The sequence below is a fragment of the Azospirillaceae bacterium genome, assembly GCA_028283825.1.
GTDB lineage: Bacteria > Pseudomonadota > Alphaproteobacteria > Azospirillales > Azospirillaceae > Nitrospirillum.
The window spans coordinates 1,077,501-1,134,317 of sequence record JAPWJW010000003.1 but is presented as its reverse complement, the minus strand read 5'-3'; the positions used below and the strand labels follow the sequence as shown (position 1 = coordinate 1,134,317).

General features: G+C 66.6%; 53 protein-coding genes, 1 tRNA gene and 1 pseudogene (1 of these 55 cut by a window edge). 35 read left to right on the top strand and 20 right to left on the bottom strand.

What is annotated here, in order from left to right:
- The 3 genes from ltrA to PW843_17065 form a co-directional block, all read left to right on the top strand.
- Positions 1-644: the 3' portion of a group II intron reverse transcriptase/maturase gene (gene ltrA / locus PW843_17075; GenBank protein MDE1148306.1), read on the top strand. 607 nt of this gene lie to the left of the window's left edge; the window shows 644 of its 1,251 coding nt (coding positions 608-1,251); the start codon falls outside the window, past its left edge; it ends in the stop codon at positions 642-644.
- A 148-nt stretch (positions 645-792) separates the two neighbouring features.
- A complete protein-coding gene (locus PW843_17070) occupies positions 793-1,077 on the top strand; it encodes a hypothetical protein (GenBank protein ID MDE1148305.1) in 285 nt (94 codons plus the stop codon).
- Positions 1,078-1,082: 5 nt separating this feature from the next.
- Positions 1,083-1,499 carry a PIN domain-containing protein gene (locus PW843_17065; protein MDE1148304.1) on the top strand — a complete coding sequence of 139 codons (417 nt, stop codon included), beginning with the start codon at positions 1,083-1,085 and terminating at the stop codon, positions 1,497-1,499.
- A gap of 13 nt (positions 1,500-1,512) precedes the next feature.
- On the opposite strand, the gene PW843_17060 is transcribed toward PW843_17065, so the two are convergent.
- Both PW843_17060 and PW843_17055 read right to left on the bottom strand, forming a co-directional pair.
- Positions 1,513-2,229, bottom strand: a complete 717-nt coding sequence (locus PW843_17060) for a tetratricopeptide repeat protein (protein ID MDE1148303.1) — start codon at positions 2,227-2,229, stop codon at positions 1,513-1,515.
- 113 nt (positions 2,230-2,342) lie between these two features.
- Complete coding sequence (locus PW843_17055; protein ID MDE1148302.1) at positions 2,343-2,795, bottom strand: YaiI/YqxD family protein; 453 nt, start codon at positions 2,793-2,795, stop codon at positions 2,343-2,345.
- Positions 2,796-2,920: 125 nt separating this feature from the next.
- On the opposite strand from PW843_17055, the gene ettA reads away from it, so the two are divergent.
- A complete protein-coding gene (gene ettA / locus PW843_17050; protein MDE1148301.1) occupies positions 2,921-4,597 on the top strand; it encodes an energy-dependent translational throttle protein EttA in 1,677 nt (558 codons plus the stop codon).
- A gap of 70 nt (positions 4,598-4,667) precedes the next feature.
- On the opposite strand, the gene PW843_17045 is transcribed toward ettA, so the two are convergent.
- The 3 genes from PW843_17045 to PW843_17035 all read right to left on the bottom strand — a co-directional run bounded on the left by PW843_17045 (position 4,668) and on the right by PW843_17035 (position 7,954).
- Positions 4,668-5,945 (bottom strand): histidine-type phosphatase, encoded by a 1,278-nt coding sequence (locus PW843_17045; GenBank protein MDE1148300.1) that lies wholly within the window; start codon positions 5,943-5,945, stop codon positions 4,668-4,670.
- A gap of 280 nt (positions 5,946-6,225) precedes the next feature.
- The gene (locus tag PW843_17040; GenBank protein MDE1148299.1) at positions 6,226-7,005 is read right to left on the bottom strand and encodes a hypothetical protein; all 780 of its coding nucleotides are present in this window, start codon (positions 7,003-7,005) and stop codon (positions 6,226-6,228) included.
- A gap of 61 nt (positions 7,006-7,066) precedes the next feature.
- Positions 7,067-7,954, bottom strand: a complete 888-nt coding sequence (locus PW843_17035) for a LysR family transcriptional regulator (protein MDE1148298.1) — start codon at positions 7,952-7,954, stop codon at positions 7,067-7,069.
- Between the two features lie 202 nt (positions 7,955-8,156).
- Here PW843_17035 and PW843_17030 point away from each other — a divergent pair, with 202 nt between their 5' ends.
- Entirely contained in the window at positions 8,157-8,780 is a 624-nt protein-coding gene (locus PW843_17030; protein ID MDE1148297.1) for an NAD(P)H-dependent oxidoreductase, read from the top strand.
- Between the two features lie 149 nt (positions 8,781-8,929).
- On the opposite strand, the gene PW843_17025 is transcribed toward PW843_17030, so the two are convergent.
- Both PW843_17025 and PW843_17020 read right to left on the bottom strand, forming a co-directional pair.
- A complete protein-coding gene (locus PW843_17025; GenBank protein MDE1148296.1) occupies positions 8,930-9,583 on the bottom strand; it encodes an ABC transporter substrate-binding protein in 654 nt (217 codons plus the stop codon).
- A gap of 134 nt (positions 9,584-9,717) precedes the next feature.
- Positions 9,718-10,467, bottom strand: coding sequence for a VacJ family lipoprotein (locus PW843_17020; protein MDE1148295.1), 750 nt, complete (start codon positions 10,465-10,467; stop codon positions 9,718-9,720).
- A gap of 375 nt (positions 10,468-10,842) precedes the next feature.
- On the opposite strand from PW843_17020, the gene PW843_17015 reads away from it, so the two are divergent.
- The 3 genes from PW843_17015 (at position 10,843) to PW843_17005 (ending at position 13,629) form a co-directional block, all read left to right on the top strand.
- Positions 10,843-11,772, top strand: coding sequence for a metalloregulator ArsR/SmtB family transcription factor (locus PW843_17015; protein ID MDE1148294.1), 930 nt, complete (start codon positions 10,843-10,845; stop codon positions 11,770-11,772).
- A gap of 37 nt (positions 11,773-11,809) precedes the next feature.
- The gene (gene metF / locus PW843_17010) at positions 11,810-12,751 is read left to right on the top strand and encodes a methylenetetrahydrofolate reductase (protein ID MDE1148293.1); all 942 of its coding nucleotides are present in this window, start codon (positions 11,810-11,812) and stop codon (positions 12,749-12,751) included.
- A gap of 173 nt (positions 12,752-12,924) precedes the next feature.
- A complete protein-coding gene (locus PW843_17005; GenBank protein ID MDE1148292.1) occupies positions 12,925-13,629 on the top strand; it encodes a beta/gamma crystallin-related protein in 705 nt (234 codons plus the stop codon).
- 75 nt (positions 13,630-13,704) lie between these two features.
- Here PW843_17005 and metH read toward each other — a convergent pair whose 3' ends face one another.
- Together metH and PW843_16995 are read right to left on the bottom strand one after the other, a co-directional pair.
- Complete coding sequence (metH, locus tag PW843_17000) at positions 13,705-16,383, bottom strand: methionine synthase (protein ID MDE1148291.1); 2,679 nt, start codon at positions 16,381-16,383, stop codon at positions 13,705-13,707.
- Positions 16,384-16,444: 61 nt separating this feature from the next.
- The gene (locus PW843_16995) at positions 16,445-17,518 is read right to left on the bottom strand and encodes a homocysteine S-methyltransferase family protein (GenBank protein ID MDE1148290.1); all 1,074 of its coding nucleotides are present in this window, start codon (positions 17,516-17,518) and stop codon (positions 16,445-16,447) included.
- A gap of 227 nt (positions 17,519-17,745) precedes the next feature.
- Here PW843_16995 and PW843_16990 point away from each other — a divergent pair, with 227 nt between their 5' ends.
- On the top strand, positions 17,746-18,957 hold the full coding sequence (locus PW843_16990; GenBank protein ID MDE1148289.1) for a TIGR03862 family flavoprotein: 1,212 nt from the start codon (positions 17,746-17,748) through the stop codon (positions 18,955-18,957).
- A 93-nt stretch (positions 18,958-19,050) separates the two neighbouring features.
- A complete protein-coding gene (locus tag PW843_16985) occupies positions 19,051-19,773 on the top strand; it encodes a hypothetical protein (GenBank protein ID MDE1148288.1) in 723 nt (240 codons plus the stop codon).
- A gap of 67 nt (positions 19,774-19,840) precedes the next feature.
- Here the strand turns inward: PW843_16985 and PW843_16980 are convergent, their stop codons facing one another.
- Positions 19,841-20,326 carry an Lrp/AsnC ligand binding domain-containing protein gene (locus PW843_16980; GenBank protein MDE1148287.1) on the bottom strand — a complete coding sequence of 162 codons (486 nt, stop codon included), beginning with the start codon at positions 20,324-20,326 and terminating at the stop codon, positions 19,841-19,843.
- Between the two features lie 129 nt (positions 20,327-20,455).
- Between PW843_16980 and putA the strand changes: the two genes are divergently transcribed.
- Positions 20,456-23,611 (top strand): bifunctional proline dehydrogenase/L-glutamate gamma-semialdehyde dehydrogenase PutA, encoded by a 3,156-nt coding sequence (gene putA / locus PW843_16975; GenBank protein MDE1148286.1) that lies wholly within the window; start codon positions 20,456-20,458, stop codon positions 23,609-23,611.
- Between the two features lie 272 nt (positions 23,612-23,883).
- Complete coding sequence (locus PW843_16970; GenBank protein ID MDE1148285.1) at positions 23,884-24,600, top strand: response regulator transcription factor; 717 nt, start codon at positions 23,884-23,886, stop codon at positions 24,598-24,600.
- A 169-nt stretch (positions 24,601-24,769) separates the two neighbouring features.
- Here the strand turns inward: PW843_16970 and PW843_16965 are convergent, their stop codons facing one another.
- A complete protein-coding gene (locus PW843_16965) occupies positions 24,770-25,156 on the bottom strand; it encodes an Hpt domain-containing protein (GenBank protein ID MDE1148284.1) in 387 nt (128 codons plus the stop codon).
- Positions 25,157-25,477: 321 nt separating this feature from the next.
- Here PW843_16965 and PW843_16960 point away from each other — a divergent pair, with 321 nt between their 5' ends.
- The 4 genes from PW843_16960 (at position 25,478) to PW843_16945 (ending at position 29,213) form a co-directional block, all read left to right on the top strand.
- Complete coding sequence (locus tag PW843_16960; GenBank protein MDE1148283.1) at positions 25,478-26,380, top strand: peptidoglycan-binding domain-containing protein; 903 nt, start codon at positions 25,478-25,480, stop codon at positions 26,378-26,380.
- 297 nt (positions 26,381-26,677) lie between these two features.
- Positions 26,678-27,745 carry a Glu/Leu/Phe/Val dehydrogenase gene (locus PW843_16955; GenBank protein ID MDE1148282.1) on the top strand — a complete coding sequence of 356 codons (1,068 nt, stop codon included), beginning with the start codon at positions 26,678-26,680 and terminating at the stop codon, positions 27,743-27,745.
- Between the two features lie 152 nt (positions 27,746-27,897).
- Entirely contained in the window at positions 27,898-28,263 is a 366-nt protein-coding gene (locus PW843_16950) for a hypothetical protein (GenBank protein ID MDE1148281.1), read from the top strand.
- A gap of 188 nt (positions 28,264-28,451) precedes the next feature.
- Positions 28,452-29,213 carry a SapC family protein gene (locus PW843_16945; GenBank protein MDE1148280.1) on the top strand — a complete coding sequence of 254 codons (762 nt, stop codon included), beginning with the start codon at positions 28,452-28,454 and terminating at the stop codon, positions 29,211-29,213.
- A gap of 218 nt (positions 29,214-29,431) precedes the next feature.
- Here the strand turns inward: PW843_16945 and PW843_16940 are convergent, their stop codons facing one another.
- On the bottom strand, positions 29,432-29,749 hold the full coding sequence (locus PW843_16940; protein MDE1148279.1) for a 2Fe-2S iron-sulfur cluster-binding protein: 318 nt from the start codon (positions 29,747-29,749) through the stop codon (positions 29,432-29,434).
- A gap of 319 nt (positions 29,750-30,068) precedes the next feature.
- Here PW843_16940 and PW843_16935 point away from each other — a divergent pair, with 319 nt between their 5' ends.
- The gene (locus PW843_16935) at positions 30,069-30,485 is read left to right on the top strand and encodes an HRDC domain-containing protein (GenBank protein ID MDE1148278.1); all 417 of its coding nucleotides are present in this window, start codon (positions 30,069-30,071) and stop codon (positions 30,483-30,485) included.
- Positions 30,482-30,979 (top strand): CreA family protein, encoded by a 498-nt coding sequence (locus PW843_16930; protein ID MDE1148277.1) that lies wholly within the window; start codon positions 30,482-30,484, stop codon positions 30,977-30,979. The genes PW843_16935 and PW843_16930 overlap by 4 nt, the downstream gene beginning before the upstream one ends.
- Before the next feature lie 151 nt (positions 30,980-31,130).
- Here the strand turns inward: PW843_16930 and PW843_16925 are convergent, their stop codons facing one another.
- Positions 31,131-32,141, bottom strand: a complete 1,011-nt coding sequence (locus PW843_16925) for a hypothetical protein (protein ID MDE1148276.1) — start codon at positions 32,139-32,141, stop codon at positions 31,131-31,133.
- 130 nt (positions 32,142-32,271) lie between these two features.
- Between PW843_16925 and PW843_16920 the strand changes: the two genes are divergently transcribed.
- On the top strand, positions 32,272-32,973 hold the full coding sequence (locus PW843_16920; GenBank protein ID MDE1148275.1) for a hypothetical protein: 702 nt from the start codon (positions 32,272-32,274) through the stop codon (positions 32,971-32,973).
- 28 nt (positions 32,974-33,001) lie between these two features.
- On the opposite strand, the gene PW843_16915 is transcribed toward PW843_16920, so the two are convergent.
- Entirely contained in the window at positions 33,002-33,982 is a 981-nt protein-coding gene (locus tag PW843_16915) for a succinylglutamate desuccinylase/aspartoacylase family protein (GenBank protein ID MDE1148274.1), read from the bottom strand.
- A gap of 181 nt (positions 33,983-34,163) precedes the next feature.
- Here PW843_16915 and PW843_16910 point away from each other — a divergent pair, with 181 nt between their 5' ends.
- On the top strand, positions 34,164-35,024 hold the full coding sequence (locus tag PW843_16910; protein MDE1148273.1) for an N-formylglutamate amidohydrolase: 861 nt from the start codon (positions 34,164-34,166) through the stop codon (positions 35,022-35,024).
- Between the two features lie 248 nt (positions 35,025-35,272).
- Here PW843_16910 and dcp read toward each other — a convergent pair whose 3' ends face one another.
- From dcp to PW843_16890, 4 genes are all read right to left on the bottom strand, one after another.
- Complete coding sequence (dcp, locus tag PW843_16905; GenBank protein ID MDE1148272.1) at positions 35,273-37,402, bottom strand: peptidyl-dipeptidase Dcp; 2,130 nt, start codon at positions 37,400-37,402, stop codon at positions 35,273-35,275.
- Between the two features lie 141 nt (positions 37,403-37,543).
- Positions 37,544-38,338 carry an NAD kinase gene (locus PW843_16900; GenBank protein ID MDE1148271.1) on the bottom strand — a complete coding sequence of 265 codons (795 nt, stop codon included), beginning with the start codon at positions 38,336-38,338 and terminating at the stop codon, positions 37,544-37,546.
- A gap of 250 nt (positions 38,339-38,588) precedes the next feature.
- Positions 38,589-39,599: a GTP 3',8-cyclase MoaA gene (moaA, locus tag PW843_16895; protein ID MDE1148270.1), complete on the bottom strand. Its 1,011-nt coding sequence runs from the start codon at positions 39,597-39,599 to the stop codon at positions 38,589-38,591.
- 198 nt (positions 39,600-39,797) lie between these two features.
- The gene (locus PW843_16890) at positions 39,798-40,028 is read right to left on the bottom strand and encodes a DUF3553 domain-containing protein (protein MDE1148269.1); all 231 of its coding nucleotides are present in this window, start codon (positions 40,026-40,028) and stop codon (positions 39,798-39,800) included.
- 195 nt (positions 40,029-40,223) lie between these two features.
- Between PW843_16890 and PW843_16885 the strand changes: the two genes are divergently transcribed.
- The 7 genes and pseudogenes from PW843_16885 (at position 40,224) to mscL (ending at position 47,533) form a co-directional block, all read left to right on the top strand.
- Positions 40,224-40,859, top strand: a complete 636-nt coding sequence (locus tag PW843_16885; protein ID MDE1148268.1) for a histidine phosphotransferase family protein — start codon at positions 40,224-40,226, stop codon at positions 40,857-40,859.
- A 305-nt stretch (positions 40,860-41,164) separates the two neighbouring features.
- Complete coding sequence (locus PW843_16880) at positions 41,165-43,837, top strand: chemotaxis protein CheW (protein MDE1148267.1); 2,673 nt, start codon at positions 41,165-41,167, stop codon at positions 43,835-43,837.
- Positions 43,834-44,326, top strand: a pseudogene (locus tag PW843_16875) (chemotaxis protein CheW). The gene PW843_16880 and the pseudogene PW843_16875 overlap by 4 nt, the downstream one beginning before the upstream one ends.
- Positions 44,327-44,380: 54 nt before the next feature.
- Complete coding sequence (locus tag PW843_16870; GenBank protein ID MDE1148266.1) at positions 44,381-44,746, top strand: response regulator; 366 nt, start codon at positions 44,381-44,383, stop codon at positions 44,744-44,746.
- A gap of 20 nt (positions 44,747-44,766) precedes the next feature.
- A complete protein-coding gene (locus PW843_16865) occupies positions 44,767-45,987 on the top strand; it encodes a chemotaxis response regulator protein-glutamate methylesterase (GenBank protein MDE1148265.1) in 1,221 nt (406 codons plus the stop codon).
- Positions 45,984-46,793 (top strand): protein-glutamate O-methyltransferase, encoded by an 810-nt coding sequence (locus PW843_16860; GenBank protein ID MDE1148264.1) that lies wholly within the window; start codon positions 45,984-45,986, stop codon positions 46,791-46,793. The genes PW843_16865 and PW843_16860 overlap by 4 nt, the downstream gene beginning before the upstream one ends.
- Positions 46,794-47,131: 338 nt before the next feature.
- Positions 47,132-47,533 carry a large conductance mechanosensitive channel protein MscL gene (gene mscL / locus PW843_16855; protein MDE1148263.1) on the top strand — a complete coding sequence of 134 codons (402 nt, stop codon included), beginning with the start codon at positions 47,132-47,134 and terminating at the stop codon, positions 47,531-47,533.
- 35 nt (positions 47,534-47,568) lie between these two features.
- Here mscL and PW843_16850 read toward each other — a convergent pair whose 3' ends face one another.
- Together PW843_16850 and lipB are read right to left on the bottom strand one after the other, a co-directional pair.
- Positions 47,569-48,336, bottom strand: a complete 768-nt coding sequence (locus tag PW843_16850) for a hypothetical protein (protein ID MDE1148262.1) — start codon at positions 48,334-48,336, stop codon at positions 47,569-47,571.
- A 113-nt stretch (positions 48,337-48,449) separates the two neighbouring features.
- Positions 48,450-49,160, bottom strand: a complete 711-nt coding sequence (gene lipB / locus PW843_16845; protein MDE1148261.1) for a lipoyl(octanoyl) transferase LipB — start codon at positions 49,158-49,160, stop codon at positions 48,450-48,452.
- 180 nt (positions 49,161-49,340) lie between these two features.
- Between lipB and PW843_16840 the strand changes: the two genes are divergently transcribed.
- The 8 genes from PW843_16840 to PW843_16805 all read left to right on the top strand — a co-directional run bounded on the left by PW843_16840 (position 49,341) and on the right by PW843_16805 (position 56,614).
- A tRNA-Leu gene (locus PW843_16840) sits at positions 49,341-49,425 on the top strand.
- A gap of 213 nt (positions 49,426-49,638) precedes the next feature.
- Positions 49,639-51,924 carry an NADP-dependent malic enzyme gene (locus PW843_16835; protein MDE1148260.1) on the top strand — a complete coding sequence of 762 codons (2,286 nt, stop codon included), beginning with the start codon at positions 49,639-49,641 and terminating at the stop codon, positions 51,922-51,924.
- Positions 51,925-52,098: 174 nt separating this feature from the next.
- Positions 52,099-52,728, top strand: coding sequence for a TetR/AcrR family transcriptional regulator (locus PW843_16830; GenBank protein MDE1148259.1), 630 nt, complete (start codon positions 52,099-52,101; stop codon positions 52,726-52,728).
- A gap of 3 nt (positions 52,729-52,731) precedes the next feature.
- Complete coding sequence (locus PW843_16825; GenBank protein MDE1148258.1) at positions 52,732-53,919, top strand: acetyl-CoA C-acyltransferase; 1,188 nt, start codon at positions 52,732-52,734, stop codon at positions 53,917-53,919.
- A 98-nt stretch (positions 53,920-54,017) separates the two neighbouring features.
- Positions 54,018-54,629 (top strand): 2-hydroxychromene-2-carboxylate isomerase, encoded by a 612-nt coding sequence (locus PW843_16820; protein ID MDE1148257.1) that lies wholly within the window; start codon positions 54,018-54,020, stop codon positions 54,627-54,629.
- Positions 54,629-55,579 carry an ion channel gene (locus PW843_16815; GenBank protein MDE1148256.1) on the top strand — a complete coding sequence of 317 codons (951 nt, stop codon included), beginning with the start codon at positions 54,629-54,631 and terminating at the stop codon, positions 55,577-55,579. The genes PW843_16820 and PW843_16815 overlap by 1 nt, the downstream gene beginning before the upstream one ends.
- 142 nt (positions 55,580-55,721) lie before the next feature.
- Positions 55,722-56,063, top strand: a complete 342-nt coding sequence (locus PW843_16810; GenBank protein ID MDE1148255.1) for an acyl carrier protein — start codon at positions 55,722-55,724, stop codon at positions 56,061-56,063.
- Positions 56,064-56,185: 122 nt separating this feature from the next.
- A complete protein-coding gene (locus PW843_16805) occupies positions 56,186-56,614 on the top strand; it encodes a DUF1489 domain-containing protein (GenBank protein MDE1148254.1) in 429 nt (142 codons plus the stop codon).
- Positions 56,615-56,817: the final 203 nt, after the last annotated feature.

Sequence of the window (56,817 nt, the reverse complement as noted above, 5' to 3'; positions counted from 1 at the left end):
TGCTGGCCAACGTCTTGCTCGACGAGGTGGACCGGGAACTGGAGCGCCGGGGTCATCGCTTCGTGCGCTACGCTGACGATGCGAACGTTTACGTTCGCAGCCGGAAGGCGGGTGAGCGGGTGATGGCGCTGTTGCGGCGGCTCTACGGCCGACTGCGTCTCTCGGTCAACGAGACCAAGAGCGCGGTGACCAGCGTGTTCGGCCGCAAGTTCCTGGGCTACGGCTTCTGGGTGGCGCCCGGTGGCGTCATCAAGCGGCGGGTTGCCGACAAGCCGCTGGCGACCTTCAAGCATCGCATCCGGCAGCTGACCCGCCGTTCCGGCGGGAACAGTGTGCAGGAGGTGGTGATGCGCCTGCGTTCCTATGTTCTGGGATGGAAGGCCTACTTCCGCCTGGCGCAGACACCCCGGGTCTGGAACGACCTGGACAAGTGGATGCGCCATCGGCTGCGGGCCATCCAGCTCAAGCATTGGAAACGGGGCACGACCATCTACAGGGAACTGAAAGCACTCGGGGCCAAACCCAAGGTGCTCCATCAGGTGGCGGCCAATAGCCGCCGCTGGTGGCGCAACAGCGGGATGGCCCTCAATGCCGTCCTCTCCCTGCAATGGGCGGACGCCCTGGGAATGCCCCGTCTCTCTTGACCTCAACTCCTCGAACCGCCCGGTGCGGACCCGCATGCCGGGTGGTGTGGGAGGGGAGCGGTCCTCAAGGATCGCCCCCTATCCCGATTGGTGATGCAGTCGCCGGCGGCCTTCAATTTGACGTTTCGGCGTTGGAGGGCATAACATCATGGCGAGTATCCGCTCTCATGAGGAACCGACCATGGGCCATGTCGTGCGGGACGTGACCATCCAGACCTTTCAGGACGTGGCTCGGGCCCATAACCTTCAGCCTGGGCAGCGGTTCACCATTATCATTGAAGAACCGGATGCTCACCTTGGCGCGGCCGCTGGTCAGGCCAGCGATGGTGTGGCCCGTTTCCTGGCACTGTCTGGCTTGGGCGTGGGTGCGGCAGGCGGCCGTGGCCAAGCGGAGATCGATGCGGAAATTCGTGAAATCCGGGGCGACGAATAGCGATAATGCCGGCCGGTCGCAGAGTATATGTTGATACCAATATCATTATCTATCAGGTCGAAGGCCAGCCGGACCTTCGGCAAAAGCTCGCTAATTTATTTATAAAAGAATTGGACGGTGCTCAGTTCCTGACGAGCCAAATCACCATCGCCGAATGTTTGCTTGGCGCTCACAAACGTGGAGATGCGGCGCTTGTCGAGACATATCGTGAGATATTCGGTGGTTCCGGCGTGTTCCAGCTCATACCAGTTGGACTGGAAATCCTGGAACGCGCAGCCCTGTTCGGGGCCCAGCAGCGTTTAAAGCTGATAGATGCCGTTCACGTCGCGTCCGCGCTGACGACCGGCTGCGATACGTTTCTGACCAATGACGCCGGCATCCGGTGTGACGATATACGCGTCATCCAGTTGGACGGTGTGTGAAGGGTCGCTCTCCTCACGTCCGCGTCGCCGTGGGCAGGGGCTGGCCCGGTTGCCAGTTCCTGGCCAGGGTCTGTGCCTCCGCCTTCTGCGCGGTGCTGAGTTCGCCGTCCAGGCGGGTGCGCAGGGTCTTGGCTTCCGGGTTGTCGCCGGACAGCAGGACCAGGGTATAGGCCAGCACCGGGTTGCGCGGCAGGCCGGCGCCGGTGTCGTACAGGCGGGCCAGCAGGGATTGGGCGTTGGGGTTGCCGCGGCGGGCGGCTTCCTTGGCCCAACGGGCGGCCTCGGTATCGTCCTTGGGGGCGTCCTGGCCCATGTAATAGATCATGGCCAGGTTCATCTGGGCCTGGCCGTCGCCCTTTTTGGCGGCCTGGCGGAACAGGCTGATGCCCTTGGTGGCGTTCTTGGGCACGCCGTTGCCCATGAAATAGAGCGAACCCAAATTGTTCAGCGCGTGGGCATGGCCCTTGTCGGCCGCCTTGACGTACCAGGCCTGGGCACGGGCGTAGTCCACCGGCACCCCCAGCCCCTTCTCATACATCCAGCCCAGATAGGTCTGAGCCTCCGGCTCGCCCTTTTCCGCCGCCGGCGCCAGTTCCGCCAGGGCGGTTTTGTAGTCCCGGCGCTCGAACGCGCCGACACCCTTCTGGGTGTTGGCCAGGGTGGCCGTGGCACCCAGGGACATGACCACTGCCGTCAGCAGGATGGTCTTCCGCCATGAGTGTCGTTGCATGCCCTGCCTCCATCGATTCGGACTGGACACTCGACGCCAGTCTCAACGGAAAGCTTCGGGGGGCATTGGGGCGGGAAAGGGGCGGGGGCGTGCCCGCACCGTGATGTTTGCCGCTACTTGCCCGTCTTCCTGATGGCGTGGATGGTGGTGTCCAGCGCCTGCAGGAACTGCGACTTGTCGCGCTTGGCCATGGGGGCGTTGCCGCCCTGGACCACGCCCATGGCGCGCAGGTCGCTCATCAGCGCGCGGGTGGCGATGGCGGTACCGATGGACTGCGGCGTGAAGGGGCGGCCCGTGGGTCCGATCACCCGGCTGCCGGCCTTGAGGCAGCGGTCGGCCAGGGGGATATCGGCGGTGATGACGATGTCGCCCACACTGGTGTGGGTGGCGATCCAGTCGTCGGCGGCGTCGAAACTGTCGCTGACCACCACCAGCTGCACCAGGCCGCCGGGGGGCACCCGCAAGGGGCCGTTGGCCACCAGGAAGGCCTTCAGCTGATAGCGTTCCGCCACCTTGAAGATCTCTTCCTTCACCGGGCAGGCGTCGGCGTCGATATAGATGTCCAACATGGCCTTAAGGCTTTCGCGTCGTTGCCACCCGCGTTGCGCGGGGGTGGGATGGTGGGGTAAAAGGCGTCGCCGGCTGGGTCCGCACCCTGCCTTCGTTCCCACCCTTTGTGAAGAGACAGCCCATGGCGTCGTACCAATATGTATACGTGATGAAGGGTGTGACCAAGGTCTACCCGGGCGGCCGCAAGGTGTTCGAGAACATCTGGCTGAGCTTTTACCCCGGCGCCAAGATCGGCGTGCTGGGCGTCAACGGCTCGGGCAAGTCCACCCTGCTGAAGATCATGGCCGGCCTGGACAAGGATTATAACGGCGAGGCCTGGTCCGCCGACGGCGTGTCCGTGGGCTACCTGGCGCAGGAGCCGCAGCTGGATCCCGCCAAGAACGTCCAGGAAAACGTCATGGACGCGCTCGCGTCCACCAAGGGCCTGCTGGACCGCTTCAATGAGGTCAGCAACGCGATGGCGGACCCGGACGCCGACTTCGACACGCTGATCGCCGAACAGGCGGAGCTGCAGGAGAAGATCGACGCCGCCGACGCCTGGGACATCGAGCGCACGGTCGAGATCGCCATGGACGCGCTGCGCTGCCCGCCTGGCGACGCCGACGTCACCAAGCTGTCGGGCGGTGAGAAGCGCCGCGTGGCGCTGTGCAAGCTGCTGCTGGCCAAGCCCGACATGCTGCTGCTGGACGAACCGACCAACCATCTGGACGCCGAAAGCGTCGCCTGGCTGCAGCGCTTCCTGGCCGACTACAAGGGCACGGTCGTGATGGTCACCCATGACCGTTACTTCCTGGACAACGTCACCGGCTGGATCCTGGAACTGGACCGCGGTTCGGGCATCCCCTACGAGGGCAACTACTCCAGCTGGCTGGAACAGAAGGAAAAGCGCCTGGCCCAGGAAGGCCGGACCGAGGACGCCCGCCAGAAGCAGCTGTCCCAGGAACTGGAATGGGTGCGGCAGAGCCCGCGCGCCCGCCAGGCCAAGTCCAAGGCCCGTATCCAGGCCTACGAGGAATTGCTGGCGCAGAGCACGAAGGAGGCGATCACCGACACCCAGATCGTCATCCCCGTGCCGCCGCGCCTGGGCAATTTGGTGATCGAGGCCGACCACCTGAAGAAGGGCTTCGGCGACCGCCTGCTGATCGACGACCTGTCGTTCCGCCTGCCGCCCGGCGGCATCGTCGGTATCATCGGCCCCAACGGTGCGGGCAAGACCACCCTGTTCCGCATGATCACCGACCAGGAGACGCCGGACAGCGGCACCTTCAAGGTGGGTGACACGGTGAAGCTGGGTTATGTCGACCAGAGCCGTGACGCCCTGAACCCCAACAAGACGGTGTGGGAGGAAATCTCCGGCGGCCTGGACGTGATCGAGCTGGGCAAGCGTTCCATGCCGTCGCGCGCCTATGTCTCCGCCTTCAACTTCCGTGGTTCCGACCAGCAGAAGAAGGTGGGCCAGCTGTCGGGCGGTGAGCGTAACCGCGTGCACCTGGCCATGATGCTGAAGTCCGGCGCCAACGTCCTGCTGCTGGACGAACCGACCAACGACCTGGACGTTGAAACCCTGCGCGCCCTGGAAGAGGCGCTGGTGGGCTTCGCTGGCTGCGCCGTGGTCATCAGCCATGATCGCTGGTTCCTGGACCGCATCGCCACCCACATCCTGGCCTTCGAGGGCGAAAGCCAGGTGGTCTGGTTCGAGGGCAACTACCAGGATTACGAGGTGGACCGTAAGCGCCGCCTGGGTTCCGCCGCCGACCAGCCGCACCGCATCAAGTACCGTCCGCTGGTGCGCAACTGAGCGAACCGGTTTTGGGATGAGGACGAAGGGGGTGGCCGTTGGCCGCCCCCTTTTTCACATGATACAGCCTTCAGGGGACGTCGGGGCTGTGCGTCGCCGCGAAGGCGACGATGTGCAAGGTCTCCAGCGGGCAGTCCATGGTTGTCAGGCCGGACTCGCTGCAGCCGGGGATGAACACCGGCGACGCCAGCGGGGGATGTTCTTCCGTCAGCACCTTCGCTTCGCGCAGCTGTTGCAGGCTTTGCGTCGTGTAGCGGGCGCGAATGACGATCTTGCCGTCGCTGCCCCGCCGCCAGCGTTCGAACACCAGGCCGGACGCCGGGGGCACCTCGCCCGGCTGATATCCTGTCATGGCCCAGTCCATGCGCAGCAGGCCGCCCAGCAGGATGACGTTACCGTCATGGCCGACCAGCACGCTGAACGGCGCCCCGTCGCCGGACAGCAGGGACACGATGCGCTGAAGCAGGGGTGTGGCACCCACCCGTGCCATGTAGGGGGTGCGTAGCCGGATGTCCCAGTTGGCCTCGTTCAACGCCTCCACCTGGTTCATCAGGGGTAGGGTCAGTCGTCCCCCCGCCAGCTTGGATTCCGGAAAGCCCTCGGCATAGGCCATCAGCAGGCTGTCGGTCAGGGTGGCGCCGCTTGATACCGGGCTGTTCAGGTCGACGGGGGCGCTGGTGCCGATGCTCAGGGACGTCGGCACTTCGGTCAGCAACTGCCGGCCGGCCAGCGGTCCGCCGTTCCTGATCTCGGTCTTGCACCGTTCGGGCTTGCAGTCCAGCAGCAGGGTCTGCAGCGCTTCGGTATTGGCGGCCCATGCCGCCGTCCAGGGCTTGGCATCGCCGATGCGGCCCTGCACGGACGCCAGGGCGAGATTCATGTCCAGGTGGGTGGCCCCGGCCGGCACGGGATCGAATAGGGGATCGTATTGCCCCTCCGCCACGGTATCGACATGGATATCGCAGGTCGGCGCCAGGCCGGCCGCCAGGGCCTCGCCGGTCTTGATCGTGCGCTGGGTCCGGTTGGCGTGCACCCAGATGCTGTTGCACTTGTCCGCCGGGAGCATGCCCAGGGCGCGGTAATGTTCTCCATAATAGGCGCCCAGCAGCTTCGCCAGCTGGAAACCCCGCTCCGTGAGGTTGCCCGGCGGTACGCTGAAAAGCGGCCAGGGCTCTTTCGACCAGCTGTCCAAACAGCTCGACTGCGGGGCGCTGGTGCAGCGTGGATCGTTCATATAGGAGCGGACGCTGTGCCGCATCAGAATGACCACCCCTTCCAGCTGGTCCGCGGGGGCGGCCGGGGGCGGGGCCGCCAGGGCGGGGGCTGTGGCCAGCAGCAGGGCGGCCACCAGTCCCCCCAGACCGCGTCGGCGGCTGTTTGCCTTACGGGGGGTCAATGCTTCGCAGGTCATGGTGCGGGTCTCCGCCATCGGGGTTCATGAGACCTCTCCCCCGCGCGAAATAGGCGCGAAAAACAGGACATGGGTCAGCGAGCAATCTCCCATGGATTGCATTCTCCGACGTTATGCCCGCAGAAGATGAGATCTAACCGAGAGGATTTGCAATCTATACGATAGTCTTAACTCCGACCCAGGGCGCGGCTCGCGACGCCTGCCTGGCAGGAACGGCTCAGGGGCCGCTCCGCACCAGGTGGGCGGCCACAGTGGTTTCCATGGCACCGCCCTGGGCCATCTCACCCAATGGAGCCACGGCCCAGGGCCAGCTATCCAGGCGTTCCCCCGGCAGAGTCCGGCCGAACAGCGGGTCTTCCGACGCCCGCACGATGCCGTCCGCGTCCAGCCAGCGCCGCTCCACATCGGTCAGAATCAGGCAAGGGGCGTTGAGGCGCGCCAGGTGGTCGAGATGGGCGACGACGATGTCCGCCGCCAAGGTGTCGGCCGCGATGTCGTCCCCCTGTGCCGCCACCTGGGCGCGGGCCTTGAGGGGCAACTGTGACAGCACATTCAGGGAAATCACCAGATCCGGGGCGGGACCATCGGTGAAGGCATCGCAGCCGGGCTTCAGGGGCCGGCCACCGACGATGTCGGCCACGGTGCCGGTGAGATCGACGCGTGCCAGGCGCACCGCCGCATGTCGGCGTGCCTGGCGGCGTGCCGTGGGTGGGTGGGCGATGTCGGCCAGGATGACGCTGGTGAAATGGGTCAGCAACTCAGGCGGCGCCGGCAGGTCCAGCAAGGCGCCGGAGCCCAGCACCAGCAGCGTACCACCCTTGCCATGCGCCTGGGCGGCCCAGGCCACCTTTTCACGGCTGCATGCCAGATGGGGTGCCCAGGCGTCGCGGCAGCGGCGGGCGCGGGCCTGGATGGCGGCGGGCTCACGGTGATAACCCAGCCTGCGCGCGGCTGGGGTGCAGTCGGTCAGGCAGCTGGCGATCCATTCCCACAACATGGGCTCACGCTAATGCCGCCGGCGGCAAAGCGGAACCGCTTTTGAAGGGCGAACGGCGTTGTCAGCGCCGGCCTTCGATCAGTTCCCGGCGCGCCATCAGGCCGTGGCCGACGACATCGAAGAAGGCGCGCACCCGCGCCGTGTTCCGAAGGTCGCGGTGGGTGATCAGCCAGAGTTCACGGGTCAGTGTCACCTCCGGGCCGGATACACTGACCAGGTCCGGTTCCTGGTCCCCGAGATAGCAAGGCAGCAGCGCCATGCCGATGCCGGCTTTCACCGCCATCATCTGATTGATCAGGCTGCTTGATCGGTAGACGATCGCGTCGCCGGCTACCGTCCGGGTGAGCCAGGTCGCGGCCGCGGCGGTCGCGGCCGTATCCCAGCCGATGAAACTATGCCCCGCGAAGGTCGGCGCCACCGGCTCCGGCCGGCCAGCCAGGTATTTCGGGGCGGCGTACAGCGCCCAGGCGGATTCCGCGATCTGCCGGCCGAACAGGTCCCCCTCTACCGGCCGCGTCGCGCGAATGGCGATGTCCGCCTCGCGGCGCAGCAGGTCCAGTTGCCGGTTGTCGACCAGCAGTTCGATGGAGATCCCGTCGTGCCTTGCCCGGAACTCCACCAGCAGGTCGTTCAATAGCCGGTAGGCCAGGCTTTCGGAGCAGGTGATCTTGAGGTTTCCCGATAGGCGGGTATCCCGGCCGGTGATCTCCCGGTCCAGGGCCAGCGCCTCCTCCTCCATGCGTTCGGCCGCCAGAAGCATGCGTTCGCCGGCGTCGGTGACACGATAGGCGCCGGCGTTCCGTTCGAACAACTGAACCTGAAACCGCGCCTCCAGCGCGTTCAGCCGCCGGAAGATGGTGGAATGATCATGGCCCAGCGCTTTGGCAGCACCCGTCAGCGACCCCGCGCGGCTGATCGCCAGCATCAGGCGGAAGTCGTTCCAATCCATGATGTCTTGCCCTTTCGCAAACCCATTGGGCCAATTTCAATAGCCGCTTGCGGGCAGGCAAAGATAAGTCGCGGGTCATGGCCCGCGCAACCCGTGGCGCGCTTGCGCCGGCGCAAGCGCGCCTTGCCCAGGGCCAAGCCGGCTGAGTCTGCGCGAGCGCCTATGATGCCGCCCACCGGAGCGAAGGAAAGGATCCCCTCCCGTGCGACTGTTGAGCATACTGGCCTCCCCGCGGTCGGACTCCGTGTCCGCCGCCATCGTCGACACCTTCCTCTCCGCCTACCGCCGCAGACGGTCCGACCTGGTGGTCGACACGCTGGACGTTTGGAAAGAGCCGTTGCCGGAGTTCGATGGCGACGCGATCGGAACCAAATACAAAGGAGTGTCCGGCGTGCCGATGTCGGCCGCCGAACAGGACACGTGGGACAGCATCGGACGCCTGGCATCCCGCTTCAGGGCGGCTGACCGGATCGTCCTGGGCATTCCCCTGTGGAATTTCTCCTACCCCTACAAATTGAAGCAACTCATTGATCTATCCTGCCAAAGGAACATGCTGTTCACCTTCGATGGCAAGGCCTACGGGCCGTCGCTGGCGATCGACAAGGCCCTGGTCGTGTACGTGCGCGGACAAAGTCAGGCAGCGGCGATCCAGGGCCAGCAGTCGCCCGGCTTCTCACACTTGAGCGGCTACATCGAATTCTGGCTGCCGTTCATCGGCGTGCGGGAGATTGTGACGCTGCCGGTCGAGCATACCTGGGATGGTCGCGCCGCCGACACGGTCGCGGCGGCCAAGCTCACGGCGGCGGAACTGGCGGACATGTTCTGACCCAGCACCCGTATTCGGCGCGGCCAAGGCTTTCCGGAAACAGAAATGCCGCCCCCAGGTCGTTGCCCGGGGGCGGCATTTCCAACTGCCAAACTCTCGAACGATGCCGGTTCACCGGCTTTTTAAGAACACGTGCTGAAGTGGCTGACTTACTGGGTGGCGCCGGTGTTCGCCTTCTGGATCCGGTCGCGCAGCGCCTCCAGCAGGGCGTTGAAGTCGCGGCCGTGGCTTTCGATGACGGATGCGAATTCCGACCGCTGGGTTAGGCTCATGCTCACATTCTCCACCACCACGTCGATGATGCGGAAGCTGCCGTCCTTGGACCGCAGGCGCCAATCGACGTTCACGGCCGGGCCGTTGGACCGCACCACCTGGCTGTTGACGATGGCGTCCTTGTCGCCGTTCGGCTGGGCGGCGCCGACCTTGAAGGTCTCGCCCGCGTACTGGCTGAAGCGTTCCGAATAGACCGAGACGATCATGGTCTGGAACAGCTTCTGGTATTCCTGGCGCTGGGCCTCGTTTGCCAGGTTCCAGTACTGGCCCAGCACGAAGCGGCCGATGGTCTGGACGTCGAAATTCTGTTCCAGCAACTGGGCGAAGGTGGACTGGACCTCCGCCTTCGAGATGCCGGGCTTCGACAGGACGCCGATGGCCTTGTCGCCCAGCGACTGCACGAACTTCACCGCGGCACCGGTATCGGCGGCGGCGAAAGCGGGCGAGGCGAAGGGCACCCCTAAGGACAGGGCGACGCCCAGCGTAGCGGTGCCGAGCAAAAGAGTGCGGCGGGTCAGCATGTTGGTCATAGCCTTGTTGGTCTCATCGTGTGGCGGGACTGTCCGTCTTTGACGGGGGCGGGTGCAGTGACGGGGGTCACGGGATCCGGGTTTGGTTCGGTTCGGCCCCTCCCGGCAGGGCGCCGGCGGGCGGGGCCTTTCTATTACGGCTCGGGGTTCTGGGAGTAGTCGGGAATGGTGGGATATTGGTGCGGGTCAGACTTGCCGTTGAGGACGTAGCCGTCGCGCTGCTGTCGGTACAGGGCGCGCATGGCGGCGTAATAGTCCAGGCTGTTGCGGCGGACGTCGTCCAGCGCCTCGAAGTAGGTGGACCGCGCATCGACCACTGTCAGGCCGACGCGGGTGTAGTTGGCCCAGTCGTTGTCGGTATTTCCGGCCACCCGCGTCACAGGGTCGCCCCAGGCCTCCAGCCCGTAGCCGACGGCATCGCGCACGGACGATGGCCCCAGGAAGGGCAGGACCAGGTACGGCCCCTCATCAATGCCCCAGACGGCGAAGGTCTGGTCCAGGCTTTCATAGTCGTAGGGCAGGCCCCAGTTGGCGGCCACGTCCACCAGGCCGCCGATGCCGACGGTGGAATTGACGAAGAACCGCTCCACCGCCACCCCGGCGCCGTCCCAATCCCCCTGCAGCAGCTTGTTGGCCAGGGTCAGGGGGGAGCGCACGTTGTTCAGCACGTTGGAGACGGCGTCGCGCAGGCCCTGGGGCAACACCCAGCGGTAGGCGACGGTCACCGGGCGCAGCACGTTCTGGTCCACCTTGTCATTGAACCAGAAGATGCCGCGGTTCATGCCTTCCAGCGGATCGTTGGGTTCGGGGCCTGCCAGGGCGGGGCGCATGGTGCCGCCGTCCGGACGGGTGGCGCAGGCCGAGCTGCCCAGGAGCGCGCCCACGACAAGTATTGTCGGGGCCAACCGCCGTCCCAGCCGAAGCAGCGGGCGAGAAACCAGGCGTCCGCTCGGCAAGGTCAGCGTCATGAGGCGCATGCGGCAACCCACGGGTGAGATCGGTTACTGAGGATGATTGCCATGCTTTATGGCGAAATCCAGGCGCCACTAAGAGGTGGGCCAGCAGGGGGGCCTTTTCTATCTGACCTTCGATATAGGGGTGGGCATCTGAGGGATGGGTTTCGCATTTGCGGCAGGGCCGGCTTCGGCACTGCGGGGTAGGCCGGCAACCCCGGTCCGGCGAGATTATTCTCTCGCATAAAGACATCTTTATATGTACAAACGACCATACACGACGAACGCAATTGGGACTTTTGGGCCATGGAATTCCTGCTGGGGGCGCTGAAGGCGGCGGCCGAGCCGACGCGGCTGCGGCTGTTGGCCCTGTGCGCCCATGGTGAACTGACGGTCAGCGAACTGACGCAGATTTTGGGGCAGAGCCAGCCGCGCGTCTCCCGCCATCTGAAACTGCTGTGCGACGCCGGCCTGCTGGACCGGTTCCGCGAAGGCATTTGGGCCTATTACCGTTTGGCGGAACGCGGCGCCGTGGCGGAACTGGCGCGCACCCTGGTGGACGCCATCCCGGCGGACGACCCCGGCCTGGCGCTGGACCTGGAACGCCTGGACCAGATCAAGCGCGCCCGCCAGGAAACCGCCGCCCAGTATTTCCGCGACAACGCCGCCCGCTGGCATGAGGTGCGCAGCCTGCACGTGCCGGAGCGGGACGTGGAACAGGCGCTGCTGGCCCTGGTGCCGCCGGGCGGTGTGGGTGACCTGCTGGACATCGGCACCGGCACCGGCCGCATGCTGGAACTGTTCGGTCCTCACGTCACCCGGGCCCTGGGCATCGACGCGTCGCGTGAGATGCTGGCCGTGGCCCGCGCCAATCTGGAAAAGGCGGGCCTGCGCCATTGCCAGGTCCGGCTGGCGGACATGTACCAGGTACCGCTGCCCAGCGGTAGCCAGGACATTGTGATCATCCACCAGGTGCTGCACTACGCCGAAGCGCCGCAGGAGGTGCTGGCCGAGGCCGCCCGGGTGCTGCGCCCCGGCGGACGCCTGATCGTGGTGGATTTCGCCAGCCATGATCTGGAGAACCTGCGCATCGACCATGCCCATCGCCGGCTGGGCTTCGGTGATGATGAGATGGCGCAGTGGTTCGGTCTGGCGGGGCTGGAGGTGACGGCGCCCGTGTATCTGCCCGGCACGCCCCTGACCGTCACCCTGTGGACGGGCGGCCGCCCGGCCTGATGTCTTCCTTCTATTCCAAGCGACCATCGAGACCATCATGACGATCCTCAGCGAAGGCACGGATATCAACCTGGGCGGCGGGGAGCCGCTGGTGACCGTGCCGCGCGGCCTGCGCGTCAGCTTCGAATTCTTCCCGCCCAAGACGGAGAAGATGGAACAGACGCTGTGGCAGGCCATCCACCGCCTGGCGCCGCTGTCGCCCGCCTTCGTGTCCGTGACCTATGGTGCCGGCGGGTCCACGCGTGAGCGCACCCATGCCACCGTCGCCGCCATCCAGCAGAAGACCGGCATTCCGGCGGCGGCCCATTTGACCTGCGTCGCCGCCTCGCGCGAGGAGATCGACACCATCGCGCGGGCCTATTGGGATGCCGGCATCCGCCACATCGTGGCCCTGCGCGGTGACCCGCCCCAGGCGGCGGACGGCAGCGGCGGCCTGGGCGGCAGCGGCTACGTCCCCCATCCCGGCGGCTACGCCTACGCCGCCGACCTGGTGGCCGGCCTGAAGCGCGTGGCGGATTTCGAGATCTCCGTCGCCTGTTTCCCCGAGGTGCATCCGGAGGCGGCCACGGCGGCCGCCGACCTGGACAATCTGCGCCGCAAGGTGGACGCCGGCGCCACCCGCGCCATCAGCCAGTTCTTCTTCGACACCGACAAGTTCCTGCGCTTCCGCGATAAGGTGGCGGCCGCCGGCATCGACATCCCCATCGTGCCCGGCATCCTGCCCATCACCAATTTCGCCCGCGCCAAGGATCTGGGCGCCAAGTGCAACTGCGCGGTGCCGACCTGGATGGAAGAGGTGTTCGGCGGCCTGGATGCGGAGCCGGAGACCCGCCAGCTGGTGGCCGCCACCGTCGCGATCCAACAGTGCCTGCGGCTGGAGCGGGAAGGGGTGCGCGACTTCCACTTCTACACCCTCAACCGCGCCGACCTGACGGTCGCCATCTGCCACATGCTGGGCGTGCGGGCGCCGAAGGTGTGAAGGCTTCCCCAAAACCCGAATGATGTCATCACCCTGCCACGGGCTCGCCATTCTCGGCGGTTTAGGTTAAATCCGCCGGGGGCGGCATTCCGTTGCAGGAATGCACCCATGGAATGTTCGGACAGGGACGGCCATCGCGGTCGTCCGTCCGGTCGAGGACAGGGTGGATCGTCATGAAAAAAACGCTGCAACGCCTGGTGGGCATGGCCGTCCTGGCCGGAACCCTGGGCACCGCCGCCGGCGCGCTGGCCGGCGAGATCACGCTGTTTTCCGAACCCGGTTTCCGGGGGGAGGCGCTGACCATCCGCGACGGCGTGGAAAACCTGGCGGACATGGGCCGCTGGAACGACCGCGCCAAGTCCATGATCGTGCGCTCCGGCGACTGGGAAGTGTGCAAGAACTCCGGCTTTCGCGACTGTAAGCGGGTGGGCCGGGGCACGCGCATCGGCGACCTGGGCTCCATCGGCCTGTTCAACAGCATCTCGTCCGCGCGGGAGATCGGCGACCGCCGCTGGGACGGTCCGCCGCCTCCGCCGCCGCCGGCCTATGAACCACCGCCCCCTCCGCCGCAGCCCGGCTATGGTGGCGGCATCAACTGGAACAACGGCCCGGCCGAGGGGCCGCCCGGTTATGACCAGCCGCAGCAGGGTTATGACCAGGGGCCGCAGGGCGGCATCAACTGGAACGACGACCGGCGCGACGATGGGCCGCCGCCCATGGGCAACTGCCGCCACCGCATCTACGACGCCTTCGTCCAGCGCTTCGGCCCGCCCCACGACTTCGATTTCCGGGGCGAGGAATGGGACGGTGGCCTGCGCTGGAACGGCCACCACTGGCACTATCGCTGCACGCCGGACCAGATCAACATCTGGCAGTGACGCTCCAGCACCGCTGAAATGAAACGGGCCGCATCCGGCGATGGATGCGGCCCGTTTCTTATCCTGGAAGGGCGCTTACGCCGCCGCCGTCGTGTCCGCCGGGGCGGGGTCGTAGTTCAGGTTGGGCGCCAGCCAGCGTTCCATGACGGCCAGGTCCAAACCCTTGCGCGCGGCGTAGTCGGCCACCTGGTCGCGCTCCACCTTGCCCAGGCCGAAATACTTGGCGTCGGGGTGGGCGAAGTACAGGCCGCTGACGGCGGCGGTCGGCGTCATGGCATAGCTTTCGGTCAGCGTGATGCCGGCGTTGTTCTCCGCGTCCAGCAACTGCCACAGGATGCCCTTCTCCGTATGGTCGGGGCAGGCGGGATATCCCGGGGCCGGGCGGATGCCGCGGTACTTCTCGGCGATCAGGTCCGCGTTGCTCAGGGTCTCGCCGGCGGCGTAGCCCCACAGCTCGGTGCGCACGCGCTCATGCATGCGTTCCGACAGGGCCTCGGCCAGGCGGTCGCCCAGGGCCTTCAGCAGGATGGCGCTGTAGTCGTCGTGCGCCGCCTCGAACGCCTTGGCCCGTTCCTCCAGCCCGATGCCGGCGGTGACGGCGAAGCCGCCGATCCAGTCGGCCATGCCGGTGTCCTTGGGCGCCACGAAGTCGGCCAAGGCCAGGTGGGGGCGGTCGCGGCCGGGCTCGCGCGCCATCTGCTGGCGCAGGGTATGCAGCGTGGCCGTCACGGCCGTGCGGTCGGCGTCGGCGTAGACCTCGATGTCGTCGCCCACGCTGTTGGCCGGCCACAGGCCGACGACGGCGCGGGCGGTCAGCCACTTTTCCCCGATGATCCGTTGCAGCATGGCCTGGGCGTCGGCGTACAGGTTGCGCGCGGCCTCACCCACCACGGCATCCTCCAGGATGGCGGGGAAGGTGCCGGCCAGTTCCCAGGCCTGGAAGAAGGGGCGCCAGTCGATGCGCGACACCAGTTCCGCCAGATCGTAATCCTGGAACACCGTCACGCCGGGCGTCAGCGGCTGCGGCGCTTCATAGGCGGCCCAGTCCGGCCGGGCGCGGTTGGCGCGGGCGTCGGCGATGGCAAGGCGCGCGCGGCCGGCCTGGGCGCGGGCGTGGGCCTCGCGCATGCGGGCATAGTCGGCCTTGACGCCGCCGGCATAGGCGGCGCGGCCCTCGGCACTCAGCAGGCTGCCGGCCACGCCCACGGCGCGGCTGGCGTCGATGACATGGACGATGGGCCCGGCATAGGACGGGTCGATCTTGACGGCGGTGTGCACCTTGCTGGTGGTGGCGCCACCGATCAGCAGCGGCACCTGGAAACCTTCGCGCTGCATCTCCTTGGCGACGAACACCATCTCATCCAGGGACGGGGTGATCAGGCCGGACAGGCCGATGATGTCGGCCTTTTCCAGCTTCGCGATTTCCAGGATCTTGGCGCAGGGCACCATGACGCCCAGGTCCACGACCTCGTAATTGTTACATTGCAGGACGACGCCGACGATGTTCTTGCCGATGTCGTGCACGTCGCCCTTCACGGTGGCCATCAGGACCTTGCCGTTGTTCTTGGCGGCGGCACCGTCCTTCTCCGCCTCGATGAAGGGCAGCAGGTAGGCCACCGCCTTTTTCATCACGCGGGCGGACTTCACCACCTGGGGCAGGAACATCTTGCCGGCGCCGAACAGGTCGCCGACCACGTTCATGCCGTCCATCAGGGGGCCTTCGATGACCGACAGCGGGCGGTCGGCGGCCACCCGCGCCTCCTCCACGTCGCCATCGATCCAGTCGGTGATGCCGTGGACCAGGGCGTGGGTCAGGCGGGCATTGACCGGCGCGTCGCGCCAGACCAGCTGGTCGGCCTCCTTGCGGGCGCCGCCGCCCTTGTACTTCTCCGCCACTTCCAGCAGGCGGTCGGTGGCGTCGTCGCGGCGGTTGAGGATGACGTCCTCCACCCGCTCGCGCAGCTCCTCGGGGATGTCCTCATACACCGGCAGTTCGCTGGCATTGACGATGCCCATGTCCATGCCGGCGGCGATGGCGTGGTACAGGAAGACGCTGTGCATCGCCTGGCGCACGGGGTTGTTGCCGCGGAAGCTGAACGACACGTTGGACAGGCCGCCTGACACGTGGGCGCCGGTCAGTTCGGTGCGGATGCGCCGGGTCGCGTTGATGAAGTCGACGGCGTAGTTGTTGTGTTCCTCGATGCCGGTGGCGACCGCAAAGATGTTGGGGTCGAAGATGATGTCTTCCGGCGGGAAGCCCACCTTGTTCACCAGCACGTCATAGCTGCGCCGGCAGATCTCCACCTTGCGCGCCTCGGTATCGGCTTGGCCTTTCTCATCGAACGCCATGACCACGACGGCGGCGCCGTAGCGGCGCACCTTCTTGGCGTGTGCCACGAAGGCGTCCTCGCCTTCCTTCAGGCTGATGGAATTGACGATGGCCTTGCCCTGGACGTTCTTCAGGCCGGCCTCGATCACGCTCCACTTGGAACTGTCGATCATCACCGGCACGCGGGCGATGTCCGGCTCCGACGCGATCAGGCGCAGGAAGCGGACCATGGCGGCCTCACTGTCCAGCATGGCCTCGTCCATGTTGACGTCGATGATCTGGGCGCCGCCCTCCACCTGCTGGCGGGCGACGGCCAGCGCCGCCTCATAGTCGCCGTCCAGGACCAGCTTCTTGAACTTGGCCGATCCGGTGACGTTGGTGCGCTCACCCACATTGATGAAGATGGCGGTGCGGGGCTCGGTCATGGCGGCGGGTTCCGGGGGCGAAACGATTGCGGGCGGGGATGGCTTGGGGGAAGGCGGGGGATCAGAACGCGGGCATCTCGAACGGTTCCAGCCCGGCCAGGCGCATGCGCGCCGGGCGATCGGCCGGGGTGCGGGGCGTGACACCCTTCACCGCCTCGGCAATCGCGCGGATATGGGCGGGGGAGGTGCCGCAACAGCCGCCCAGGATGTTCACCAGGCCGTCGCCGGCCCAGTGGTGCAGTTGCTCGGCCATCTGTTCCGGCGTCTCGTCATAGCCGCCGAACTCATTGGGCAATCCGGCGTTGGGATGGGCGCTGACGAAGGTGTCGGCCACCCGGCTCAGTTCCTGCACATAGGGGCGCATCAAATCGGCGCCCAGAGCGCAGTTCAGGCCGATGCTCAGCGGCTTCACATGGCGCAGGCTGTTCCAGAAGGCTTCCGTCGTCTGGCCGGACAGGGTGCGGCCGGACCGGTCGGTGATGGTGCCGGAGATCATGACCGGCAGTTCCAACCCTTTTTCCTCCAGCACTTCCTCCACCGCGAACAGGGCCGCCTTGGCGTTCAGGGTGTCGAAGATGGTCTCCACCAGCAGCATGTCCACGCCGCCATCGATCAGGCCGCGCGTCTGTTCCACATAGGCGGTGCGCAGCTCATCGAAATCGACGTTGCGGAAGCCGGGGTCGGTCACCACCGGGCTGATGGACGCGGTGCGGTTGGTGGGGCCGATGGCGCCGGCGACGTAGCGGGGACGCGACGGGTCGGCATCCTCCAGCGCGTCGCCGGCCTGGCGCGCCAGGGCCGCACCGGCCTTGTTGAACTCATACGCCAGGCCTTCCATGCCGTAGTCGGCCAGGCTGATGCTGGTGGAATTGAAGGTGTTGGTCTCGACGATATCGGCGCCGGCGTCGAAATACTGCTGATGGATTTCGCGCACGATCTGCGGCTGCGTCAGGTTCAGCAGGTCGTTGTTGCCGCGCACGTCGCGGTGCCAATCCCGGAACCGTTCGCCGCGATAGCCCGCCTCGTCCAGTTTGTAACCCTGGATCATGGTGCCCATGGCGCCGTCCAGCACCAGGATGCGCTGCTTCAGCAATTCGGGCAGGCGGGCCAGGCGTTCGGATCGGGTCAGGGCCATGATGGCATGCTCCACCGGCGGGACGGCCGGTATCTTGAATGAAACGTGCGTCACCCTAGTCATGTGGGGATACAGATGCAAACATAAAGATGTCTTTATGTGATGCGTCCGGCACAGGGCGGCGCCCGCTTTTCGGTGGTGCGGATTGACGGGTGCGGCTCGGCGTGCCTAGAAGCGGCCTGTGGTTTATTCCAAGGGGACGGATGGTGCCGGCATTGGCGGATCATATGAAGCGGACGGTGGCCATCATCGGCGCCGGCCCCGCCGGCCTCATGGCGGCCGAGGCGCTGGCCGCCAAGGGCATGGCCGTCACCGTCTTCGATGCCATGCCGTCACCGGCGCGCAAGTTCCTGATGGCGGGGCGCGGCGGTCTGAACATCACCCATTCCGAACCGCTGGAGCGTTTCCTCACCCGCTACGGTGCTGCCGCCCCGGTGGTGAAACCTTGGCTCGACCGTTTCACGCCCGCCGACCTGCGCGCCTGGGTGGAAGGGCTGGGGATAGAGACCTTCGTCGGCAGCAGCGGCCGGGTATTCCCCGTGGGCCTCAAGGCCTCCCCCCTGCTGCGCGCCTGGCTGCGCCGGCTGGACGGGCTGGGCGTGACGCTCAAGGCCCGCCACCGCTGGACCGGATGGGATGCCGATGGCGCGCTGGTCTTCGAGGTGCCGGACGGTCCGCTGGCGGTGGCGGCCGACGCCACCCTGCTGGCCCTGGGCGGCGCCAGTTGGCCGCGCCTGGGCTCCGACGGCGGCTGGGCGCCCCTGCTGGCGGCCAAGGGCGTCGGGATCGCCCCCTTCCGCCCGGCCAACGCCGGCTTCGACGTCGCCTGGTCCCCCACGTTCGTCGCGCGCGCGGAGGGCCAGCCCCTGAAGCGCATCGCCCTGACCTTCGCCGGCCACACCAGCCGGGGGGAGGCCATCGTGACCCGCACGGGCCTGGAGGGTGGCGCCCTCTACGCCCTGGGCGCCCCCTTGCGTGAGGCCATCGCCCGCGACGGCCATGCCACCTTGCGCCTGGACCTGAAGCCCGACCTGGACCTGGCCGCCGTCACCCAGCGCCTGGTCCGCGCGCCGGCTTCGGAAAGCCTGAAGAACCGCCTGCGCAAGGCCCTGGGGCTGGAGGGCATCATCCCCGCCCTGCTGCGCGAAGGTGCTGCCCCCGCCGACCTCGCCACGCCGGCCGCGCTGGCCGCCCGGGTGAAAGCCCTGCCCATCACCCTGACCGCCATGCAGGGCCTGTCCCGCGCCATCTCCACCGCCGGCGGCATAAAGCTGGACGCGGTGGACGATCACCTGATGCTGCGCCGCCTGCCGGGCGTGTTCGCCGTGGGCGAGATGCTGGACTGGGAAGCGCCCACCGGCGGCTACCTGCTGCAAGCTTGCTTCAGCGGGGCGCTGGTTGCGGCGGAGGGGATGGCGGGGTGGTTGGAAGCCGCTTGAGGTTGTTGTTTCGGCCGGCCGCGGACCATTCTTCTGTCTAACATCCTTAGGATTCATACCGTCGCGGGTATATGCTGGGTACGGGATTCCTATATGCATTTATCCGAGGGAAGAATGAAAAAATATATACTAAGCGGCCTTTTTTGTCTGTCTTTGGTTGTGTCTTTCCTGGTGCTCGCAAAAAACGACGATGCAATTTCTGCGGAAACTATGGAAAAAAAGACGAAATGGCATTTGGTTGGTGGTCTTTCTGAGGGGCCGTATAGTCCATTTATTGAGATATCATCTGATTCTCTGAAGGATAGGTCCGTGTACGATGGCGCCGTTTCTGCGGTGTGCCGGGATCACAATCCTTGCTTTGTCGCTTTCTTCGCGGTTGGTGACAAAATTCCTCAAAGCCAGGAAAGTTCTAAGTTCTTCGGCGATGGAGGTTGGAAGAATTATAAGGCAATCGCATATTGGTCGAACGACTCTTATACGGTTTGGGATTGTGAGCGGGCGGGGGCTGATGGCGCTCCGTTGAGTTCTCTGTGTGGGCCATTTGTCCACGACGCCTATCGGGCGATACTTTCTGTGGCAAATAGAGCCACCATGGCCCACTTCTGTGGGTGGGCGGAAAATAATAGCCTGACGTTTGCGAAACAATATATCCAGAATATAAAAAATTTGCCGCGAAGGGCACAGTTCCAGCGGGCCCTTGATGAAACCATTTCCCAATCTTATGGAGGGTCACCCGCCAACTGCGTGTCACTGCGGGGGATGGTGGAACATGACGTGGAAGATGCTGTGAAATTACTGCGTGAGCATCAAATCTAATATTCCTAATATTGTTGCCATTGTCGGTGGCGATGCTTGGTTGGATTGCTTTCTTGTAGGCGGTCCGCTATCGCCCCGGCACCGGTATCGCCGCCGTGGATTTGACCTCCTCCATCACCATGTAGGTGTGGGTCTGGGCAACACCCTGGATGCTGGACAGCTTGTCGCCCAGGAAGGCGCGGTAGGCGGCCATGTCGGCCACCCGCACCTTGACCAGGTAGTCGAAGCCGCCGGCCACCATGTGGCATTCCTGGATCTCATCCAGGCGGGCCACCGCCTCGGCGAAGATGTGGAAGACGTCGGGGGTGGTGCGGTCCAGCCGCACCTCGATGAAGGCCATCAGGCCGCGGCCCAACCGTTCCGGGTCCAGCCGGGCATTGTAGCCCTGGATGTAACCGTCGCGTTCCAGGCGCCGAACCCGTTCCAGACAGGGCGTGGGCGACAGGTTCACCCGCCGCGACAGCTCAACGTTCGATAGCCGCCCATCCTCCTGCAGGATGCGCAGGATGTTCAGGTCGATGCGGTCCAACTGGTCCGCGGTTTGGCGGGTCATATTTTCGTCGTCCGAAGGTGTTCTTGGCCGGATGATATACTGAAAAATCGCCTAAATCGGCGGGAAATATGCCGCGCATCTCGCCATAATCCGCGACATCCACCACCCCCTCGACCCTAAGGCAGTGTCATGTCCCAGGCGCCGGTTTCCACCGCCTCAACCGCTGATCTCGATACCCCGCGCGCCGCCCTGCGCGGTGCCAAGCATGTGAATGAAGAGATGGCGGTGCGCGCCCTGCTGGCGGCCCACGGTCTGAGCGCGGAGGAGCGCCGGCGCATCGATGGCCAGGCGGTGGCGGTGGTGAACGCCGCCCGCGCCCGCCGTTCGGAACTGGGCCCCTTGGACGCCTTCATGCAGGAGTTCGGGCTGTCCAACCAGGAGGGCATCGCCCTCATGTGCATCGCCGAATGCCTGTTGCGCATCGCCGACCCGGACACCGCCGACCGCCTGATCGCCGAGAAGATCATGAAGGGGCAGTGGGACCAGCATCTGGGCCGGTCCGACAGCGCCTTCGTCAACGCCGCCGCCTGGGGCCTGATGCTGACCGGCCGCGTGGTCGAGGTGGAGCCCCGCCAGGGTGACGCCCCCGGCCTGCTGCGCCGCCTGATCCAGCGTTCGGGCGAACCCGTCATCCGCGCCGCCATGATGAAGGCCATGCGGGTGATGGGCGAACACTTTGTCATGGGCCGCACCATCGCCGAGGCGGTGGCCGAGGCCAGGAAGGTCAAGCCCGAGGGCACCGTCCATTCCTACGACATGCTGGGTGAGGGGGCGCGCACCTGGGAACAGGCCGACCGCTACCAGGCCTCCTACCTCAACGCCATCGCCACGGTGGGCAAGGCGGCGGCGGGCAAGGGTCCCTATGCCGCCCCCGGCGTCTCCATCAAGCTGTCGGCCCTGCACCCGCGCTACGTCTACGCCAAGTACGCCGACGTGATGGCGCAGTTGCTGCCCCGGGTGAAGGACCTGGCCATCCAGGCCAAGCGCTGGGACATCAACCTGACCATCGACGCGGAAGAGGCCGACCGCCTGGACATCTCGCTGGACCTGCTGGAAGGCCTGGCGCGCGATCCGGACCTGGCCGGCTGGCACGGCCTGGGCCTGGCCATCCAGGCCTATCAGAAGCGCACCGCCCATCTGGTCGACTGGCTGGCGGCGTTGGGCCGTTCCGCCGGGCGCCGCCTGATGGTGCGCCTGGTGAAGGGCGCCTATTGGGATACGGAGATTAAATTCTCCCAGACCCAGGGCCACGCCGACTATCCCGTCTACACCAAGAAGGCGGCGACGGACCTGAGTTACCTGGTGTGTGCGCGTAAGATGCTGGCGGCCAAGGACGCCATCTACCCGCAGTTCGCCACCCACAACGCCTACACCATCGCCGCCATCCTGCACCTGGCCGGCGACAACCGCGACCTGGAGTTCCAGCGCCTGCACGGCATGGGCGACCTGCTGTACGCCGCCGCCCGCGACCAGCTGCGCGCCGTGCCGCGCGTGCGCATCTATGCGCCGGTCGGCACGCATGAGGACCTGCTGCCCTATCTCGTCCGCCGTCTGCTTGAGAACGGCGCCAACAGCAACTTCGTCAACGCCTACATGGACCCGGCCATCCCCGTGGGCCAGGTGGTTGCCGACCCGATCGCCCTTCTGGAGGCTTTGCCCGTGCTGCGCCATGCCGGTATCCCCACCCCCGACAAGCTTTACGGTGCTGACCGCGCCAACTCCCGCGGCATCGACCTGACGGACGACGCCACGGTGCAGGCCCTGCGCGCCGACATCGACGCCGCGCTGGCGCAATCCTGGACGGCCGGTCCCATCGTCGGCGGCCAGGACGTGGCGGGTAAGAACGCCCGACCGGTGCTGGACCCGTCGGACAGGAAGCGTCCGGTGGGTACCACCGCCGACACGACACCGGAACAGATCGACCGGGCGCTGGCCCTGTCGGCGAAGGCGCAACCCGCCTGGAACGACCTGGGTGGTGAGGGCCGCGCCCGCATCCTGGACGCCATGGGCGACGCGCTGGAAGGCGACACCCCGGCCCTGATGGGCATCCTGATCCGCGAGGCCGGCAAGACCTGGGGCGACGCGGTGGCCGAGGTGCGCGAGGCGGTGGACTTCTGCCGCTATTACGCCGGCCTGGCCCGCACCCAGTTCGGCGCGCCCACCCGCCTGCCGGGCCCGACGGGCGAAAGCAATGAGCTGTCGCTGCACGGTCGTGGCACCTTCGTCTGCATCAGCCCGTGGAACTTCCCCCTGGCCATCTTCGCCGGCCAGGTGGCGGCGGCGTTGGCCGCTGGCAACGCCGTGGTGGCCAAGCCGGCCGAGCAGACCACCCTGGTCGGCGCCCGCGCCGTGCGCCTGTTCCATGGCGCCGGCGTGCCGACCGACATCCTGCACCTGCTGCCGGGGGATGGTGAGACGGTGGGGGCGGCCTTGGTGGCCGACGCCCGCATCGGCGGTGTCGCCTTCACCGGTTCCACCGAGACGGCGCGCGCCATCAACCGGGCGCTGGCCGCCCGCGACGGCGCCATCGTCCCCCTGGTCGCGGAGACCGGCGGCCAGAACGCCATGATCGTCGACAGCACCGCCCTGCTGGAACAGGTGGTGGACGATTGCATCACGTCGGCCTTCCAGTCGGCGGGCCAGCGCTGTTCCGCCATGCGGGTGCTGTTCGTGCAGGACGACGTGGCCGACCAGATGGCCCACCTGCTGAAGGGCGCCATGGAGCTGATCACCCTGGGCGATCCGATGGATCTGGCGACCGATGTCGGCCCCATCATCGATGCCGACGCGCGCAAGATCCTGGAAGATCACGCCGCCCGCATGGACCGTGAGGCCAAGCTGGTCCACGCCTGCCCGACGGGTACCCCCCACGCCGACGGCACCTTCTTCGGTCCCCGCCTCTATGAGATCGACGGCCTGAAGCGCCTGCCGCGCGAGGTGTTCGGCCCCATCCTGCATATCGTGCGCTGGAAGGCCGACGCCCTGGACCAGGTGCTGGCCGACATCGACGCCACCGGGTACGGCCTGACCCTGGGCGTGCACAGCCGGCTGGAGAACCGGGCGCAGGAGATTTTCCGGCGCCTGAACTGCGGCAACACCTACATCAACCGCAACATGGTGGGTGCTGTGGTGGGCGTGCAGCCCTTCGGTGGCCACGGCCTGTCGGGCACGGGCCCCAAGGCCGGCGGCCCGCACTATCTGCTGCGCTTCGCCACGGAAAAGACCTTGACCGTCAACATCACCGCCTTCGGCGGCAACGCCGATCTGCTGGGGCTGGGCGGCTGAGAATATCCCGACTGGGCCCCCAGACTCGGGAGGGGTTGCCCACCGGCGGTTGGGTGTTGTGCGATGGCGGGTCGCCGTGGTTGTCGTCCACGGTCCCGCCATTGTCATATTAATCGCGTTTTTCCAATTTTCCCCTGTCCGTTTTCCCTATACGTAGAGGCCACGGCCCTGGTCTGTCAGGGACTTGCGTTGTGGGGCCGTGAAGGACATTCTGTCGCCAAGGGCCGGCGCGCGCATTTGGGGCAGCGGGCCGCAGGGGGGTTGGAAGAGTCATGACGGAGAGTGTGGAAGCGCCGCTGGTCCTGATCGTTGAGGACGAGCCGGCGACCAGGGCCTTGCTGGCGGGTTACTTTCATCAGGCCGGTTTCATGATTGCCGAGGCGTCCAACGGCAAGCAGACGCGGGAAGCGATCGTCCGGCAACCGCCCGACCTTGTGCTGCTCGACATCGAACTGCCGGATGAGGATGGGTTTTCCATCGCCCGCGACATCCGCGAAATCTCCAACGTCGGCATCATCATCGTCACCCGCCGCGCCAACGAGGACGACCGCGTCTTCGGCCTGGAAACCGGTGGCGACGACTATGTGACCAAGCCGCCCAACCCGCGTGAACTGCTGGCCCGGGCGCGCAACCTGCTGCGCCGCACCCACCCCAGCAAGATGCGCCGGGCGGAGGGCACGGTGCGCCGCTTCGGCGGCTGGACCATCGACCTGGCCCGCCGCCGCCTGATCGACCCGCAGGGTGTCGAGGTGCGGGTGACGCGCGGCGAGTTCGAATTGCTGGCCCTGCTGGTCCGTTCCGGCGGCCGGGTGGTCACGCGTGACCAGTTGATCGACGCCGTCAGCGGCACCGACCGCAACCCCAGCGACCGCACCATCGACGTGCTGGTCAGCCGGTTGCGGCGCAAGATGAACGACGGCGGCACCCAGTCGCACCTGATCCTGACGGAAAAGGGCCTGGGCTATCGCCTGGGCGCCGACGTGACTTAATTAAGGGTGCCCTCAGACGGCGGGCGGGCGCATCCGCGCCCTTGGCCTTATCCTCCCTTTCCAGTTCGCCTGCGGCTCCCCGGAAAGGTCCGGCGGCCCCGGTCGGGGCCTACAGCGGCATGAGACGATTGCTCATGCCGCTGGTAATGACGGCGTCACAGAAGCGGCTTCAGCCCTTCAGGCTGTCGCGGAATTCCGCCAGGGTTTTGAGGTCGCTGTCCACCCGGGCCAGCAGGCGCGTGGCCTCGCGCAGGCCTTCCTCGGCATGGCCCTGGCGCAGGGCGTGTTCCGCCGCCTTGGCCTGTGCCGACAGGGCGGCCAGGCCCACGGTTTGCGCGCCGCCGCCCAGACGGTGGATCAGCTTCTGCAACTGGGGCAGGTCCTGCGCCTCCGCCGCCGCGCGCACCGCCGCCACGCTGGCCGGCGCGTCGTCCAGATACTTCTCGGCGATCTGCCGCACCAGGTCGACGCCCAAATCGTTCATGTGGGCGGTCAGCACCCCCCGGTCCAGCACGGGCGCGTCGCCCAAGGAGGCGGCGTGATTTTCGGCAGTCATATGCAGGGTTCCGCTTTCTTCTTGTTTCCGTTTCCGCCGACGGCGGTTCCATGGGCCGCACCAGCCCAGGTGGTCCGGCATGCCATGATTTTCCCACAATGCCGGGCCATTTTGAGCCCGTCAGCCGCTTTGTGCCCGCTTGGGCGTCGGGGCTACCTACAAAGTGGCGCCGCAATGCAGCATTTACGGGGCCCGGCGGCCAAATTGCACATGGCAAAGACCCGCGAATTGTAACACGCTGCCTAAAGGTGCCCGTGGGAAATGTTCGTTCTGCCGCGCGGCCGATGTCTTGATCCTTATTTGATGAGGGATAGTTCCGTGATGTTGCACGTCCGTCGGCCTTTCCTTGCCCGCGCCGTCGCGGCGGTGATGCTGACCACCCTGGCCGGCGCCCCTGTCGCTTGGGCCGCGGATGGCGAGCCCAACAGCGCCACTATCCAGTGGGCGCAGGACATCATGAAGGAGAAGGGCCTCTACCAGGGCCGCGCCAGTTCCAAGATGGACGCATCCACCATCGCCGGCCTCAAGCAATACCAGAAGGCGGAAGGCCTGAAGGTCACCGGCCAGCTGGACCAGGCCACCATTGACCACATGATGATCGGTCGCCCGGTGGACAAGACCGTGGGCAACCTGACCGACCCCACCAGCCGGGCCAAGGCGTCGCAGCCGCGCCTGCGGGAAGAGGACGTGCAGCCCAAGGCCGCGCGCTCCGCCGTGGGGGTGGAGCGTGGCGCGCAGGAGACGGACAACACCGTCCTCAGCATCACCCGCAATCCCTCGGCCAGTGCCGCGCCCGCGAACGCCGCGCCCCAGGCCAACCTGCCGCCGCCGTCCGTGACCCAGCGCCCGGGCGGCAATGCGGCCCCTTCCTCTGATGCTTCGTCCGACGGCACCACCGGTGCCGCCCGCATCGCGGTGGAATCGCAGCCCACCGGCGATACGCCGGAAGACAAGGGGCTGGATCTCACGGCGCCGGACTGGGCGCGCAACGCCCTGATGGGTTTCATCGCCGCCCTGTTCCTGCTGATGGCCGGCATCTGGTGGTGGAGCGGCCGGCGTCCCAGCCGCAAGGCGCCCAAGCGGGGCGGCGGCCGCCCCGATGGGCGTCGTGAACCGTCGCTGGGTGGTGATGACGCCCGCTTGCCCGATGGCCGCGTCACGCCGCGCCTGGGTGAGGCGCCCGCCCGCCAGGGGCGGCCACAGGGCTTGCGCGCCGGCCGCTGAAAATCGCGCATGGGCATGGCCGACCGGAGGGCGCCATCGGGGAATTTAATCCCTGATCGGCGGCGCTGCCGGCCATTTTTGCCTCCGCATCGTGTTCGCGACAGGACATTACCGATAGCCGCCCCAACCGTTGGCCAAAGCTGCGCCGCGCAATAAAAGAACGAAATCGACCGGCCGGGGCCCCGACCCTAAGCTCCCCCTGCAGACAGTTCCGCCCAGAACCCGCCGCCCCCGGCGGCCTCGCGGATCACCGGGCCGCCTTGGCAGAAGGCGGGCCCCAGGCAGGAGAGTGCCCCCATGCTGTTCGACGCTCCGGACTTCGATAATCACGAGCTGGTCCTGTTCGGCCGTGACCCGGAGAGCGGCCTCAAGGCTATCATCGCCGTCCACGACACCACCATGGGCCCCGCTTGCGGCGGCTGCCGCATGTGGCCCTATGCCACCGAAGCCGACGCGGTGAAGGATGTCCTGCGCCTGTCGCGGGGCATGAGCTACAAGAACGTGATGGCGGGCCTGCCGCTGGGCGGTGGCAAGTCGGTGCTGATCGGCGATCCCAAGACCGCCAAGTCCGACGGCCTGTTCCGCGCCTTCGGCCGCATGATCGAAAGCCTGGGTGGCCGCTACATCGCGGCGGAGGACGTGGGCATCACCGTCGCCGACGTGCAGGTGATGGGGCGTGAGACCAGCCATGTCGCCGGCCTGAACCATGGTGCGGCCGCCAGCGGCGACCCGTCGCCCTTCACCGCCTATGGCGTCTATCTGGGCATCAAGGCGGCGGTCAGCCACCGCCTGGGCACCGACAGCCTGAAGGGCGTGCGTGTGGCCGTGCAGGGCCTGGGCAATGTCGGCAGCAATTTGTGCCAGCGCCTGGCCGATGACGGCGCCATCCTGACCGTCAGCGACATCTTCGCCGAGCAGGTCGGCCGTGCCGTCGAGCGTTTCGGCGCCACCGCCGTCGATCCGGCCCTGATCCATGCCCAGGACGTGGACGTGTTCGCCCCTTGCGCCCTGGGCGGCGTGCTGAACGACCAGTCCCTGGGCCAGCTGAAGGCCAAGGTGGTGGCCGGTGGCGCCAACAACCAGCTGGCGGTGGACGCCATCGGTCGGCAGCTGCGCTCCATGGGTGTGCTGTACGCCCCCGACTACGTCATCAACGGCGGCGGCATCATCAATGTCGCCGGCGAGGTGGGCGGCGCCTATGCCAAGGACGCCATCCTGGCCAAGGTGGAGGCCATCCACGGTACGCTGGCGGACATCTTCCGCCGCGCCGACGCCCAGGATCGCCCCACCAACGAGGTGGCGGACCAGATGGCGCGCGAGCGCCTGGCCGCCGGTCGCGCCAAGGGCATGGCCAAGGTCGCCTGACCCCGTCCTTGACCGATGTTTTCCCGAGAAGGCCGGCGCCCCGATGCGCCGGCCTTTTCCTTTTCCGACCTGCCCTTAGGGTGGGATGGCCGCCCCCGGCGCCGCCCTATATGATGCCCGCGTCAGGTACGGGGCGTTGAAAGGGACGGGGCATGCAGGAGATGCGGGCGATCAGCTTCACGGAGCGGGAGCTGATGACGGCCATCGTGGAATTCGCGGGACGCCTGAACCGCAAGCTGCCCCCGGGTACGGTCAAGGACCCGATCGTCGTCGAGGGGCCGCCCGTCACCATCAACCTGCCCATCGAGGATGATTACGGCCAGGTGCATGAGGTCCCCTTCACGGAGACGGAAGTGGCGGCGGCCCTGGTGGCCTATTGCATGGCGCGGAAGATCCGCATGCCGGCCAAGGCGGAGAAGGTGCTGCAGGTCATGTCTGGTGCCGCCACCCTGGTGATCTGGCTGGGTGAACATGAACTGGCCAGGAAGCGGCCGAAAGTCACGGTACGCGGCGGTTGAAAAGTGCGGTCGTCCGGCCTTCGTCACAATTCGTCACGCGCTTGGGGCATGGCAGGGTCGCGGGGCCTGTTGACTTGGGCATGCAATTCCGGCACTTGAAAGCCCATCCCGTCGGGGGGGAGGGCGCGCGACAAGGGTCCGAATTCCCGGCCAGTATATTTTAACCGGTAACTTCAGGACTTTTTGCCATGACCGACGCCGCCGCGACCGAAGCCGGCCAGATGCCTCCGTTCTATCGGGAACCCGTTCCCGTTGACATCAACCGCCATCGGGAATGGAAGCTGAAGCAGAAGCGGACCTTCTCCTACGCGGCCAACGCCAACGCCATTCCGATCGTCGGTGAAGAGTTCATCGCCCTCAACAGCAACTACCCCATCGTCTTCACCCTGGGCGACAGCCCGGCGGCGGTGGTGCTGACCGGCGTGCGCCCGGATGAGAACCTGTTCGTGGATGCCGAGGGCAACTGGCGCAAGAACACGCCGATCCCGGCCTATGTCCGCCGCTATCCCTTCCTGATGATGGAAACCCCGGACCGTGAGCGTCTGGTGCTGTGCGTCGAGGAAGACCCCAACCTGGTGGGCCCGGACGGCGACATCCCCCTGTTCGAGGGCGACAAGGCCGGCGCTGCCGGCAACGACGCCCTGAACTTCTGCGCCACCTTCAACCAGTCCGCCGTCGCCACCAGCGCCTTCTGCAAGGAATTGCATGAGCGTGGCCTGCTGGTCGAACAGCGCCTGGACCTGACGCTGTCGCATGACAACAGCCGCATGACCCTGACGGGCTTCACCATCATCGATGAGAAGAAGTTCAACGAGCTGCCGGACGAGGTCTTCCTGGACTGGCGCAAGCGCGGCTACCTGGGCCTGATCTACTCCCACTTCATCTCGCTGAGCCGCTGGAGCGTGCTGGCCGAGCTGGCGTCGGAGCGGGTGCTGGCCAACAAGGCCTGACGCCTGGTTTGACCCAATAGGAAAAGGCGCCGGAGGGGAAACCCTGCGGCGCCTTTTTCTTTGGGCGTTTGGCGCGTCCGGCGCCTGAGGAGCAGCGGCGATCACGCCGCTGCAGGCCCCGACCGGGGCCGCCGGAGTTTCGCGGGGAACGGAGTGGACCGCTAAACGAGGAAGCCCAGCCGGCGGATGCCGGCGCCCGGCGCCTGAGGGCGCTAAGACTATCTCCGGGGCAGCAGTGTCACGCGCAGGCCATCCAGTTCAGGCCGGAAGTCGATCTGGCAGGACAGGCGCGAGCGGCCGGGCCGGTAGGATGATTCCTCCTCCAGCAGCGACAGCTCATCCAGGCTGGGCTCCGCCAGGCGATCCGTCCAGGCGGGGTCAACCAGGACGTGACAGGTGGCGCAGGCGCAGGAGCCGCCGCAATCGGCGTCCAGCGGCAGGTCTTGGTCGCAGATGTTTTCCATCAGGGACGCCTTCACATCCCCATCGAAGGCGTGCTCCGCGCCATCGGCATCGACAACGTGGATCTTGGGCATGGGATCGTTTCCTTAAAATATGCATCGGCCAGGCGAACGGGCCGTTCCCGTCCCTTCCGTGATGGGGCGATGGCCGCCGGTCACGTCGGTGGAGGAACGATCGGCAGGTGATAATTAAATACATGGCCGGGCGCGAGGCGGAAAATTGCCGCCCCGGGGTCGAAAACGGACATGCCGATGGTGTTGCCCCCTGCAAAGCGGCCCCGGCTCGGCTATATTCGAAAGCATCCACGGAAAGGACGCCGCCCGTCTGGGTGTGGCGGCGTCGTCCGGGCCTTCCTCTGGGCCCTCCTCTGGGCCCTATTGATCGGGACTGCGCATGACCCTGGAAATCCGCACCTTCTCCATCCGCGACGCTTCTCATGACGAGGATGAGATTCGCATGGCGTCCTTCCTGCGCACGGTGGAGGTGTCGCGCATCGACACCGCCTATGCCGAGGGGGCGTGGCGTGTGCTGGTGCAATACCGCGACCTGCGCCGCAAGGAGGAAACGGCCCAGATCGAATCGGCCATCATCTCCGCCATCAACGGCTGGCGGACGGAGGTGGCGAAGTCCCTGGGCGTGGACAAGGAGGATGTCCTGTCCAACCAGGTGGTGTCGGAAATCGCCCGTTACGCGCCGACCACCGAGATCGAACTGTCCGTGATCACCAGTTCCGCCGGCTTCGACGTCGCCGGTCGTGGGGGCCAGATCGTCCAGATCGTGCGCCAGACCATGGAAGATTTGACCAGTTGAAATCCCTGACCGTCGCAGCCTGGGTTGCCGCCGCCTGGTTGGCGGTGGCGGCCCCCGCCGCCCGTGCCGATGAGGTGGGGTCGTTCAGCAACGACTGGACCGGGAACGGGCTGACCGTCGAGGCGGTGTCCGATCCCGACATCCAGGGCGTCACCTGCCACGTCGTCAGCTTCTCGCGTAGCGTCATCGACCGCCTGCGCAAGGGCAACTGGTTCGAGGATCCGTCCAACACCTCCATCTCCTGCCGGCAGACGGGGCCCATCGTCATCGGCAAGATCGACACCTCCAAGAGTGGCGAGGAGGTGTTTTCCGAACGCAAGAGCCTGATCTTCAAGTCCATCGCCGTCCGGCGAATCTATGATCGGGCCAACGACACGCTGATCTACGTCATCTACAGCCGCCAGGTGAAGGACGCCTCGGCCAAGATGGCCATTTCCACGGTGCCGTTGTTCAACGCCAACCCGACATGGACCAAGGGCAAGCCCGATCGTTGATACGCCGTTTAGATAGGTGGGGGAATCATCTGATTCTCCAATCGTAATAGATCATTCGGTTGACTGCGCGGGTGCGTGGCGTCACCCTTTACCCAGCATTCATGCAATGGAGTCGGCTTAAAGCGGCGGGGCTGCCGAAGGGCCGGGTCACTCAGGCGGATGGGAAAGGGGGCTTTCCCGTCCGCCTGGGGCTCATTGCCGGTTGTCGGGGCGGGCGATGACGATGGAACTGACCTATGGCGAGGCCGAGCGCGCGCCTCCGCCGATGGAGGCGCGGGGCGTCTCCTTTGAAGTGCAATTCTTCAAGAACGACCACTGGCTGACCGAACGGGTCTGCCGGAAAGAGGATGAGGCCCGCGCCCTGGCGGCGCGCATCCTGCCGGCCCGCGCCGGCGTGCGCATCATCCGCGAATTCGTCCGCCCCGGCGGCGGCCAGACGGTGGATACCGTCATCCATACCGAGTTCCGGACGGAGGCCCCACGCCCCCTGTCGCCCGTGGCGGTGGAGGAGGCGCACTATTGCCGTGTCGGGCGCGAGCTCCTGTCCTTTGACAGCCGGGTGTTGATCTCCCGGATCATGCGCCCCTACCTGGATGAAAAGGGCGTGACCGCCTCGGAACTGCTGCACCATGCCGGCGAGGCCAAGCGGGTGCTGGGTTACCAGGCGCTGGTGCCCGATGCCGCCACCCGCGTCGCCATCCTGCAATCGCGTGGGACGGGGGAGGACAGCCGCGCCCGGCGCGACGCCCTTCTGGGCATGCTGGACGGTCTGCGCCTGCGGGCGGAAAAGGCGGTGGCCGGCCGCAATCTGCCCTACCCTAAGGAAATCGGCTTCGACGCCACCATGCGCCATGTCCTGGGCCTGGTTCCGGCCGGCGACGGCGCGGCGGAGGAGGTGGCATACCTGGGCAAGGTCATCCTCTGCCGCGACCTGGTCAACATCCGCGGCCTGGCGGGCAAGGCGGAATGGCTGATCGACCTGGCGTCGGACGACACGCTGGCGCCGGCCCATGCCGCCCTGCTGGACCAGCTGCTGGCCGACGTGCTGAGCGCGCCCGACATGGTGCGCGACCTTCTGGGCCGCCAGCCCGACCTGGTGACCGCCCTGGGGCGCCTGCTGGACCTGATGGACGGCCGTTTTGAACCGGCACCCACGGAACAATCCTCGGCCTGTGCCGCCGCCATCGGCCGCTGGGCGGCGGGTCCGCACGGGGTGGAGACGCGGGCCGTGCTGCTGGATTTCCTGCGCCGGCAGGTGCGGGGGCGCGCAACGCCTGTCCCATGGCGAGCCGATGCAGCAGAGGATGGCCTACCGGGCGCTGCTGGCCCGCCTGCTGCGCACCGATGGTCCGGTCGGTGGTCCGCCGATGGCCGAGGCCATGCTGATGGGCTATCACCGCTTCGTCGTGGAAGGCGGGGCGGAGGGCCGGCGCGTCGCGCTGGACGGCGTGCTGGCGCTGCTGCCGTCGGGTGCGGCGCGGCTGGCCTATCTGGCCGGCCTGGCGCGGTCGGACGTGGGGGCCAAGGATGGGCCCGTCATCGCCGCCCGGGCGATGGATGTGATCACCGGTGCCGGCACCCTGAACGACCTGGTGGACGGCACCCTGCCGCTGAAGCCGAAGATGGAGGCCGTGGCCGCCCTCTACCGCCTGGTGACGGGGGGGCCCTCGCTGGCCGGCGGGGTGGCGGAGCGTGTGGCCGGCCGGCTGGACGACCTGGTGGCCGCCTACATCGTGCAGAACCGGGTGATCGAGCGTCTGGATGATCCCGCCGCCAGCCTGCGGGTGCGCGCGATGCGCCTGGTGCAGTTCGCCGCCGCCGATGTGCTGGCCAGCCCCAAGGCGCGGCGTATCGTCCGCGACCAGGTCGTCGCCCACCTGCGCCAACCGAACTTCGATGCCAAGCTGGTCGAGGGGGTGGCGACGGAGGCCGAGCGGGCCGCCGTGCTGCGCACCTTCCACGACCTGCTGCAACAGGCGCGGTTCGTGGAGTAAGGGGCGGCCTCGATCAGAGGCCGGCAGGTCACACGATCCGGCCCAGCCTTACGGTCGTCTGGCCCCGGCGCGGCGTGCGGCTGGGCATCACCAGGATGCAATCGTCGTAGGGCGTATGGATCGCGCGGCGGCCGTCCAGGGCCAGCAGGGTGCCGGCGTCGGGAATGCGCTCCAGCCCCTGGAAGGGGCGGACGAAGGCGAAGTCGTCCGTTTCCGCCTGGATGACATGGGTCACGTCCACCACGGTGGGACGGCCGGGCGGCATCTCCGGCGCGTTGATCTCCGCCAGCAGGGTGCGGGCGGTGGCGGCGCCCAGCGTGTCCGACAGTGCCAGGAAACGCACCAGGGCGCGCCAGGCCTGGGCCCCGGCCGCCGGCGCGGCATGCTGGCCGCATTCGATCAGGATGGCGGCGGCGGTGCCGGTGGGGCCGGTGAAGCGGGGGTGGTCGATCAGGCGCTTGCCGTCGGCGTGTCCGTCGTCGGCCACCACCCAGCCGGGGTCCCCCAGGCGTGTCGCCAGATCGCGGCCGCGCGCCGACCGGCCACACAGCGTCAGGGGCGGGGAGGGCGCCTGCATGGAATGCAGGTCCAACAGCAGGTCGGCCTGTAGCAGCAACGGGGCCAGCGCCGCCACGCGCGCCTGTTCCCGCCCGGGGGAGAAGACACCCGCCAGCGCCGCCGCGTCCGGCGCCGTCCACAGCCGGTTCATATCCCGGTCCAGATAGCGGACGGGGTTGGCCGGCGGGCCGAACATGCGGCCGCCCAGGGCCGCGTCGGGATTGGCGAAGGCCAGCGTCCACACGCCGCGTTCCGGCCGCAGGCCCCGCCGCAACAGCCGGTCCAGCGCCACGGCGCCGCAGGGCTCGTTGCCGTGGACCAGCACCACCACCGCCACATGGGGCCCCGGCGCCTTGGCCTGGAACCGCCAGACGTAGGGCACGCCCATGTTGCCGGCGCGGTGGGCGCGCAGGTCGGGCATGGCCAGGGCGGGGGCGGGGCTGTCCCACATCAGCGTCCTCCTCCGCCCGTGTTCTTCGGCGCCATGGCTGCCTTTTCCCCTATTGGTTGCTCCATCAATAGTGCCGGGTCCGACGCGTCAAGAAAAGGGACGGGATGCCTCGCCCTGGGGTATGGTGAACGCTTATTGCGCCGGTCCTGCTGCTGGTGCCACCACTGGTGGTGAGAGTTAGATGCGATTCACGATAGATGACGTGCTGGTGCGCCATGACCCGGAAGGCACGCTGGTCCCGGTCGTCTATGACTCGCCCCACAGCGGTTCCGCCTATCCCCTGGGCTTCACGCCCCGTTGCCCCCTGATGCTGCTGCGCCAGTCCGAAGACGCGCATGTGGATGAGTTGTTCGGCCGCGCGCCGCAACTGGGCGCCACCCTGATCCAGGCCCTGTTCCCGCGCAGCTATATCGATGTGAACCGGGCGGAGGACGACATCGACCCCGCCTGCCTGGCCGACGCATGGCCCGGCCCCCTGAACCCCTCGGAAAAAAGCCGCCACGGCATGGGCCTGGTGCGCACGGTCAGCCGCCCGGGGGAGGCGCTGTACGCCGCCAAGCTGACGGTGCGTGAGGTGCAGGCCCGTATCGAACGCTATTGGCGGCCCTATCACGCGCAGCTGAAGGCGGTGCTGGACGACCTGCATGGCCGCTTCGGCCAGGTCTGGCACCTCAACTGCCATTCCATGCCGACGCTGGGCACCGGCGATTCCGGGGCGGACTTCGTGCTGGGCGACCGCGATGGCGCCAGCTGCGACCCGTCCTTCAGCCGCTTCGTCGCCGCCACGCTGCGCGGCATGGGGTACCGCGTGCGCCACAACGACCCCTACAAGGGGGTGGAACTGGTGCGGCGCTACGGCGTGCCCACGCGCGGCCGCCACAGTTTGCAGCTGGAGATCGACCGCCGGCTGTACATGGATGAGGAGACGCTGGAACGCCACGACGGCTTCTGGCGCCTGTCCCATGACCTGGAAGCGCTGATGCGCGCCATCCACGCCTTCGCCGCCGCCCGCATCGGCGACCGCCGCCTGGCGGCGGAATAGGCTCAAGCGTTGCCCCTCAGGCGCCGGGCGCGGCCGTCCGGCCGCTTGGGCTATCCTCGCCTTTCGGTCCGCTACGCTCCCCAAAAGGCTCCGGCGGCTGCGGCCGCAGCCTACAGCGGCACGCGCCGAATTCTCGCGCCGCTGGTGTGGAAACATCCAAAACAAAACCCCGCCGGAATCCGACGGGGTTTGTCAGTGGTCTGAAGGGCCGACGGCATGACACCGCCGGCTCCAAACCGACTGGGGAGCTACTTGCCTTCCGGCGCCAGGCCGCGGTTCTCCAGCATGGGCCCGATGTCCGGGTCCTTGCCGTAGAAGGCGCGGAACATGGGGCCGTATTCCTCGGTGTGACCCTTGGACAGGATCATCTCGCGGAAGCGGTCGCCGTTCTCGCGCGTCAGGCCGCCATGGTCCTTGAACCAGGCGTAGCTGTCGTCATCCAGCATCTCCGTCCACAGGTAGGCGTAATAGCCGGCGGCGTAGCCGTTGCCCCAGATGTGCAGGAAATAGCTGGAGCGATAGCGGGGCGGCACGTCGTCCACGTCCAGACCACCCCTGGCCAGCGCCTCCTTCTCGAAGGCGTCGACGTCCTGCTTGGGCGCGTCGGCCGGCAGGGAATGCCATTCCAGGTCCAGCATGGCGGCGGCGACAACCTCGCCCAGGCCATAGCCCTGGTTGAAGGTGGCGGCCTTCTTGATCTTCTCCACCAGTTCGGCCGGCATGACCTCGCCCGTCTGGTAGTTCTTGGCATAGTGGGCCAGGACCTTGGGGTCCAGCGCCCAGTGCTCATTGAACTGCGACGGGAACTCGACGAAGTCGCGCGCCACGTTGGTGCCCGACAGGCTCTCATAGGTCTGGTTGGCGAACAGGCCGTGCAGGGCGTGGCCGAATTCGTGGAACATGGTGGTGACGTCGCTGAAGCTGATCAGCGCCGGCTGGCCCGGGGCGGGCTTGGTGAAGTTGGCGACGTTGTAGATCACGGGCTTGGTGCCCAGCAGCTTGGACTGCTGGACGAAGTTGGACATCCAGGCCCCGCCCGACTTGTTGTCGCGCTTGAAGTAGTCGAAATACATCAGCCCCAGGGGGGAGCCGTCCTTGTCCGTCACCTCATAGACCAGCACGTCGGGCTGGTAGACGGGGATGTCGGTGCGGCGCTTGAAGGTCAGGCCGTACAGCTGGTTGGCGGCGTAGAACACGCCCTCCTCCAGCACGGTGTGCAGCTCGAAATAGGGCTTCAGCGTGCCTTCATCCAGGTCGTACTTGGCCTTGCGCACCTCTTCGGCGTACTTGGCCCAGTCCCAGGGCTTCAGGTCGAAATCCTGGCCGTCCTTCTTGATCTGGGCCTGGATCTCCGCCGCCTCGCGCTTCTGTTCCGCCGCCAGCGCGGGGACCATGCGCTTCATGAAGCCTTCCGCCGCCTCCGGCGTCACCGCCATCTGGTCGGACAGCACGTAGGCCGCGTAGTTGGGGAAGCCCAGCAGCTTGGCCTTCTGCGCCCGCAGGTGGGCCAGGTCGGCGATGGTGGCGCGGGTGTCGTTGGCGTCGCCCGTTTCGGCGCGGGTCCAGCTGCGCTCGAACAGGGCCTGGCGCGTGGCCCGGTCATCCAGGGAGGACAGGGCGGGCTGCTGCGTGGTGTTCTGCAGCGGCAGCAGGTACTTGCCGTCCAGCTTGCGGCCCTTGGCGGCCTCACCGGCGGCGGCGATGCCGTTATCGCCCAGGCCGGCCAGCTTGGCCTTGTCGTCCACCACCAGGCCGCCGGCCTTGGCCGCGGCCACCAGCTTCTGCTGGAAGGCGGTCTCCAGCGACGACAGCGTGGTGTTGAGCTCGCGCAGCTTGGCCTTGTCGGCGTCGTTCAGCTGGGCGCCGGCGTGGATGAACTGCTCGTAGCAGACCTTCAGCAGCTGGGCCTGCTCAGGGTTCAGGTTCAGGCTGTCGCGCGTGTCGTACAGCGCCTTGACCCGCTGGAACAGCTTGGCGTTGAGATAGATGGCATCCTGGTGCTGGGCCAGCTTGGGCGACACCTCGGTCTGCACCTTGTCCAGCGTGTCGTTGGTGTTGGCCTGCACCACGCCGAAGAAGGCCTGGCTCACCCGGTCCAGCATGCGGCCGGACTTCTCCATCGCCACCAGGGTGTTGTCGAAGGTGGGGGCCGACGGGTTGTCGGCGATCTTCTTGATCTCGGCCAGCTGGATCTTCATGCCCTGCTGGAAGGCGGGCAGGTAGTCGGCGTCCTTGATGACGTCGAAGCGCGGGGCCTCAAACGGCAAGGTGCTGGCGGCGGCGAAGGGGTTGGCGGGCTTCGCCGCCAGCGCCGGGGCGGCGGTGAGCGCTGCGAGCGCCAATGCGCCCACGGTTCCAAGCAGAGCGGTACGTGTCATCGGGTTTCCCTGACAGTCTCTTGTTTCGATTCCCGGCGGTCCGTCCAAGCCCCGCAGGCCCGCCGGCGGAAGGTTGTATCACGTCTGGCGACGGATGGTTCCCCCCTTCCGCGCCGCCCTTAGCGGGCAATCCCACGCGGATCAGGGCGTGAACTGTTCCTTCAGGATCCGCTCTTCCAGGTTCATTTCCGGATCGAACAGCAGGATGCTGGCGACGCTGCGGTCCTCACACACCTCCACCCGCGCCACGTCGCGGATCTCGGTGAAGTCGGCCACGGCGCTGACCGGGCGCTTGGCGCCCTCCAGAATATCGAATTGCAAGCGGGCGGCATGGGGCAGCAGGGCGCCGCGCCAGCGCCGGGGGCGGAAGGCGCTGATGGGTGTCAGGGCCAGGACGCCGGCGCCCAGGGGGATGATGGGGCCGTGGGCCGACAGGTTGTAGGCCGTGCTGCCGGCGGGGGTGGACACCAGGGCGCCGTCGCAGGCCAGCTCCGCCAGGCGCTCCACCCCGTCCACGCTGATGCGCAGCTTGGCGGCCTGGCGGGTCTCGCGCAGCAGCGACACCTCGTTGAAGGCCAGGGCCTCATGTCGCCCCTGGGCGTTGGTGGCCACCATGCGCAGGGGGTTCAGCGCCACGCGCTGGGCCCGGCGCAGGCGGTCGGTCAGCTCATCAGGACTGTAGTAGTTCAGCAGGAAGCCCACCGACCCGCGGTTCATGCCGTAGACCGGTTTGCACAGCGGCAGGTAGCGGTGCAACGTTTCCAGCAGGAAGCCATCGCCGCCCAGCGCGATGATGACGTCGGCATCCTCGGCCCGCACGGCGCCATAGCGGTCCGCCAGTTCATCGCGGGCCAGCAGCGCTTCCGGCGTGTCCGACGCCACGATGCACAGCGCCGGATTGGCGGGCAGGGGCGGGGCGTCGCACTGGCCGGGCATTCCGTCGGTGGCGGACGCGGCGGACGTCTGGCCCGGAATCCGGATCGGGGGGCGCGGGGATTGATCGAGCATGCGCCTTCGCCTGGGTTCGCCCGCTCAAGGGGTGGGCTGGGGAATTGTTCGGGGGTCGCTGCCGGGGACCCGTTAACCGCAATCGGACGCTACCTTAGCGGATCGATCCGGGTAAAGGAACGATGACCAAAGGCCGGCCGGGTAACGGCCGTCCCGATTTCACGCGGGGGTTGAGGTGTCAGCCGCCGGTGACGCTCATGTGCCGGCTGACGGCGGGACCCTTGTGGCGGCGGTCGATGATGAAGTCGTGCCCCTTGGGCTTGCGCGCGATGGCCTCGGCGATGGCGACCGTCAGCGGCGCGTCGTCGTCGGGGGATGCGCGCAGCACCGCCCGCAGGTCGGCGGCGTCGTCCTGGCCCAGGCACATGTACAGCATGCCGGTGCAGGTCAGCCGCACGCGGTTGCAGCTTTCGCAGAAATTGTGGGTCATGGGTGTGATGAAGCCGATACGGCCGCCGGTCTCCGCCACCCGGGCATAGCGGGCGGGGCCGCCGGTGCTGATGGGCAGGTCGGTCAGGGTCCAGCGCCGCGCCAGTTCGGCACGTAGCATGGACAGGGGCCAGTACTGGTCGGCCCGCACGCCGCCGCCCTGTCCGCCCTCATCCATGTCGCCCATGGGCATGACCTCGATGAAGGTCAGGTCATGGCCCTCGCGCCCGCACCAGGCGACCAGGTCGTGGATCTCACCGTCGTTCACGCCGCGCAGGGCCACGCAGTTGATCTTGACCGACAGGCCGGCGGCCTTGGCGGCGGCAATGCCATCCAGCACCGGTGCCAGCTTGCCCCAGCGGGTGATGGCCTTGAAACGATCGGGGTCCAGCGTGTCCAGGCTGACGTTCACCCGGCGGACGCCGGCGGCATACAGGTCGGCGGCATAGCGGCCCAGCTGGCTGCCGTTGGTGGTCAGCGTCAGTTCGTCCAGCGCGCCGGTGGCCAGGTGGCGGCCCAGGCTGCGGATCAAATCCATGATGCCGCGGCGCACCAGCGGCTCCCCGCCCGTCAGGCGCAGCTTGCGCACGCCGGTGGCGATGAAGGTGCTGCACAGGCGCTCCAGTTCCTCCAGCGACAGGACCTGGTCCTTGGGCAGGAAGGACATGTCTTCCGACATGCAATAGACGCAGCGGAAATCACAACGGTCGGTGACCGAGACGCGCAGGTAGCGGATGGACCGGCCGAACGGATCGATCATGGGCGCGGTGTTGTCCGTCGCCGCATGCGCGGCGCCATCCGCCAGGGGGATCAGGGCGCCATCCGCCATCGTTGCCGGGTCCTCAAAGGAAATACGCGGGTTCTTCGTCATTCATGCCCGCGATGGTGCGGGGCGCCAGTGACGGTGATCATCTAGGTCAAATATGGTGCGGGGAACATATCAATACAGGGGGGGCGTCTATTGTCCTTCCCGCATGGGCGCCCAGTCCTCCGGCTCCGTCACCTGCAGGGGCACGATTGCGGCATCGATCAGCTGCTTGCCGGCGTGGGGGAAGTTGACGGTGACGCGCGATCCCACGGCGGACTGCACCTGCCCCAGGCCCCAATCGGGCTGACCTGGATGAACGACATAGGTGCCGGGGGTCAGCAGGGCGGCGACGTTCACTGATTCGGGTCCGGAACGGGCCATGGAGGTACTTCCTTAGGCTAGGGAGAGAGAAGGGCGGCCGGGTCGGGGGCGAAAATCGCGTCACCTATCCTTTTGCCCTTACCCATTTGTTCTGCGCTGCCCGCGTCGTGAAAACCCTGCCATCGGGCCGGGCGTCCTTTATGCTGGGGTGCTGCCCACTATGACCGGCGGCCACAACAAGACAAGGCCTTACGCATGACGGTAACCCTGGATCTGAACGTCGTCGAACTGCTCTGCTCCCGCCTGTGCCACGACCTGATCAGCCCGGTGGGCGCCATCGCCAATGGCGTGGAACTCATTGAGGAAATGGGCCAATCCATGGCCGACGAGGCCATGTCCCTGATCGCCGACAGTGCCGACCAGGCGGCGCGGCGCCTGCGCCTGTTCCGTCTGGCCTATGGGGCCGCCGGCGGCAGCAGCGCCTTCACCGCGGCCGAGGCGCGGACGGTGCTGTCGGCCTGGTTCCGGGGGGGGCGGGTGCGCCTGGAATGGCCGGCCGACGTCATGCCCAAGGCGGAGGACGGATTGCTGAAACTGGCGCTGAACCTGGGGCTTTTGGCGGAGGAGGCACTGCCCCACGGTGGTGTCGTCACGGTCGCAGGGCCGGAAGGGGCGGCCCCTTTGTCGCTCACGGCCCAGGGCCCCAAGGTGGGGCTGCGCGAGGAGGTGCAGGCGGCCCTGGACGGCGCTGTCCCGCAGAGCGAACTCACCCCGCGCAGCGTGCAGGGCTATGTCACCGGGCGGTTCGCGGAACAATGCGGCTGGCGCATCGTGACCGGGGCCAAAGGTCCGGACGGATTGCGATTCTCCCTGGAACCACGGGGGCTTTGACAGGGGTGCGAGCATCTTTCATCCGGAACACCTACCTTAACGCGTTTATCGCTTGTCATGCGTCGCCGGGCACGCCATCAATCTCGCGGGAGTAACGTGTTCTTAATCGTCTTTCTGGAAAAGATGAGTGTAGGGAGTGGCGCCTCCTGGCACTATTAGGGGTCTCATCGCCGACGACGCCGGTTTCGAAGCCGGCCCGACGGGGTGGAATTGATGATGGGGCGGGGGCCGGGGCTAACACCTTATTCCTGCGGGGTCGTTCGTTGGGGCGGCCTCGATACGCGCATGGCAACGGGACGTGGACCATGGATGATCTGCTGAGCGAATTTCTGACCGAGACCAATGAGAATATTGCGGTCTTGGACGTCGAGTTGGTGCGGCTTGAGCAGAACCCAAATGACCCCGGCTTGCTCAGCAATATTTTCCGCCTGGTCCATACTATCAAGGGGACCTGCGGCTTCCTGGGCTTGCCGCGGCTGGAAGCGGTGGCGCATGCTTCGGAAAACGTGCTGGGCCGTTTCCGCGATGGTGAGCTGAACGTCAGCCCCTACGCCGTCACGCTGATCCTTGAATCGCTGGACGCCATCAAGTCCATCCTGCTGGTCCTGGAAAAGACCGAAGCCGAGCCGCCGGGCAATGATCAGAACCTGATCGACCGCCTGAACGCGCTGGCCGAAGGCCGGGAGGCGGCCGCCGCCCCCACCGCCGCCGAACCTCCCCCGCCGGTGCCGGAGTTCGAGCCGGTTCCCGCGGCCTTGACCGCGGCCCCTGTCGCGGCCCCCGTGGCGTCGGCCCCGGTGCCCGCCGCCACCCGCGAAGTGGCGCCCGTCGCCGAAGCCGCTCCGCCGGCCCCGGCACCCGCTCCGGCGCCCGCCGCCAGCCAGGCGCCGCCGCCCCCGCCGCATGCTGATGGCGGCGGTGAGTCGGCGCTGGCCAACCAGACCATCCGCGTCAACGTCGACCTGCTCGAAAACCTGATGACCATGGTTTCCGAGCTGGTGTTGACCCGCAACCAGCTGCTGCAGATCCTGCGCAGCCAGAAGGAAAGCGAATTCGCGGTTCCGCTGCAGCGTTTGAACCATGTGACGTCGGAGCTGCAGGAAGGCGTCATGAAGACGCGCATGCAGCCCATCGGCAACGCCTGGGCCAAGCTGCCGCGCCTGGTGCGCGACCTGGCGCACGAACTGCACAAGAAAATCGACCTGCAGATGCTGGGCGCCGACACGGAACTGGACCGTCAGGTGCTGGAGCTGATCAAGGACCCGCTGACCCACATGGTCCGCAACTCCGCCGACCATGGGCTGGAGGTGCCGTCCGACCGTGTCGCCAAGGGCAAGTCCGAGACCGGCCGCGTTACGCTGAACGCCTTCCATGAAGGCGGCCACATCATCATCGAGATCTCCGACGACGGCAAAGGCCTGGCGATCGAGGCGATCAAGCGCAAGATCCTGCAGAACGGCCTGGCCTCCGAGGCCGAGCTGGCCAGCATGTCGGATCAGCAGATCCAGCAGTACATCTTCAAGGCCGGCTTCTCCACCGCCGCCAAGGTCACCAGCGTGTCGGGCCGCGGTGTCGGCATGGACGTGGTGAAGACCAACATCGAGAAGATCGGCGGCACGATCGAGCTGAAGTCGATCGAGGGCCGCGGCACCACCTTCACCATCAAGATCCCACTGACCCTGGCCATCGTCTCGGCCCTGATCGTCGAATGCGGTGGCGAGCGTTTCGCCATCCCGCAGATCAGTGTGATCGAACTGGTGCGCGCCGCCCAGGACAGCGAACACAAGATCGAGCGGATCAACGGCACGCCGGTGCTGCGCCTGCGCAACCGCCTGCTGCCCCTGGTCAGCCTGGAACGGCTGCTGAAGCTGGGCGACGGCGAACAGGACAACCGCGAGACCTTCATCGTGGTGGCCCAGGTCGGCAACTACACCTTCGGCATCATCGTCGACCGCGTGTTCGACACCGAGGAAATCGTGGTGAAGCCGGTGGCGCCCATCCTGCGCCATATCGAGCTGTTCTCGGGCAACACCATCCTGGGTGACGGCTCGGTCATCATGATCCTGGACCCCAACGGCATCGCCAGCTTCTCCGGCGAACTGTCCGGCGGTGTGCACGACACCGCCGCCGCCGCCGCGGAGGCCAAGCACGCCACCCGTCAGGACGACCGCATGGCCCTGCTGCTGTTCCGTGCCGGCGACGGCGCGCCCAAGGCCGTGCCGCTGTCGCTGGTGGCCCGACTGGAAGACATCGACCTCAACCAGGTCGAGGCGTCCAACGGCCAGCCGGTGGTGCAGTACCGCGGCAAGCTGATGCCGCTGGTGCCGATCGACCCGGCCTGGCAGGTGCAGCGCGACAAGCGCCAGCCGGTCCTGGTGTTCGCCGACGGCGACCGCTCCATGGGCCTGGTGGTGGACGAGATCATCGACATCGTCGAGGACAAGCTGCAGGTGGAACTGGGCACCGAACGGGCCGGCTTCATGGGCAGCGCCATCATCGCCGACAAGGCGACGGACGTCATCGACGCCGGCTTCTACCTGACCCAGGCGTTCCGCGACTGGTTCGGCAACGCCACCGACCGGTTCGAGGATGAGCGCCTGCACAAGGTGCTGCTGGTCGACGACAGCCCCTTCTTCCGCAACCTGCTGACGCCGCTGCTGACCGTGTCGGGCTACAACGTCACCGCGGTGCAGAGCGCCGACGAGGCGCTGGGCCTCTGCGAGTCCGGCGAGGACTTCGACGTCATCGTCAGCGACATCGAGATGCCGGGCATGAGCGGCCTGGAATTCGCCCAGGCGGTGCGCGGCAACAGCCGCTGGCAGAACGTGCCGCTGGTGGCGCTGTCCAGCCACGCCACCCCGCGCGACCTGGATCGCGGCCGTCAGGCCGGCTTCACCGACTATGTGGCGAAGTTCGACCGTGACGCGCTGCTCTTCACCCTCCAGCAGACCATTTCCGAGACCAAGGGTGCCGCATGAGTACGAACCTCCCCGCCAAGCGCACCGGTGGCACTGAAGTCGCGATCGTCAAGAACGAAGACTTCGTCACCATGACCATCGCCGACCAGGTGTTCGGCATCCCGGTTCTGCAGGTCCAGGACGTGCTGGGTCCGCAGCGCATCACGCGCATCCCGCTGTCCCCGCCGGAGGTTGCCGGTTCCCTGAACCTGCGCGGCCGCATCGTCACCGCCATCGACGTGCGCCTGCGTCTGGGCCTGCCGCCGCGCGACAAGGACAAGCCTGGCATGAGCATCGTCGTGGACCACAAAGGGGAGCTCTACTCCCTCATGGTGGATAGCGTCGGTGAGGTGTTGAGCTTAACCTCCGATGATTTCGAGCGGCAGCCGGCCACGATGGACTTGCGGTGGCGGGAAGTGTCCACGGGGTATTTACCGCCTTCGGGAAAATCTTCTCGTTGTGCTTGACGTGTCGCGGTTGTTGAATTTCGCTAATACCGAAGTCGCCTGAGCCTGGGCTAAACCACCGGTGCTTTCGAGCGCTTAGCAACCCGAGGTCCTTTGCATGAAGTCTTGCCTGGTCGTCGATGACAGCCGTGTCGTTCGCAAGGTCGCGCGCAAGATCCTGGAAGAACTGAACTTCACCTGTTCAGAAGCCGAGGATGGCAAGCAGGCCATGGATCTGTGCGCCGCGTCCATGCCGGACGCCATTCTGCTCGACTGGAACATGCCGGTGATGACCGGCATCGAGTTCCTCCGCCGTCTGCGGAAAATGTCGGGTGGGCAGGCGCCCAAGGTGGTGTTCTGCACCACCGAGAATGATCTGGCCCACATTCAGGAAGCGCTGTCGGCCGGGGCGAATGAGTACATCATGAAGCCCTTCGACAGTGAGATCATCCAAACCAAGTTCCAGCAGGTCGGGCTTCTCTGAAGTCCGGGATCAATAAGATCATGAATGACATCCCCGGACGACCTCAGGCTGCGTCCCCGGCGGCCACCACGACCGAACCCTACCGGGTCATGGTCGTGGACGATTCAGCGGTCATCCGCGGTCTTCTGACCCGGACGCTGGAGGGGGACAACGACATCCGTGTCGTGTCGTCCGTGGCCAACGGCCAGATGGCCATCAACACCCTGGCGCGTCAGACCCTGGACGTCATCGTCCTGGATATCGAGATGCCGGTGATGGATGGCCTGACCGCCCTGCCGCAACTGATCGCCACCGATCCCAGCGTCAAGATCATCATGGCCTCGACGCTGACCGCCAAGAACGCCGACATCTCCCTGCGCGCGCTGCGCGCCGGCGCGTCCGACTATGTGACCAAGCCGTCCTCCACCCGTGAACTGACGGGCGCCGAGAGCTTCAAGGAAGAGCTGGTCGCCAAGGTGCGCGCCTTGGCGGAGGCGGCACGCCGTGCCGACCCGCGCAAGGGTGCGCCCGCCGCCCGGCCGCTGCCCCCGCGTCCCATCGTGGCACCGTCACCGGTCGCTCCGGGTGCGGCGCCGGCCACCGGGACGGCGGCCCCGACGCCGCTGCGCAGCCGCCTGCTGGACCCGGGGCCCGTGACCTTGCGGCCGGCGCCGGACATCCGGCCCGACATCATCGCCATCGGCAGCTCCACCGGCGGGCCGCAGGCCTTGTTCGAGGTGCTGAGTCATTTCCGGGGCGGCCTGCACCAGCCCATCGTGATCACGCAGCACATGCCGGCGACCTTCACCACCATCCTGGCGGAGCACATCACCCGGCAGTGCGGCATCGAATGCGCCGAGGCCAAGGACGGGGAACCCATCGTCGGCGGCCGCGCCTATGTCGCCCCGGGCGACAACCATTTCCTGCTGGTGTCGCGCAACGGCGTGACCACGGCGCAGTTGACCAAGGATCCGCCGGAAAATTTCTGTCGTCCGGCTGTCGATCCGATGTTGCGCAGTATTGTTAAGATTTATGGGCGTAAAGTGTTGGCGGTCATCCTCACCGGGATGGGGCACGACGGTCGCGGCGGTTGCGACCATGTGGTCCAGGCCGGGGGAATGGTTGTTGGGCAGGACGAGGCCAGCAGCGTGGTTTGGGGTATGCCGGGGGCCGTCGCGACGGCGGGTCTCTGCAGTTCCATCCTTCCGCTGAAGGACATCGGTCCATTTATCCGCAAGATCGCACTGAGGACGGCGGCATGAAGGTCGAAGACTTCGACATGTTCTGCACGATGCTGAAGCAGCGTTCGGGCTTGGTCCTGACCAAGGACAAGGCCTACCTGCTTGAATCGCGTCTCATGCCCGTGGCCCGTAAATGGAACCTGAAGACGCTGGATGAACTGGCGACGACGGTCCGGGCCCGCAAGGATGAAACCTTGCTGAGGGATATCACGGAAGCGATGACGACGAATGAGTCGTCCTTCTTCCGCGACCAGAAGCCGTTCGACCAGTTCAAGCAGGTGGTCCTGCCGGCATTGCTGGAAAGCCGCGCCACCAAAAAGTCGATCCGCGTCTGGTCCGCCGCCTGCTCCAGCGGGCAGGAGGCCTACTCCCTGTCCATGATGCTGGCGGAAGATTCGGTGCGTCTGGCCGGCTGGCGGATCGAGATCGTGGGTACCGACCTGTCGTCGGAAATGGTGGAGAAGTCGCGCGCCGGCATCTACACCCAGTTCGAGGTGCAGCGTGGCCTGCCCATCACCCATCTGGTGAAATATTTCAAGCAGATGGGTGACAAGTGGCAGCTGTCGCCGCAGGTGCGGCAGATGGCTAACTTCCGCGAATACAACCTGCTGACCGACCTGTCGCCGCTGGGCCAGTTCGACGTGGTGTTCTGCCGCAACGTGCTGATCTATTTCGACCAGCCCACCAAGACCAAGGTGCTGGAAGCCATCGCCAAGCAGATGCCGCCCGATGGCGTGCTGTACCTGGGCGGTGCCGAAACGGTCCTGGGCATCACCGATAAGTTCAAGCCGATGGACGGCCAGCGCGGCCTGTACGTCCTGGCCTGACGATCGCTGTCATTCCCGTGTTTCAAACGGAGGCCGGCCTGGAAACAGGCCGGCCTTTCGTTTGTTCACGTCCCTTGTGGGTGATAGCCGGTTGCGAGCAGATTCACGCTTCAAAGGTGATTCCACCTTTTCGCGATCTGCTCTAGTGACCCGGCATGTCCGCTGTCGGCATACTGTGCCGGTCAAGCCATGAAGGGCCCGATTTAGAGCAAGATGCGATCACGCGTGATCGCATCTTGCTCTAAAGCTGTTCATGATAGAGCGGAACGCGATCAGGTGATGCCACCTGATCGCGTTCCGCTCTAATGCAGGGCCCGCACAAGCAAGGGGATAAGCGCATGTGGGAAGAGTTCAAGTCGTTCATCAGCCGGGGCAACGTCATCGACCTGGCGGTTGGTATCATCGTCGGCGCCGCCTTCACCGGTATCGTCAATTCGCTGGTCAATGACCTGATCATGCCCCCCATCGGCTACCTCCTGGGCGGCATCGACTTCTCCAGCTACTTCGTGGCGTTGAACGGCGAGCATTACCCCAGCCTGAAGGCGGCCCAGGACGCGAGCATCGCCACCATCAACTACGGCGTCTTCATCAACGTCGTGATCCGCTTCTTCATCGTGGCGCTTGCCGTGTTCCTGCTGGTGAAGCAGGTGAACCGCTTCCGTACCAAGGCGGTGTCGGCCCCGCCCCGGCAGGAAGTGCTGCTGGAGGAAATCCGCGACCTGCTGAAGGCCAGGAACTGAGCCGACGGGTGCCGGGGCGCCGTCGCGGCCCGGCCTCAATCCAGGATTCGCCCGAAACTGGTGGCGAAGTTCATCCACGCCGCGCTGCCGGCGACGGGGATCACGATCAACTGGTTCAGGATGGCCAGCGGCAATCCGTAGACATAGACCCGGTGCGGCCGGCCCCGGGTACGCCAGTCATGAACCAGGGCGACGACGATCAGCAGGTCCGCCACCAATCCCGGTGGAACCGCGACGAACGGCGGCGGTGGCGGCCCCTCCGAGGCGCCGGCCGGTGCCAGCAAGGTCACGAAAACCCGGGCGACGGCGGGCTGCATCAGCATGGTCATGAGCAGCACCATCAGCCGCTTGTGCGTCTCCGTCCGGCGAACCATCACGATCGCCGCCGCGAAAACCGCGATCAGGCCCGGCAGGGCGGTGAGGCCCACGGCCGCGAAACGCCGCGCCTGATCACCATATCCCAGCTGCTCGTTCAACTTCAGAATCGCCACTTGGCTCGCCAGGATGGTGCAGACCATCACGCTGAACAGCGCGATGCCGGCCAGGCCCCAGTTGCGATGGTCCGGCGTGCGGCCGCGCGCCACCAGGGCCGTCTGCACGAAATAGAACAGGCACCAGCTGAACAGGACGAAGCCATGGATGTGCAGGATCGCCGGCCGGTGGAAGGTGCCGTTGATCACTGGCCGCCAGTAGGTGGGGATGAAGCCCCCGAAGGCGATCGCCATGAACGCGGTCGCCATCGCCAGGTAAAAGGCATGCCGGTCGGCCGTCGCGACCGGCCGGGACACAAGCGTGGTTTCCACCGCCCCCTCCAACCCCTGTGGTGTGAGGGGCCACTATGCGGGTGGCGGAAGCGGGAATCCAACTATCAGGCGATCACCAGCCAAACGGATACCCGCGATGCGGGTTCTTCCGCCTAGCCGGCGCAGGTCCCCACCGTGACGCCGCCGGCGGTCTCGAACACGCCGTCCCAGGCGTCACGCATCGCCGCGTCCACCTCATGCAGGCTGGCCAGATGCCCCAGCGCGTGCATGGAGGTGACGCCATATTGGGTGATGCCGCAGGGCACGATGCCGCCGAAATGGCTGAGGTTCGGGTCCACGTTCAATGAGATGCCGTGATAGGTGACGCCGCGCCGCACCCGCACGCCGATGGCGCCGATCTTGTCCTCCTGGCCGGGTAGCCCGCCGTAGGGCTGCTTGTCCACCCAGATGCCCACCCGGCCGCACCGCCGTTCACCCTTGATGTTGAACAGGGCCAGGGTGCGGATGATCCATTCTTCCAGGTTGGTGACATAGGCGTGCAGGTCGGGCCCGCGCTTCATCAGGTCCAGCATGACATAGGCCACGCGCTGGCCGGGGCCATGATAGGTGAACTGCCCGCCGCGCCCGGTCTGGAACACTGGGAATCGGCCATGGTCCAGCAGATCCTCTTGCCTGGCGCTGGTGCCGGCGGTGTAGAGCGGCGGGTGTTCCAGCAGCCATACCAGCTCCGGCGCGGTACCGGCGCGGATGGCGGCCACCCGTTCCTCCATCGCGGCCACGGCCTCGGGATAGGGTGCCGGCTGGTCGCTGATCTTCCATTCGGGGCCGGGGATCGCGGCGGCGGCGGGTTGGGGCAGGGACATCGGGGAACGGGCCTGTCGTGTGAAAGCCGGGGGCGGCCCCCTTATATAGGAAGCACACCTTATATATAGCGAGCCCGCAGCGCTGGTAAGCGCCATACAGGGGCTTGCTATGGGATCGGCGATTTGCTATTCCCCCCTTCACCCGTTGGCAAGCCCTTGCCGACGAGGTTCTGACATGATGCGGTCATGGCGGAATTGGTAGACGCGCAGCGTTGAGGTCGCTGTGGGGCAACCCGTGGAAGTTCGAGTCTTCTTGACCGCACCATCTCTTGAAAGGCCGGTTCCCCCGTGGAACCGGCCTTTCGCGTATCCGGGGTATCGGTTGCCCGGATGAAGGGAAACGTATACTGGGTTGAACGCATGCCTGGGGGGTGCTGCGGGCGCGGAATGGCACCTGCCAGCCGTTCGCCTCTGGACAATCGCGGCCCCCGCAGCCTAAGCAAGAAGTGCCTTGTTCCCCGCAGAAGAGACCGGCCCCATGTCTGACGAGTTTCGCGAAGCCGCCCTTGATTACCACCGGCTGCCGACGCCCGGTAAGATCGCCGTCCAGGCGACCAAGCCGCTGGCGACGCAGCGCGACCTGGCGCTGGCCTATTCGCCGGGCGTGGCCTTCGCCTGTGAGGCCATCGTCGCCGACCCGGCCGAAGCCAGCCAGATGACCTCGCGCGGCAATCTGGTGGCCGTCATCACCAACGGCACGGCCGTGCTGGGCCTGGGCGACATCGGCCCGCTGGCCGCCAAGCCGGTGATGGAAGGCAAGGGCGTCCTGTTCAAGAAGTTCGCCGGCATCGACGTCTTCGATATCGAGATCGACGAGAAGGATCCCGATAAGCTGGTCGACATCATCGCGGCGCTGGAACCCACCTTCGGCGGCATCAACCTTGAGGACATCAAGGCGCCGGAATGCTTCGAGGTGGAAAGCAAGCTGCGTCAGCGCATGAAGATCCCGGTCTTCCATGACGACCAGCACGGCACCGCCATCATCGTCGCCGCCGCCATCACCAACGCCCTGAAGCTGCGCAACCGCAAGATCGACGAGGTCAAGCTGGTGGCCAGCGGCGCCGGCGCCGCCGCCCTGGCCTGCCTGGACCTGCTGGTCGACATGGGCATGCCGGTGGACAACATCTGGGTCAGCGACATCAAGGGCGTGGTCTATGACGGCCGCACCGAACTGATGGACCCGCGCAAGGCGCGCTACGCCAAGAAGACCAACGCCCGTACCCTGGACGACATCATCGAGGGCGCGGACATTTTCCTGGGGCTATCGGCGCCGCGCGTCCTGACCAAGCCCATGGTGTCCAAGATGGCGGGCCAGCCCGTCATCCTGGCGCTGGCCAACCCGACGCCGGAGATCATGCCGGAAGAGGCGCGCGAGGCGCAGCCCGACGCCATCATCGCCACCGGCCGGTCCGACTACCCCAACCAGGTCAACAACGTCCTCTGCTTCCCCTTCATCTTCCGGGGTGCGCTTGACGTGGGTGCCACCCAGATCAATGAGGCGATGAAGATCGCCGCGGTGAAGGCCATCGCCAACCTGGCCATGGCGGAACAGCATGACGTGGTGGCCGCCGCCTACGGCGACCAATCGACCGGTTTCGGCGCCGACAACATCATCCCCAAGCCTTTCGACCCGCGCCTGATCCTGGAGATCGCGCCGGCGGTGGCCAAGGCCGCCATGGACAGCGGCGTGGCGACGCGGCCCATCACCGATTTCGACGCCTATCGTGAGCGGTTGTCGCAGTTCGTCTTCCGTTCCGGCCTGCTGATGAAGCCGGTGTTCTCCCGCGCCAAGCAGGCGCCCAAGCGCCTGGTCTACGCCGAGGGCGAGGAGGAGCGGGTGCTGCGCGCCGTGCAGTTCGTGGTGGACGACGGCCTGGCCAAGCCCATCCTGATCGGCCGCCGCGAGGTGGTGGCCCGCCGCATCGAGAAGCTGGGCCTGCGCATCGCGCTGGACCGCGACGTGGAACTGGTCGATCCGCAGAACGACCCCCGCTATGCCGATTATTGGCAGAGCTATCACAGCCTGATGGAGCGTCGCGGCGTCAGCCCCGACCGCGCCCGGCAGGTCGTGCGCGCCAACACCACCGTCATCGGCTCGATGCTGGTGCGCAAGGGTGACGCCGACGCCATGATCGCCGGCACCGTCGGTCTTTATGACTGGCATCTGGAACACGTGCTGGACGTCATCGGCCTGAAGCCGGGCACCACCATCCCGGCCGCCCTGTCGGTGCTGATCCTGCCCAAGGGCACCTTCTTCCTGGCCGACGCCTATGTGAACGCCGAGCCGACGGCCGACCAGATCGCCGCCATGACGGCGCTGGCGGCGGAAGAGGTGCGGCGCTTCGGCGTGGTGCCCAAGGTGGCGCTGCTGTCGCATTCCAACTTCGGTAGCCATGCCGACGCCTCCGCCCTGAAGATGCGCGAGGCGCTGGCCAAGATCGAGCAGGCCTGCCCGACGCTGGAGGTCGAGGGTGAGATGCACGCTGACAGCGCCATCTCCGCCGACATCCGCGACCGGGTCTTCCCCAACAGCCGCCTGAAGGGCACGGCCAACCTGCTGATCATGCCCAGCCGCGACGCCGCCAACATCGCCTTCAACCTGCTGAAGACCCTGGGCGAGGGCCAGCCGGTGGGGCCGGTGCTGCTGGGTGCCGCCCAGCCGGTGCACATCCTCACCCCGTCCGTCACCGTGCGCGGTATCGTCAACATGTCGGCCCTGGCCGTGGTGGACGCCCAGATGTACGAGGCGGGCGAGGGGGCTTAAGGGTTTAGGTTGCTTGCCTGCGGGCGCCATCCGCCTGGATGGAGTGCCCGGATAGAGTGCAAAGTATGGAAGGCCTGCTCTGGAGTGATCCGGGGCGGGCCTTTCGCTTTTTGGGCTCCCCTTGCTTGGGACGTGTCTTGACAAAAGCACGATCGTTCGTTTATTTTTCGCCTCATGAGCACGCCGTCCCTCAGCAAGGGTGACCGCACCCGAGCCACCATCTTGGATGAGGCCTTGAGCCTCATGAGCACGGATGGCTTGTCCGGCCTGACCATCGGCCTGCTGGCGGAACGCACCGGCCTGTCGAAAAGCGGCCTGTTCGCCCATTTCGGGTCCAAGGAACAGTTGCAGGTGGCGGTGCTGGTCCAGGCCCAGGCCTGTTTCACCGATAACGTCATCCGGCCGGTGCTGGATCTGCCGCGTGGCCTGCCCCGGCTGGAGGCCTTCGCCGAGGGCTGGTGGGCGTGGAACCGGTCGCCGCCGTTTCCCGGCGGCTGCCCCATCCAGGCGGCCAGCCTGGAATTGGACGACCGCCCGGGCCCCTTGCGCGATGAGATCGCCGATGCCCAGCGCCGCCTGCGGACCTTCATCCGTCAGGCGGCCAGTCTGGCGGTGGAAGCCGGGCATTTCCGGGCCGACCTGGATTTGGACCTTTTCGCTTTCCACATGGTGGGCATCGCCTTCGCCCAGACCATGACCTGTCGCCTGTTGGGCGAGCCCGAAGGCCTGGATTTCGTCCGCCGCGCCTGGCGCGACCTGGTGGCGGCGGCCACGCGACCGAACAAAACACACGGGAGTGACTAAGCCATGTCGAGTGATCCGATTGTCATCGTCAGCGCCGCCCGCACCGCCATGGGCGGCATGATGGGCGACTTGTCCGGCCTGCCGGCGGCCCAGTTGGGGGCGGCGGCGGTGAAGGGCGCCGTCGAGCGGTCCGGCCTGGGCGCCGACGCCATTGATGAGGTGGTGATGGGCTGCGTGTTGCAGGCGGGGCAGGGCCAGGCGCCTGGCCGCCAGGCGGCGCTGGGTGCCGGCCTGCCGCAGTCGGTGCCGTGCAGCACCATCAACAAGATGTGCGGCAGCGGCATGAAGGCCACCATGCTGGGCCATGATTTGCTGTTGGCCGGCAGTGCCGACGTTGTGCTGGCCGGCGGCATGGAAAGCATGTCCAACGCCCCCTACCTGCTGGACCGGGCGCGCGGCGGCTACCGTTACGGCCACGCCACCATCTACGACCACATGGCGCTGGACGGGTTGGAGGACGCCTACGACCGGGGCCGCGCCATGGGCACCTTCGCCGAGGACACGGCCGCCCATTACCAGTTCACCCGCGAGATGCAGGACGCCTACGCCATCGAAAGCCTGCGCCGGGCCAAGGCGGCGGTGGAGAACGGCTGGTTCGATGGTGAGACGGTGGGCGTGACGGTGAAGGGCAAGGGCGGCGATGTCGTCATCACCCGGGACGAACAGCCGCTGAAGGGCAAGCCGGAGAAGATCCCCACGCTCAAGACCCCCTTCCGTAAGGACGGCACGGTGACGGCGGCCAGCAGCGCCAGCATCAGCGATGGTGCCGCCGCCCTGGTGCTGACCCGCGCCAGCGTGGCGGAAAAGCGCGGGCTGACGCCCCTGGCCCGTATCGTCGGCCACGCCAGCCATGCCCGTGCCCCCAACTGGTTCACCACCGCCCCCATCGGCGCCATCCAGGCGCTGTTCGCCAGGACCGGCTGGCAGGCGCGCGATGTTGATTTGTTCGAGATCAACGAGGCCTTCGCCGTGGTGCCCATGGCGGCGATGCGGGAGTTCGACATTCCGCACGACAAGGTGAACGTCCATGGCGGCGCCTGTGCCCTGGGCCACCCCATCGGCGCGTCCGGTGCCCGCATCCTGGTGACCCTGCTGGCCGCCCTGAAGCGCTATGACCGGACGCGCGGTGTCGCGAGCCTGTGCATCGGTGGGGGCGAGGCCACGGCCATGGCGGTGGAACTGCTCAATTAATTTGCCCAAATCGGCCGACAGGCATAGTGGTTAACGGGCGGCCGTGCCGAAGGGGACGGCCGCCCGAATGCCATAAAGACCATAGGGATGGGGACGCCATGCCGGCCGATGCGGTGCCCTTGGATTTCTATTTCGATTTCGCCTCGCCCTACGGCTATTTCGCCGCCATGCGCATCGACGAGTTGGCGGCCCGCCATGGCCGCGCCGTCGCCTGGCATCCCATCCTGCTGGGGGCGGTGTTCAAGATGACGGGCGTCACCGCCACGGTGCAGCGTCCCTTGCAGGGCGATTACCTGCGCCACGACGTGGTGCGGTCCGCCCGTTATTACGGCCTGCCGCTGACCTGGCCCGCCGCCATGCCCATCAGCGCCGTCACGCCCTCGCGCGCCTTTTATTGGGCGTTGACCCAGGACGCGGCCTTGGGGCATCGCCTGGCGGTGGCGCTCTACCAGGCGCACTGGCGCGACGGGCGGGACATTTCCCAGATCGACGTGGTGATCGCTGTCGCCGCCGGTCTCGGCATCGATGGGGCGACACTGACCGCCGGCATGCAGGACCAGGCGGTGAAGGACAGGCTGCGGGCTGAGACGGACGCGGCCATCACCCGGGGCGTCTTCGGCTCCCCCTTCATCTTCGTGGATGGGGAGGGGTTCTGGGGGGCGGACCGGCTGGTCCAGGTGGAGGATTGGCTGGCCCGGGGGGGCTGGTGATGCCCAAGGCCCCGCCGCGTCGGCGCAAGCGCCGCCACCTTGTCGTTTCCGTCGGCCTCACCGTCGCGCTGCTGGCGCTGATCGCCCTGACCGTCCAGGGGACGGAGACGGGGCTGACCCTGGTGCTGCTGGGGGCGGTGTCGGTGCTGGTGGGCACCTGCCATCTGCTGTTCCCCGGCAGCCGTTTCTTCACCATCGGTCTCGCCAATTTCGTCAGCGTCTACGCCATCATCTTCCAGTTTTTTGTCGAGGCGCACTTTTCCGGGCTGTCGCACGGCATGCTGGCGCTGGGCTTCGTCCTGCCGCTGGCGACCTTCCTGGGTGGTGTGGTGATGCGCCGGGCCGGCATCCGCGCCATGGTGCTGGGGGATGTTCCGCGCCGCAGCGACGCGCGCCGCGTCGGCCGGGCCCTGGCCTGGGGCGTGCCTTTCCTGGTGGTGGGGGCGGCGACCTTCCTGCTGACGCCCACCACCCCCTTGCCGGTGGTGCGCGAGGCCTTCCTGGCGGCCATGGGTTTCATCGCCCTCATCGTGCTGCTGGTCAGCTACGACATGGTGGTGATGCTGCTGGAGACCGGCCTGCTGTTCGAGGAGTTCTTTGAGCAGATCGCCGCCCTGGTGGAGCCGGCCTTCGCCTTCTTCACCTTCTATTCCCTGCTGGTGATCATCTTCGCCGCCCTCTACACGGTGGTGGACCGCTACTCCCCCGTCAGCCAGTTCATCATCGCCGGCACGCCGCAGAAGATCAGCCTGGCGGAAAGCCTCTATTTCTCTGTCGTCACGCTGTCCACCGTGGGGTACGGCGACATCGTGCCGGTGGGCGCCCTGGTCCGTGTGGTCGTGGCGGCGGAGGTGATCGTGGGCATGCTGCTGCTGCTGTTCGGCTTCAACGCCATCTTCAGTTATTCCAGCACGCGCAAAGCCCCCGGTCGCCGGACCGCGGATAACTGACGCATGGCCCGATGGGCGAGAATTTCGCAAACATCGCTGGCGTCCACGTCAAAAAAGTCTTAACGCTTTTCTGGTAGGGATGGGGCTCTGTGCGGACGGGATACCCTCCCGGCGCGGGGCCTGAAACTATGGGGCGGATGCCGTGAGCCGATCGATCGAGGGCGTCAGTAATTGGATGCACCTGTTCCGTTGGATCGTGAAGCTGATCCGGGACGATTACGGCGTCGATGAAAAGATCCTGACCCGCACCGCCGTGCTGGAGTCCGACTGCGGTCTCAGCATCGAGCAGGTGGAAGAGGTGCTGGACGTCGTCGCCGACAGCTTCAGCATCCGTTTTCCGGCCGGCACGTTGGATGAGGTCCTGAAGCTTGAAGAGTTGTGCCTGCTGGCCGCCTGGCTGAAGGGCATGTTCAAGCGGCCGGACTTCATCTCCGATGGGTTCGAGGCCAAGTGCCGTTCCATGAACGCCACCGCCACCGCCTGATCACAGTCTCATGTCCCGCCGTCCCCTGTGACGGCACGCCTTGACCCCACCTTATAAGGGCATAGTCTCTCAAGCCTTCTGACCGGGCCGGTGCCCGGTGATTTGCCAGGTCTTGAGAACCGATGCCCCTGCACATGCTGCGCCTCGCCGTGGGCGCCACCGACCTTGCCGACATGCGCGATTGGCGCAGCCGTAACCAGATCGACTGGAACGGCCATCGTGTGGTCCCGACATATACCCGCCGCATGCCCACCCGCACGGCCGAGCTGCTGGACGGCGGCTCCCTCTATTGGGTGGTGAAGGGCATCCTCTGCTGCCGCGCCCGCTTCGTCGGTTTCGACCTGCTGCGTTCGCCCGAGGGGGATGAGGTCTGCCGCATGCTGCTGGATACGGAGCTGGTGGAGACCGTGCCCCAGCCCAAACGCCCCTTCCAGGGCTGGCGCTACCTGAAGCCGGAGGACGCGCCTGTCGATCTGGACCAGGCGGCGGCGGGAAATGGTGACCTTCCGCCCCATATCCTGGCCGAATTGCGCCAATTGGGCCTGGCCTGAGGGCGGCGGGAGGGCTGTTTCCCCAGGCTTTCCGCGGGTCTCAGGCGGGGTGGGGGATAGGGACTACGCCGCGTTTCGAAAAAAGTGAGATTGGGCTGAAAATAGCTGTAGACAGCCCCGTCTGTGGTCTCTATAACCCCGTTCACCGACGCGCTGGACGACAACGAACGGCGCGGCGGTGAAGTGCTCCCCGAAGGATGGCG

Coding starts and splice junctions, on each gene's coding strand:
- PW843_16955 (MDE1148282.1), top strand. CDS start 26,678: ATGCTGTTCGACGCTCCGGACTTCGATAATCACGAGCTGGTCCTGTTC.
- PW843_16915 (MDE1148274.1), bottom strand. CDS start 33,982: ATGTGGGACAGCCCCGCCCCCGCCCTGGCCATGCCCGACCTGCGCGCC.
- PW843_16805 (MDE1148254.1), top strand. CDS start 56,186: ATGCCCCTGCACATGCTGCGCCTCGCCGTGGGCGCCACCGACCTTGCC.
- PW843_16890 (MDE1148269.1), bottom strand. CDS start 40,028: ATGGCCCGTTCCGGACCCGAATCAGTGAACGTCGCCGCCCTGCTGACC.
- PW843_17005 (MDE1148292.1), top strand. CDS start 12,925: ATGAAAAAAACGCTGCAACGCCTGGTGGGCATGGCCGTCCTGGCCGGA.
- PW843_17060 (MDE1148303.1), bottom strand. CDS start 2,229: ATGCAACGACACTCATGGCGGAAGACCATCCTGCTGACGGCAGTGGTC.
- PW843_16870 (MDE1148266.1), top strand. CDS start 44,381: ATGAAGTCTTGCCTGGTCGTCGATGACAGCCGTGTCGTTCGCAAGGTC.
- PW843_16900 (MDE1148271.1), bottom strand. CDS start 38,338: ATGCCCGGCCAGTGCGACGCCCCGCCCCTGCCCGCCAATCCGGCGCTG.
- PW843_16970 (MDE1148285.1), top strand. CDS start 23,884: ATGACGGAGAGTGTGGAAGCGCCGCTGGTCCTGATCGTTGAGGACGAG.
- PW843_16990 (MDE1148289.1), top strand. CDS start 17,746: ATGAAGCGGACGGTGGCCATCATCGGCGCCGGCCCCGCCGGCCTCATG.
- metH (MDE1148291.1), bottom strand. CDS start 16,383: ATGACCGAGCCCCGCACCGCCATCTTCATCAATGTGGGTGAGCGCACC.
- PW843_16865 (MDE1148265.1), top strand. CDS start 44,767: ATGAATGACATCCCCGGACGACCTCAGGCTGCGTCCCCGGCGGCCACC.
- PW843_16820 (MDE1148257.1), top strand. CDS start 54,018: ATGCCGGCCGATGCGGTGCCCTTGGATTTCTATTTCGATTTCGCCTCG.
- PW843_16940 (MDE1148279.1), bottom strand. CDS start 29,749: ATGCCCAAGATCCACGTTGTCGATGCCGATGGCGCGGAGCACGCCTTC.
- PW843_17025 (MDE1148296.1), bottom strand. CDS start 9,583: ATGACCAACATGCTGACCCGCCGCACTCTTTTGCTCGGCACCGCTACG.
- PW843_16920 (MDE1148275.1), top strand. CDS start 32,272: ATGCAGCAGAGGATGGCCTACCGGGCGCTGCTGGCCCGCCTGCTGCGC.
- PW843_17035 (MDE1148298.1), bottom strand. CDS start 7,954: ATGGATTGGAACGACTTCCGCCTGATGCTGGCGATCAGCCGCGCGGGG.
- PW843_16960 (MDE1148283.1), top strand. CDS start 25,478: ATGTTGCACGTCCGTCGGCCTTTCCTTGCCCGCGCCGTCGCGGCGGTG.
- metF (MDE1148293.1), top strand. CDS start 11,810: ATGACGATCCTCAGCGAAGGCACGGATATCAACCTGGGCGGCGGGGAG.
- PW843_16880 (MDE1148267.1), top strand. CDS start 41,165: ATGGATGATCTGCTGAGCGAATTTCTGACCGAGACCAATGAGAATATT.
- PW843_17065 (MDE1148304.1), top strand. CDS start 1,083: ATGCCGGCCGGTCGCAGAGTATATGTTGATACCAATATCATTATCTAT.
- ettA (MDE1148301.1), top strand. CDS start 2,921: ATGGCGTCGTACCAATATGTATACGTGATGAAGGGTGTGACCAAGGTC.
- moaA (MDE1148270.1), bottom strand. CDS start 39,599: ATGATCGATCCGTTCGGCCGGTCCATCCGCTACCTGCGCGTCTCGGTC.
- PW843_17040 (MDE1148299.1), bottom strand. CDS start 7,005: ATGTTGTGGGAATGGATCGCCAGCTGCCTGACCGACTGCACCCCAGCC.
- PW843_16885 (MDE1148268.1), top strand. CDS start 40,224: ATGACGGTAACCCTGGATCTGAACGTCGTCGAACTGCTCTGCTCCCGC.
- PW843_17015 (MDE1148294.1), top strand. CDS start 10,843: ATGGAATTCCTGCTGGGGGCGCTGAAGGCGGCGGCCGAGCCGACGCGG.
- PW843_16935 (MDE1148278.1), top strand. CDS start 30,069: ATGACCCTGGAAATCCGCACCTTCTCCATCCGCGACGCTTCTCATGAC.
- PW843_17070 (MDE1148305.1), top strand. CDS start 793: ATGGCGAGTATCCGCTCTCATGAGGAACCGACCATGGGCCATGTCGTG.
- PW843_16965 (MDE1148284.1), bottom strand. CDS start 25,156: ATGACTGCCGAAAATCACGCCGCCTCCTTGGGCGACGCGCCCGTGCTG.
- PW843_16835 (MDE1148260.1), top strand. CDS start 49,639: ATGTCTGACGAGTTTCGCGAAGCCGCCCTTGATTACCACCGGCTGCCG.
- mscL (MDE1148263.1), top strand. CDS start 47,132: ATGTGGGAAGAGTTCAAGTCGTTCATCAGCCGGGGCAACGTCATCGAC.
- PW843_16825 (MDE1148258.1), top strand. CDS start 52,732: ATGTCGAGTGATCCGATTGTCATCGTCAGCGCCGCCCGCACCGCCATG.
- PW843_16950 (MDE1148281.1), top strand. CDS start 27,898: ATGCAGGAGATGCGGGCGATCAGCTTCACGGAGCGGGAGCTGATGACG.
- lipB (MDE1148261.1), bottom strand. CDS start 49,160: ATGTCCCTGCCCCAACCCGCCGCCGCCGCGATCCCCGGCCCCGAATGG.
- PW843_16860 (MDE1148264.1), top strand. CDS start 45,984: ATGAAGGTCGAAGACTTCGACATGTTCTGCACGATGCTGAAGCAGCGT.
- putA (MDE1148286.1), top strand. CDS start 20,456: ATGTCCCAGGCGCCGGTTTCCACCGCCTCAACCGCTGATCTCGATACC.
- PW843_16985 (MDE1148288.1), top strand. CDS start 19,051: ATGCATTTATCCGAGGGAAGAATGAAAAAATATATACTAAGCGGCCTT.
- PW843_16945 (MDE1148280.1), top strand. CDS start 28,452: ATGACCGACGCCGCCGCGACCGAAGCCGGCCAGATGCCTCCGTTCTAT.
- dcp (MDE1148272.1), bottom strand. CDS start 37,402: ATGACACGTACCGCTCTGCTTGGAACCGTGGGCGCATTGGCGCTCGCA.
- PW843_16980 (MDE1148287.1), bottom strand. CDS start 20,326: ATGACCCGCCAAACCGCGGACCAGTTGGACCGCATCGACCTGAACATC.
- PW843_16815 (MDE1148256.1), top strand. CDS start 54,629: ATGCCCAAGGCCCCGCCGCGTCGGCGCAAGCGCCGCCACCTTGTCGTT.
- PW843_16995 (MDE1148290.1), bottom strand. CDS start 17,518: ATGGCCCTGACCCGATCCGAACGCCTGGCCCGCCTGCCCGAATTGCTG.
- PW843_16830 (MDE1148259.1), top strand. CDS start 52,099: ATGAGCACGCCGTCCCTCAGCAAGGGTGACCGCACCCGAGCCACCATC.
- PW843_16910 (MDE1148273.1), top strand. CDS start 34,164: ATGCGATTCACGATAGATGACGTGCTGGTGCGCCATGACCCGGAAGGC.